Annotated in this window: 51 protein-coding genes, 4 tRNA genes, 3 rRNA genes and 1 pseudogene (2 of these 59 running past the window's edge); 44 read left to right on the top strand and 15 right to left on the bottom strand. The window is 54.8% G+C overall.

Features of this window, described 5'->3' with window-relative positions; translation table 11 throughout:
* From tsf to tilS, 19 genes are all read left to right on the top strand, one after another.
* On the top strand, positions 1-199 hold the 3' portion of the coding sequence (tsf, locus tag SOM40_RS04015; protein WP_039030310.1) for a translation elongation factor Ts. 653 nt of this gene lie to the left of the window's left edge; 199 of the gene's 852 nt are visible here — the last part of the coding sequence; its start codon lies beyond the left edge, outside the window; it ends in the stop codon at positions 197-199.
* 150 nt (positions 200-349) lie between these two features.
* A complete protein-coding gene (gene pyrH, locus SOM40_RS04020; protein WP_166181630.1) occupies positions 350-1,075 on the top strand; it encodes a UMP kinase in 726 nt (241 codons plus the stop codon).
* Between the two features lie 167 nt (positions 1,076-1,242).
* The gene (gene frr / locus SOM40_RS04025; RefSeq protein ID WP_106994300.1) at positions 1,243-1,800 is read left to right on the top strand and encodes a ribosome recycling factor; all 558 of its coding nucleotides are present in this window, start codon (positions 1,243-1,245) and stop codon (positions 1,798-1,800) included.
* 95 nt (positions 1,801-1,895) lie between these two features.
* Positions 1,896-3,095 carry a 1-deoxy-D-xylulose-5-phosphate reductoisomerase gene (gene ispC, locus SOM40_RS04030; RefSeq protein ID WP_106994301.1) on the top strand — a complete coding sequence of 400 codons (1,200 nt, stop codon included), beginning with the start codon at positions 1,896-1,898 and terminating at the stop codon, positions 3,093-3,095.
* Between the two features lie 185 nt (positions 3,096-3,280).
* Entirely contained in the window at positions 3,281-4,039 is a 759-nt protein-coding gene (ispU, locus tag SOM40_RS04035) for a (2E,6E)-farnesyl-diphosphate-specific ditrans,polycis-undecaprenyl-diphosphate synthase (protein WP_320530001.1), read from the top strand.
* A 12-nt stretch (positions 4,040-4,051) separates the two neighbouring features.
* Entirely contained in the window at positions 4,052-4,909 is an 858-nt protein-coding gene (gene cdsA / locus SOM40_RS04040) for a phosphatidate cytidylyltransferase (protein ID WP_106994303.1), read from the top strand.
* An 11-nt stretch (positions 4,910-4,920) separates the two neighbouring features.
* Positions 4,921-6,273, top strand: coding sequence for a sigma E protease regulator RseP (gene rseP, locus SOM40_RS04045; protein WP_106994304.1), 1,353 nt, complete (start codon positions 4,921-4,923; stop codon positions 6,271-6,273).
* Positions 6,274-6,302: 29 nt separating this feature from the next.
* Positions 6,303-8,720 carry an outer membrane protein assembly factor BamA gene (gene bamA, locus SOM40_RS04050; protein ID WP_106994305.1) on the top strand — a complete coding sequence of 806 codons (2,418 nt, stop codon included), beginning with the start codon at positions 6,303-6,305 and terminating at the stop codon, positions 8,718-8,720.
* Positions 8,721-8,838: 118 nt separating this feature from the next.
* Complete coding sequence (gene skp / locus SOM40_RS04055) at positions 8,839-9,333, top strand: molecular chaperone Skp (protein ID WP_225759553.1); 495 nt, start codon at positions 8,839-8,841, stop codon at positions 9,331-9,333.
* 3 nt (positions 9,334-9,336) lie between these two features.
* The gene (lpxD, locus tag SOM40_RS04060) at positions 9,337-10,362 is read left to right on the top strand and encodes a UDP-3-O-(3-hydroxymyristoyl)glucosamine N-acyltransferase (protein ID WP_166181632.1); all 1,026 of its coding nucleotides are present in this window, start codon (positions 9,337-9,339) and stop codon (positions 10,360-10,362) included.
* Positions 10,363-10,464: 102 nt separating this feature from the next.
* Entirely contained in the window at positions 10,465-10,920 is a 456-nt protein-coding gene (fabZ, locus tag SOM40_RS04065) for a 3-hydroxyacyl-ACP dehydratase FabZ (RefSeq protein WP_007373234.1), read from the top strand.
* Positions 10,921-10,923: 3 nt separating this feature from the next.
* The gene (gene lpxA / locus SOM40_RS04070; protein WP_032616625.1) at positions 10,924-11,712 is read left to right on the top strand and encodes an acyl-ACP--UDP-N-acetylglucosamine O-acyltransferase; all 789 of its coding nucleotides are present in this window, start codon (positions 10,924-10,926) and stop codon (positions 11,710-11,712) included.
* Positions 11,712-12,860, top strand: coding sequence for a lipid-A-disaccharide synthase (lpxB, locus tag SOM40_RS04075; RefSeq protein ID WP_320530002.1), 1,149 nt, complete (start codon positions 11,712-11,714; stop codon positions 12,858-12,860). Before lpxA ends, lpxB begins: the two co-directional genes overlap by 1 nt.
* Entirely contained in the window at positions 12,857-13,453 is a 597-nt protein-coding gene (gene rnhB, locus SOM40_RS04080; RefSeq protein WP_106994309.1) for a ribonuclease HII, read from the top strand. The genes lpxB and rnhB overlap by 4 nt, the downstream gene beginning before the upstream one ends.
* A 34-nt stretch (positions 13,454-13,487) precedes the next feature.
* Positions 13,488-16,970 carry a DNA polymerase III subunit alpha gene (gene dnaE / locus SOM40_RS04085; protein ID WP_262672688.1) on the top strand — a complete coding sequence of 1,161 codons (3,483 nt, stop codon included), beginning with the start codon at positions 13,488-13,490 and terminating at the stop codon, positions 16,968-16,970.
* A gap of 12 nt (positions 16,971-16,982) precedes the next feature.
* Positions 16,983-17,942, top strand: a complete 960-nt coding sequence (gene accA, locus SOM40_RS04090; protein ID WP_106994311.1) for an acetyl-CoA carboxylase carboxyl transferase subunit alpha — start codon at positions 16,983-16,985, stop codon at positions 17,940-17,942.
* 100 nt (positions 17,943-18,042) lie between these two features.
* Positions 18,043-20,181: a lysine decarboxylase LdcC gene (locus SOM40_RS04095; protein WP_320530003.1), complete on the top strand. Its 2,139-nt coding sequence runs from the start codon at positions 18,043-18,045 to the stop codon at positions 20,179-20,181.
* A gap of 59 nt (positions 20,182-20,240) precedes the next feature.
* The gene (locus SOM40_RS04100; RefSeq protein WP_106994312.1) at positions 20,241-20,630 is read left to right on the top strand and encodes a VOC family protein; all 390 of its coding nucleotides are present in this window, start codon (positions 20,241-20,243) and stop codon (positions 20,628-20,630) included.
* A gap of 62 nt (positions 20,631-20,692) precedes the next feature.
* A complete protein-coding gene (tilS, locus tag SOM40_RS04105) occupies positions 20,693-21,985 on the top strand; it encodes a tRNA lysidine(34) synthetase TilS (protein ID WP_320530004.1) in 1,293 nt (430 codons plus the stop codon).
* A gap of 31 nt (positions 21,986-22,016) precedes the next feature.
* On the opposite strand, the gene rof is transcribed toward tilS, so the two are convergent.
* Together rof and SOM40_RS04115 are read right to left on the bottom strand one after the other, a co-directional pair.
* A complete protein-coding gene (gene rof, locus SOM40_RS04110; protein WP_059308693.1) occupies positions 22,017-22,277 on the bottom strand; it encodes a Rho-binding antiterminator in 261 nt (86 codons plus the stop codon).
* Positions 22,264-22,464 (bottom strand): YaeP family protein, encoded by a 201-nt coding sequence (locus SOM40_RS04115; RefSeq protein WP_039030293.1) that lies wholly within the window; start codon positions 22,462-22,464, stop codon positions 22,264-22,266. Before SOM40_RS04115 ends, rof begins: the two co-directional genes overlap by 14 nt.
* Positions 22,465-22,662: 198 nt before the next feature.
* On the opposite strand from SOM40_RS04115, the gene SOM40_RS04120 reads away from it, so the two are divergent.
* The 3 genes from SOM40_RS04120 (at position 22,663) to nlpE (ending at position 24,366) form a co-directional block, all read left to right on the top strand.
* A complete protein-coding gene (locus tag SOM40_RS04120; protein ID WP_106994314.1) occupies positions 22,663-23,208 on the top strand; it encodes a YaeQ family protein in 546 nt (181 codons plus the stop codon).
* Positions 23,205-23,627, top strand: a complete 423-nt coding sequence (gene arfB / locus SOM40_RS04125) for an alternative ribosome rescue aminoacyl-tRNA hydrolase ArfB (RefSeq protein WP_106994315.1) — start codon at positions 23,205-23,207, stop codon at positions 23,625-23,627. The genes SOM40_RS04120 and arfB overlap by 4 nt, the downstream gene beginning before the upstream one ends.
* 85 nt (positions 23,628-23,712) lie before the next feature.
* The gene (nlpE, locus tag SOM40_RS04130; RefSeq protein ID WP_501050837.1) at positions 23,713-24,366 is read left to right on the top strand and encodes an envelope stress response activation lipoprotein NlpE; all 654 of its coding nucleotides are present in this window, start codon (positions 23,713-23,715) and stop codon (positions 24,364-24,366) included.
* 40 nt (positions 24,367-24,406) lie between these two features.
* On the opposite strand, the gene proS is transcribed toward nlpE, so the two are convergent.
* The 6 genes from proS to metN form a co-directional block, all read right to left on the bottom strand.
* The gene (gene proS / locus SOM40_RS04135; protein ID WP_166181639.1) at positions 24,407-26,125 is read right to left on the bottom strand and encodes a proline--tRNA ligase; all 1,719 of its coding nucleotides are present in this window, start codon (positions 26,123-26,125) and stop codon (positions 24,407-24,409) included.
* A gap of 111 nt (positions 26,126-26,236) precedes the next feature.
* On the bottom strand, positions 26,237-26,944 hold the full coding sequence (gene tsaA, locus SOM40_RS04140) for a tRNA (N6-threonylcarbamoyladenosine(37)-N6)-methyltransferase TrmO (protein WP_225759546.1): 708 nt from the start codon (positions 26,942-26,944) through the stop codon (positions 26,237-26,239).
* Positions 26,941-27,345, bottom strand: coding sequence for an envelope stress sensor lipoprotein RcsF (gene rcsF / locus SOM40_RS04145; protein ID WP_106994319.1), 405 nt, complete (start codon positions 27,343-27,345; stop codon positions 26,941-26,943). The genes tsaA and rcsF overlap by 4 nt, the downstream gene beginning before the upstream one ends.
* A gap of 107 nt (positions 27,346-27,452) precedes the next feature.
* On the bottom strand, positions 27,453-28,268 hold the full coding sequence (metQ, locus tag SOM40_RS04150) for a methionine ABC transporter substrate-binding lipoprotein MetQ (RefSeq protein WP_106994320.1): 816 nt from the start codon (positions 28,266-28,268) through the stop codon (positions 27,453-27,455).
* Between the two features lie 39 nt (positions 28,269-28,307).
* A complete protein-coding gene (locus tag SOM40_RS04155; protein WP_106994321.1) occupies positions 28,308-28,961 on the bottom strand; it encodes a methionine ABC transporter permease MetI in 654 nt (217 codons plus the stop codon).
* Positions 28,954-29,985 carry a methionine ABC transporter ATP-binding protein MetN gene (gene metN / locus SOM40_RS04160; RefSeq protein ID WP_106994322.1) on the bottom strand — a complete coding sequence of 344 codons (1,032 nt, stop codon included), beginning with the start codon at positions 29,983-29,985 and terminating at the stop codon, positions 28,954-28,956. Before metN ends, SOM40_RS04155 begins: the two co-directional genes overlap by 8 nt.
* Positions 29,986-30,172: 187 nt before the next feature.
* On the opposite strand from metN, the gene gmhB reads away from it, so the two are divergent.
* The 8 genes from gmhB (at position 30,173) to dkgB (ending at position 37,334) form a co-directional block, all read left to right on the top strand.
* Positions 30,173-30,739: a D-glycero-beta-D-manno-heptose 1,7-bisphosphate 7-phosphatase gene (gmhB, locus tag SOM40_RS04165; RefSeq protein ID WP_166181641.1), complete on the top strand. Its 567-nt coding sequence runs from the start codon at positions 30,173-30,175 to the stop codon at positions 30,737-30,739.
* Positions 30,740-31,107: 368 nt separating this feature from the next.
* Positions 31,108-32,647, top strand: a 16S ribosomal RNA gene (locus SOM40_RS04170).
* A gap of 71 nt (positions 32,648-32,718) precedes the next feature.
* Positions 32,719-32,795, top strand: a tRNA-Ile gene (locus SOM40_RS04175).
* A 48-nt stretch (positions 32,796-32,843) separates the two neighbouring features.
* Positions 32,844-32,919, top strand: a tRNA-Ala gene (locus tag SOM40_RS04180).
* A 197-nt stretch (positions 32,920-33,116) separates the two neighbouring features.
* Positions 33,117-36,023 (top strand): 23S ribosomal RNA (locus SOM40_RS04185).
* A 96-nt stretch (positions 36,024-36,119) separates the two neighbouring features.
* Positions 36,120-36,235, top strand: a 5S ribosomal RNA gene (gene rrf / locus SOM40_RS04190).
* Together the 16S, 23S and 5S rRNA genes with 3 tRNA genes alongside form the textbook arrangement of a ribosomal RNA operon.
* Positions 36,236-36,290: 55 nt before the next feature.
* Positions 36,291-36,367 (top strand) — tRNA-Asp (locus tag SOM40_RS04195).
* Positions 36,368-36,530: 163 nt separating this feature from the next.
* Complete coding sequence (dkgB, locus tag SOM40_RS04200; RefSeq protein WP_106996016.1) at positions 36,531-37,334, top strand: 2,5-didehydrogluconate reductase DkgB; 804 nt, start codon at positions 36,531-36,533, stop codon at positions 37,332-37,334.
* A 1-nt stretch (position 37,335) separates the two neighbouring features.
* Here the strand turns inward: dkgB and yafC are convergent.
* Positions 37,336-38,267, bottom strand: a pseudogene (yafC, locus tag SOM40_RS04205) (DNA-binding transcriptional regulator YafC).
* A 104-nt stretch (positions 38,268-38,371) separates the two neighbouring features.
* Here yafC and SOM40_RS04210 point away from each other — a divergent pair.
* The 3 genes from SOM40_RS04210 (at position 38,372) to SOM40_RS04220 (ending at position 41,335) form a co-directional block, all read left to right on the top strand.
* Positions 38,372-39,547, top strand: coding sequence for an MFS transporter (locus SOM40_RS04210; RefSeq protein WP_320530584.1), 1,176 nt, complete (start codon positions 38,372-38,374; stop codon positions 39,545-39,547).
* Between the two features lie 138 nt (positions 39,548-39,685).
* Entirely contained in the window at positions 39,686-40,486 is an 801-nt protein-coding gene (locus tag SOM40_RS04215; protein WP_039032074.1) for an endonuclease/exonuclease/phosphatase family protein, read from the top strand.
* A 78-nt stretch (positions 40,487-40,564) separates the two neighbouring features.
* Complete coding sequence (locus SOM40_RS04220) at positions 40,565-41,335, top strand: class I SAM-dependent methyltransferase (RefSeq protein WP_320530585.1); 771 nt, start codon at positions 40,565-40,567, stop codon at positions 41,333-41,335.
* 53 nt (positions 41,336-41,388) lie between these two features.
* Here the strand turns inward: SOM40_RS04220 and mltD are convergent, their stop codons facing one another.
* Together mltD and gloB are read right to left on the bottom strand one after the other, a co-directional pair.
* A complete protein-coding gene (gene mltD, locus SOM40_RS04225; protein ID WP_106996012.1) occupies positions 41,389-42,756 on the bottom strand; it encodes a murein transglycosylase D in 1,368 nt (455 codons plus the stop codon).
* A gap of 68 nt (positions 42,757-42,824) precedes the next feature.
* Positions 42,825-43,583, bottom strand: coding sequence for a hydroxyacylglutathione hydrolase (gloB, locus tag SOM40_RS04230; protein ID WP_166181645.1), 759 nt, complete (start codon positions 43,581-43,583; stop codon positions 42,825-42,827).
* Between the two features lie 32 nt (positions 43,584-43,615).
* On the opposite strand from gloB, the gene SOM40_RS04235 reads away from it, so the two are divergent.
* Positions 43,616-44,332, top strand: a complete 717-nt coding sequence (locus SOM40_RS04235; RefSeq protein WP_106996010.1) for a class I SAM-dependent methyltransferase — start codon at positions 43,616-43,618, stop codon at positions 44,330-44,332.
* Here SOM40_RS04235 and rnhA read toward each other — a convergent pair whose 3' ends face one another.
* Positions 44,333-44,800, bottom strand: coding sequence for a ribonuclease HI (rnhA, locus tag SOM40_RS04240; RefSeq protein WP_032616665.1), 468 nt, complete (start codon positions 44,798-44,800; stop codon positions 44,333-44,335).
* Positions 44,801-44,945: 145 nt separating this feature from the next.
* Between rnhA and dnaQ the strand changes: the two genes are divergently transcribed.
* Positions 44,946-45,689 carry a DNA polymerase III subunit epsilon gene (gene dnaQ / locus SOM40_RS04245; RefSeq protein ID WP_261641691.1) on the top strand — a complete coding sequence of 248 codons (744 nt, stop codon included), beginning with the start codon at positions 44,946-44,948 and terminating at the stop codon, positions 45,687-45,689.
* Between the two features lie 130 nt (positions 45,690-45,819).
* A tRNA-Asp gene (locus tag SOM40_RS04250) sits at positions 45,820-45,896 on the top strand.
* A gap of 100 nt (positions 45,897-45,996) precedes the next feature.
* On the opposite strand, the gene SOM40_RS04255 is transcribed toward SOM40_RS04250, so the two are convergent.
* Together SOM40_RS04255 and fadE are read right to left on the bottom strand one after the other, a co-directional pair.
* Complete coding sequence (locus tag SOM40_RS04255; RefSeq protein WP_106996008.1) at positions 45,997-46,767, bottom strand: amidohydrolase; 771 nt, start codon at positions 46,765-46,767, stop codon at positions 45,997-45,999.
* 109 nt (positions 46,768-46,876) lie between these two features.
* Positions 46,877-49,321, bottom strand: coding sequence for an acyl-CoA dehydrogenase FadE (fadE, locus tag SOM40_RS04260; protein ID WP_320530586.1), 2,445 nt, complete (start codon positions 49,319-49,321; stop codon positions 46,877-46,879).
* A gap of 238 nt (positions 49,322-49,559) precedes the next feature.
* On the opposite strand from fadE, the gene lpcA reads away from it, so the two are divergent.
* Together lpcA and SOM40_RS04270 are read left to right on the top strand one after the other, a co-directional pair.
* Complete coding sequence (gene lpcA / locus SOM40_RS04265; protein ID WP_059308682.1) at positions 49,560-50,138, top strand: D-sedoheptulose 7-phosphate isomerase; 579 nt, start codon at positions 49,560-49,562, stop codon at positions 50,136-50,138.
* 45 nt (positions 50,139-50,183) lie between these two features.
* On the top strand, positions 50,184-50,951 hold the full coding sequence (locus SOM40_RS04270) for a class II glutamine amidotransferase (RefSeq protein WP_166181648.1): 768 nt from the start codon (positions 50,184-50,186) through the stop codon (positions 50,949-50,951).
* Here SOM40_RS04270 and dpaA read toward each other — a convergent pair.
* On the bottom strand, positions 50,922-51,662 hold the full coding sequence (gene dpaA / locus SOM40_RS04275) for a peptidoglycan meso-diaminopimelic acid protein amidase (RefSeq protein ID WP_225759479.1): 741 nt from the start codon (positions 51,660-51,662) through the stop codon (positions 50,922-50,924). The two genes, SOM40_RS04270 and dpaA, sit on opposite strands and share 30 nt — an antisense overlap.
* A gap of 425 nt (positions 51,663-52,087) precedes the next feature.
* Between dpaA and SOM40_RS04280 the strand changes: the two genes are divergently transcribed.
* The 6 genes in view from SOM40_RS04280 to nqrF are tightly spaced (at most 11 nt apart) and all read left to right on the top strand, a layout consistent with a single transcriptional unit that may run on beyond the window.
* Positions 52,088-53,431 (top strand): Na(+)-translocating NADH-quinone reductase subunit A, encoded by a 1,344-nt coding sequence (locus SOM40_RS04280; RefSeq protein ID WP_320530587.1) that lies wholly within the window; start codon positions 52,088-52,090, stop codon positions 53,429-53,431.
* A gap of 3 nt (positions 53,432-53,434) precedes the next feature.
* A complete protein-coding gene (locus tag SOM40_RS04285; protein ID WP_106996003.1) occupies positions 53,435-54,673 on the top strand; it encodes an NADH:ubiquinone reductase (Na(+)-transporting) subunit B in 1,239 nt (412 codons plus the stop codon).
* Positions 54,666-55,460, top strand: a complete 795-nt coding sequence (locus tag SOM40_RS04290) for a Na(+)-translocating NADH-quinone reductase subunit C (protein ID WP_106996002.1) — start codon at positions 54,666-54,668, stop codon at positions 55,458-55,460. The genes SOM40_RS04285 and SOM40_RS04290 overlap by 8 nt, the downstream gene beginning before the upstream one ends.
* Positions 55,453-56,091 carry an NADH:ubiquinone reductase (Na(+)-transporting) subunit D gene (locus SOM40_RS04295; protein WP_320530588.1) on the top strand — a complete coding sequence of 213 codons (639 nt, stop codon included), beginning with the start codon at positions 55,453-55,455 and terminating at the stop codon, positions 56,089-56,091. Before SOM40_RS04290 ends, SOM40_RS04295 begins: the two co-directional genes overlap by 8 nt.
* Before the next feature lie 6 nt (positions 56,092-56,097).
* Positions 56,098-56,694 carry an NADH:ubiquinone reductase (Na(+)-transporting) subunit E gene (gene nqrE, locus SOM40_RS04300; RefSeq protein WP_320530589.1) on the top strand — a complete coding sequence of 199 codons (597 nt, stop codon included), beginning with the start codon at positions 56,098-56,100 and terminating at the stop codon, positions 56,692-56,694.
* Between the two features lie 11 nt (positions 56,695-56,705).
* Positions 56,706-57,671, top strand: the 5' portion of a protein-coding gene (gene nqrF, locus SOM40_RS04305; RefSeq protein ID WP_106995999.1) for an NADH:ubiquinone reductase (Na(+)-transporting) subunit F. It continues 258 nt past the right edge of the window; 966 of the gene's 1,224 nt are visible here — the first part of the coding sequence; it begins with the start codon at positions 56,706-56,708; the stop codon falls past the right edge of the window.

Here is a 57,671-nt window from a genome sequence, read left to right on the forward strand (position 1 = left end):
CCGCATGAAGAAATTCACCGGCGAAGTTTCTCTGACTGGCCAGCCTTTCGTTATGGATCCAAGCAAAACTGTTGCTCAGCTGCTGAAAGAGCACAACGCTGACGTAACCGGCTTCATCCGCTTCGAAGTGGGCGAAGGCATCGAGAAAGTTGAGACTGACTTCGCAGCAGAAGTTGCTGCAATGTCCAAGCAGTCTTAATCAGCGAAAAGAAGCCGCCTGAGGGCGGCTTCTTTTTGTGTACGTTATGTGTAAATCAGCCAGACGCCTATAGTGTCTGTGTTGAGATGCGATATATCATGTCGCCAGAATTAACCCCATCTTAATCGTTGACAGTCCCAGGAAAGAAATATGGCTACCAATGCAAAACCCGTTTACAAACGCATTCTGCTTAAGCTGAGTGGCGAAGCGCTGCAAGGGTCGGAAGGCTTCGGTATTGACGCAAGCATCCTTGACCGCATGGCGCAGGAAATCAAAGAACTGGTTGAACTGGGCATCCAGGTTGGCGTAGTCATTGGCGGTGGTAACCTTTTCCGTGGCGCGGGTCTGGCAAAAGCAGGCATGAATCGCGTGGTGGGCGACCACATGGGTATGCTGGCAACGGTCATGAATGGCCTGGCTATGCGTGATGCACTGCATCGTGCCTATGTGAATGCACGCCTGATGTCCGCTATTCCGTTGAATGGCGTGTGTGACAACTACAGCTGGGCCGAAGCCATCAGCCTGCTGCGCAACAACCGCGTGGTGATCCTCTCCGCCGGTACGGGTAACCCGTTCTTTACTACCGATTCCGCGGCCTGCCTGCGCGGTATTGAGATCGAAGCCGATGTGGTCCTGAAAGCGACCAAAGTGGATGGCGTGTTTACTGCCGATCCTGCCAAAGATCCTGCCGCCACCATGTACGATCAGCTGTCCTACAGCGAAGTACTGGATAAAGAGCTGAAAGTGATGGATCTTGCCGCTTTCACGCTGGCTCGCGACCACAAACTGCCGATCCGTGTTTTCAACATGAACAAGCCTGGCGCCCTGCGTCGCGTGGTCATGGGTGAAAAAGAAGGCACTTTGATCACGGAATAATTTCCGTAGACGATAAATACAGGTAAGATTCCGCTTTACTTTGTAGTGATATCTTACCTGGACGCGCCTTTGGCGTTGTCATGAATTAAACGCGACTATACTTAGCACACCTGTAGCGTTGTGTTGGTAGATAGTCTGCCTGAGACAAGTTTCCAAGGATTCGTAACGTGATTAACGACATCAGAAAAGATGCTGAAGTACGCATGGACAAATGCGTAGAAGCGTTCAAAACCCAAATCAGCAAAATCCGTACTGGCCGTGCTTCTCCAAGCCTGCTGGATGGCATCATCGTGGAATATTACGGTACGCCAACCCCGCTGCGTCAGCTGGCGCAGGTGACGGTAGAAGATACCCGTACGCTGAAAATCAACGTCTTCGATCGTTCAATGGGTCCGGCCGTTGAGAAAGCCATCATGGCATCCGATCTGGGTCTGAACCCAAGCTCTGCAGGCACGGATATCCGTGTTCCACTGCCAGCGCTGACCGAAGAGCGTCGTAAAGATCTGATCAAAATAGTACGTGGTGAAGCAGAGCAGGGCCGTGTTGCCGTGCGTAACGTACGCCGTGACGCGAACGATAAAGTGAAAGCGCTGCTGAAAGACAAAGAGATCAGCGAAGATGACGATCGCCGTTCTCAGGACGACGTACAGAAACTGACCGATGCAGCTATCAAGAAACTTGATGCGGCGCTGGCAGAAAAAGAAGCGGAACTGATGCAGTTCTGATTTCTGACGTACTCTGATAAAACGCCGTACAGAAGGCCCGTTGGGCTTTGCTGGCGGCGTTTTGCTTTGCTGGTTTCACTACTTCTGGACAATTCATGAAGCAATTAACACTCCTCGGCTCAACCGGATCGATCGGTTGCAGCACGCTCGACGTCGTTCGCCACAATCCTGAACACTACACCGTGACCGCGCTGGTTGCCGGGAAAAACGTTCAGCGCATGGTCGAGCAGTGTCTTGAGTTTGCGCCACGCTATGCGGTTATGGACGACGAGGAGAGTGCTCGCCAGGTAAAAGCGTTGCTGGCCGAAAACGGCAGCCGGACCGAGGTATTAAGCGGTCAACAGGCCGCCTGCGACATGGCAGCCCTCGATGATGTAGACCAGGTGATGGCGGCGATTGTGGGTGCTGCAGGCCTGCTGCCGACGCTGGCGGCGATCGATGCCGGGAAAACGGTGTTACTGGCCAACAAAGAGTCGCTGGTGACCTGCGGACGCCTGTTTATGGAGGCGGTGAAGCAGCGCGGCGCGCGTCTTTTGCCGGTAGATAGCGAACATAACGCTATTTTTCAGAGTTTACCGCAACCGTTTCAGCAAAACCTGGGGTACGCTGATCTGGAGCAGAATGGTGTCTCTTCTATCCTGCTTACCGGGTCTGGTGGCCCGTTCCGCGATACGCCGTTGTCTGACCTGGTCTCAATGACCCCGGATCAGGCCTGTCGTCATCCGAACTGGTCGATGGGACGTAAAATCTCCGTCGATTCTGCCACCATGATGAATAAAGGTCTGGAATACATTGAAGCCCGCTGGTTGTTTAACGCCTCGGCAGCGCAGATGGAAGTGTTGATTCACCCGCAGTCGGTGATCCACTCCATGGTCCGTTACCGGGATGGCAGCGTAATGGCGCAGTTAGGCGAACCTGATATGCGGACGCCTATCGCCCATACGATGGCCTGGCCTAACCGCGTGGTCTCCGGCGTGAAGCCACTCGACTTCTGCAAATTAAGTGCGCTGACGTTCAGCGCGCCGGATTATCAGCGCTATCCGTGCCTGAAGCTGGCGATGGAGGCCTTCGAGCAGGGGCAAGCGGCAACAACCGCCCTTAATGCGGCGAACGAGATTGCTGTCGCCGCCTTCCTCGAACAGCGGATCCGCTTTACGGATATCGCTGCGCTGAACCTCTCTGTTCTTGAGGCGATGGATTTACGCGAGCCGCAAAGTGTGGATGATGTGCTGACCGTCGATGCGAAAGCCAGGCTCACGGCGCAAAAAGCGGTGACGCACCTCGCAAGCTGGTGATAATCCAGCCGCGTATGGTCATGCTATTTGTTAGCGTTGGGCTTCAGTGATATAGTCTGCGCCACCTGATTACGGGTAGTTGACGTTACGTGGTCAGGTAAGCCGTGGTATGACACGGCTTTTTTACGTAAAGGCTTCAGTATTCCTGAGTACCGTTAAATCCTTTCAGGGACCAAAAACGCGTTATGTTGTCTGCGAATCAACCAATAAGCGAGAACTTGCCAGCACATGGCTGTCGTCATGTAGCAATCATCATGGATGGCAATGGCCGCTGGGCGAAAAGACAAGGGAAGATCCGAGCCTTTGGGCATAAAGCTGGGGCGAAATCTGTTCGCCGCGCCGTTTCTTTTGCCGCCAATAACGGCATTGACGCGTTAACGCTCTATGCTTTCAGCAGTGAAAACTGGAATCGACCTGCGCAGGAAGTTAGCGCGTTGATGGAATTGTTCGTGTGGGCGCTCGACAGCGAAGTAAAAAGCCTGCACCGCCACAACGTTCGCCTGCGTATTATCGGCGATACCAGTCGTTTTAACTCACGTTTGCAGGAACGTATTCGTAAAGCGGAAGCGTTGACCGAACAAAACACCGGCTTAACGCTCAATATCGCGGCGAATTATGGCGGACGTTGGGACATTGTCCAGGGTGTACGGCATTTGGCTGAACAGGTTCAGGAAGGGCTATTACAGCCGGACCAGATTAATGAAGAGGCGCTGAGTCAGCAAATCTGCATGAGTGAACTGACACCCGTGGATTTAGTAATTAGGACAGGGGGAGAACATCGCATCAGTAACTTTTTGCTGTGGCAAATTGCCTACGCCGAACTTTACTTTACAGATGTTCTTTGGCCCGATTTTGATGAACAAGACTTTGAAGGTGCGCTGCATGCCTTTGCCAATCGAGAGCGTCGCTTTGGTGGTACCGAGCCTGGTGGCGACAACGCCTGATGGGGGTAGCTTTTGCTGAAGTATCGCCTGATTTCTGCGTTTGTTTTAATACCTGTTGTCATCGCGGCGCTGTTTTTACTGCCACCGGTGGGCTTCGCTATTGTCACACTGGTCGTATGCATGCTGGCAGCGTGGGAGTGGGGGCAGTTTAGCGGCTTTACCTCGCGTTCTCAGCGGGTATGGCTGGCGGTGCTGTGCGGACTGATACTGGCGCTGATGCTCTTTATGCTGCCAGAGTACCATCACAATATTCATCAGCCGATAATAGCGGGTTCGCTCTGGCTTTCGCTGGGATGGTGGCTGGCAGCGCTGCTGCTGGTGCTCTTCTATCCCGGCTCTGCGTCGCTATGGCGTAATTCGAAACTACTGCGCCTCTGCTTTGGGCTGTTCACCATTGTTCCTTTCTTCTGGGGAATGCTGGCCCTCCGTACCTGGCACTACGACGACAACCCTTACAGTGGGGCATTATGGCTGCTGTATGTCATGATTCTCGTGTGGGGGGCTGACTCTGGCGCCTATATGTTTGGTAAACTGTTTGGCAAACATAAACTGGCACCGAAGGTCTCCCCGGGTAAAACCTGGCAGGGCTTTATCGGCGGTCTGTTTACGGCGGCGATTATCTCCTGGGGTTATGGCGTATGGGCCAACCTTGAGGTGGCACCGGCAACATTATTGGTCTGTTCAATCGTCGCAGCGCTGGCTTCCGTGCTGGGTGATTTGACTGAAAGTATGTTTAAGCGTGAAGCAGGGATCAAAGACAGTGGCAATCTTATTCCAGGGCACGGCGGTATCCTGGATCGTATAGACAGCCTGACGGCAGCGGTACCCGTGTTTGCCTGCCTGTTTTTGCTGGTATTTGGGACGATTTAACGGAAGGTTTTATGCTTAGCATTCTCTGGAATCTGGCGGCGTTCATTGTTGCACTGGGTGTACTTATCACGGTGCATGAATTTGGCCATTTCTGGGTTGCTCGGCGCTGTGGCGTGCGTGTAGAGCGCTTTTCAATTGGCTTTGGGAAAGCGCTCTGGCGTCGTAACGATCGCCACGGCACAGAATTTGTTATTGCCCTTATCCCACTCGGCGGCTACGTCAAAATGCTGGATGAGCGCGTCGAGCCAGTGGCGCCTGAAGTGCGCCATTACGCGTTCAACAACAAAACCGTCGGCCAGCGCGCCGCAATCATTGCTGCCGGTCCGGTGGCAAACTTCATCTTCGCCATTTTTGCTTACTGGCTGGTGTTTATCATCGGTGTCCCTGGCGTTCGTCCGGTTGTTGGTGAAATAACACCCAACTCCATCGCGGCAAGCGCGCAAATTAATCCGGGCATGGAACTTAAAGCGATCGATGGTATCGAAACCCCTGATTGGGATGCCGTGCGGTTACAACTGGTTGCCAAAATTGGTGATGAGCAAACGACCGTTAGCGTGTCGCCTTTCGGTTCCAGTGCGCGTCAGGATAAAATCCTGAATTTACGTAGCTGGACCTTTGAGCCAGATAAAGAAGATCCCGTTGCTGCGTTAGGCATCCGCCCACGCAGCGCGCAGATTGAACCGGTGCTTGCTGAAGTCCAGTCCGATTCCGCTGCGCGTAAAGCAGGTTTGCAAGCGGGCGACAGGATCGTTAAAGTCGATGGTCAACCTTTAACGCAGTGGATGACCTTTGTTACTCTGGTGCGTGATAATCCAGGTACGCCACTGGCGCTGGAGATAGAAAGGCAGGGGAGTCCGCTCTCTTTAACGCTCATCCCGGATACCAAACCGGGTGGCGGAAAGGCCGAAGGTTTTGCAGGCGTGGTGCCAAAAGTGATTCCGCTGCCTGATGAGTACAAGACAATACGCCAGTATGGGCCGTTTAGCGCCATTCTTGAAGCCACGGATAAAACATGGCAACTGATGAAGCTGACTGTGCAGATGCTGGGGAAACTGATTACCGGTGACGTAAAACTGAACAACCTCAGTGGGCCGATTTCGATCGCTCAGGGGGCTGGGATGTCAGCAGAGTTCGGGGTGATTTACTATCTCATGTTCCTTGCGCTCATTAGCGTGAACCTCGGGATAATAAACCTGTTCCCACTGCCTGTTTTAGACGGGGGTCATCTGCTGTTTTTAGCGATTGAGAAGCTAAAAGGCGGACCGGTATCCGAGCGAGTTCAAGACTTTAGTTATCGCATTGGTTCGATTTTACTGGTGCTGTTAATGGGGCTTGCACTTTTCAATGATTTCTCTCGGTTGTAAGAGAGTGTTAGGAAGAACGCATAATAACGATGGCGATGAAAAAGTTGCTCATAGCGTCGCTGCTGTTTAGCAGCGCGACCGTATACGGTGCTGACGGGTTCGTAGTGAAAGATATTCATTTCGAAGGCCTTCAGCGTGTCGCCGTTGGTGCGGCCCTCCTCAGTATGCCAGTGCGCCCAGGCGACACGGTTAATGATGAAGACATTAGTAATACCATTCGCGCGCTGTTTGCCACTGGCAACTTCGAGGACGTTCGCGTCCTGCGCGATGGTGATACGCTGTTGGTTCAGGTAAAAGAGCGTCCAACGATTGCCAGCATCACTTTCTCCGGCAACAAGTCGGTGAAAGACGACATGCTCAAGCAAAACCTTGAGGCCTCTGGCGTCCGTGTTGGCGAATCTCTGGATCGCACCACCCTGTCTGATATCGAGAAAGGGCTGGAAGATTTCTACTACAGCGTCGGTAAATACAGCGCGAGCGTCAAAGCGGTTGTGACTCCGCTGCCACGTAACCGTGTCGATCTGAAGCTGGTGTTCCAGGAAGGCGTTTCCGCGAAGATCCAGCAGATTAACATCGTCGGTAACCATGCGTTCAGCACCGACGAGCTGATCTCTACCTTCCAACTGCGTGACGAAGTGCCGTGGTGGAACGTAGTAGGCGACCGTAAATACCAGAAACAGAAACTGGCAGGCGATCTCGAGACCCTGCGCAGCTACTATCTGGATCGCGGCTATGCGCGCTTCAACATCGACTCGACTCAGGTCAGCCTGACGCCAGACAAGAAAGGCATCTACATCACCGTTAACATTACCGAAGGCGATCAGTACAAGCTTTCTGGTGTGGAAGTGAGTGGTAACCTCGCGGGTCACTCTGCCGAGATCGAAAGCCTGACCAAACTGCAGCCGGGTGAACTGTATAGCGGTGCGAAAGTGACCAAAATGGAAGACGGCATTAAAAAGCTGCTCGGCCGTTATGGTTATGCTTACCCACGCGTACAGACTCAGCCTGAAATCAACGATACGGATAAAACCGTTAAGCTCCACGTTAACGTTGATGCGGGTAACCGTTTCTACGTTCGTAAGATCCGCTTTGAAGGTAACGACACCTCCAAAGATTCTGTTCTGCGCCGCGAAATGCGCCAGATGGAAGGCGCGTGGCTGGGCAGCGATCTGGTTGACCAGGGTAAAGAGCGTCTGAACCGTCTGGGTTATTTCGAAACCGTCGATACTGATACGCAGCGCGTACCAGGTAGACCGGACCAGGTAGACGTCGTCTACAAGGTTAAAGAGCGTAATACCGGTAGCTTTAACTTTGGTGTCGGTTACGGTACTGAAAGCGGCGTCAGCTTCCAGGTAGGCGTGCAGCAGGATAACTGGTTAGGTACTGGCTATTCCGTCGGTATCAACGGTACCAAAAACGACTACCAGACCTACTCCGAGCTCTCCGTTACTAACCCTTACTTCACCGTTGATGGTGTGAGTCTGGGCGGTCGTATTTTCTATAACGACTTTAAAGCGGATGATGCGGACCTGTCCTCGTATACCAACAAAAGCTACGGCGTTGATGGTACGCTCGGCTTCCCGATTAACGAATACAACACCCTGCGTGCTGGCTTAGGTTATGTGCATAACGACCTGTCCAACATGCAGCCGCAGGTGGCAATGTGGCGTTATCTGGATTCTATCGGACAGTCTGCCAGCACCTCGAATGATGATAACGGCTTTGCCGCCGATGACTTCACCTTCAACTATGGCTGGACGTACAACCGCCTCGACCGTGGTTTCTTCCCGACCGAAGGTTCGCGCGTCAACCTGAACGGTAAAGTCACGGTTCCGGGCTCAGATAATGAGTTCTATAAAGTCACCCTCGATACCGCGTCCTACTTCCCGATCGACGAAGACCATAAATGGGTGGTTCTGGGTCGTACGCGCTGGGGTTACGGCGATGGTTTAGGTGGCAAAGAATTGCCATTCTACGAGAACTTCTACGCGGGCGGCTCAAGCACCGTGCGTGGCTTCCAGTCCAACAACATTGGTCCGAAAGCAGCGTATTACGGTGGCAATGACGAAGATAACTGCGATAAGGCTTCATCGAGCGAAGTGTGTAGCTCTGATGATGCAGTAGGTGGTAACGCCATGGGTGTTGCCAGCCTGGAGTTTATTACGCCTACGCCGTTTATCAGCGATAAGTATGCCAATTCCGTACGTACCTCCTTCTTCCTGGATGCGGGTACCGTATGGGATACTAACTGGGAAAATACCAGTGCGACCCGTGCTGCAGGCATTCCGGACTACAGCGATCCGAGCAATATTCGTATGTCTGCGGGTCTCGCACTACAATGGATGTCACCGCTGGGGCCGTTGGTCTTCTCCTACGCCCAGCCGTTTAAGAAATACGAGGGAGACAAAGCGGAGCAGTTCCAGTTTAACATTGGTAAAACCTGGTAATTGTCCGCCGCAAAGGAATGCGTTGGCAGTGTAGCGCTGACAACTGGCGATCGCAGGATCGCCTTGCCACGCAAAGAACGGTACCTTCGGGTACCAATGGGATGGTAAGGAGTTAATTGTGAAAAAGTGGTTATTAGCTGCAGGTCTCGGTTTAGCGATGGCAACTTCTGCTCAGGCAGCAGACAAAATTGCAATCGTCAATATGGGTAACTTGTTCCAGCAGGTTGCGCAGAAAACAGGTGTTTCTGCCACGCTGGAGAACGAGTTCAAAGGCCGTGCAAGCGAACTGCAAGGTATGGAAAAAGATCTGCAATCCAAAATGCAGCGTCTGCAGCGCGATGGTTCTACCATGAAAGCGAGCGAGCGCAGCAAAGTGGAAAAAGACGTAATGGCTCAGCGTCAGACCTTCTCTCAGAAAGCGCAAGCTTTTGAGCAGGATCGTCAACGTCGTTCTAACGAAGAACGTGGCAAACTGGTTACCCGTATCCAGTCTGCTGTGAAAGCTGTTGCTGCCGATCAGAACATCGATCTGGTTGTTGATGCTAACGCTGTTGCATTCAACAGCAGCGATGTTAAAGACATCACCGCTGATGTCCTGAAACAGGTTAAATAAGTAATGCCTTCAATTCGACTCGCTGATTTAGCTCAGCAGTTGGATGCAGAATTACACGGTGATGGCGATATCGTCATCACCGCTGTTGCGTCCATGCAGTCTGCTAAAGCAGGCACTATCACCTTCATGGTAAGCCCGAAGTACCGTGAACATCTGGCGCTTTGCCAGGCGTCTGCTGTCGTACTGACGCAGGACGATTTGCCGTTTGCCGCAGGTGCTGCGCTGGTAGTGAAGAATCCCTACCTGACGTATGCCCGTATGGCACAAATTCTCGATACCACGCCGCAGCCGGCACAGAACATCGCACCCAGTGCGGTGATTGATCCGACGGCGCAGCTGGGTAACAACGTATCAATTGGTGCCAATGCCGTTATCGAATCAGACGTCGTTCTGGGCGATAACGTGGTGATTGGCGCCGGTTGCTTCGTGGGTAAAAAAACAAAAATTGGTGCAGGCTCTCGTCTGTGGGCCAATGTCTCCGTTTACCATGAAATCGAAATTGGTGAACATTGCCTAATCCAGTCCAGCACCGTTATCGGTTCGGATGGTTTCGGTTATGCCAACGATCGTGGTAACTGGGTGAAGATCCCGCAGCTGGGACGGGTGATCATCGGCGATCGTGTCGAAATCGGCGCATGTACCACCATTGACCGTGGTGCGCTTGATGACACGATTATCGGTAATGGTGTTATCATCGATAACCAGTGCCAGATTGCACATAACGTTGTGATTGGCGACAATACCGCGGTTGCCGGTGGCGTTATTATGGCAGGCAGCCTGAAGATTGGCCGTTACTGTATGATTGGCGGCGCCAGCGTCATTAACGGGCATATGGAAATATGCGACAAAGTCACGGTGACAGGCATGGGCATGGTTATGCGTCCTATCACTGAGCCGGGCGTCTACTCCTCAGGTATACCGTTACAGCCTAACAAGGCGTGGCGTAAAACTGCTGCCCTGGTAATGAATATTGATGATATGAGCAAGCGCCTCAAGGCCATTGAGCGCAAAATCGATCAACAAGACTAAGCGTTCACCCGTTTAACGCACACTTCCCGGCCTGTCGGCTTTCTTATAAACCGGCAGGCCGTGTTATTATTGCCATTCAGATATTTTGACAGGAAGAGTATTTTGACTACTGACACTCATACTCTGCATATTGAAGAGATTTTAGAACTTCTGCCGCACCGCTACCCGTTTTTGCTGGTAGACCGTGTGCTGGATTTTGAAGAAGGTCGTTTTCTGCGCGCAGTGAAAAATGTTTCTGTAAACGAGCCATTCTTCCAGGGGCATTTCCCTGGGAAGCCTATCTTCCCGGGCGTATTGATCCTGGAAGCGATGGCTCAGGCTACCGGTATTCTGGCGTTTAAAAGCGTTGGTAAACTGGAGCCGGGTGAGCTGTATTACTTCGCAGGTATTGACGAAGCGCGCTTTAAGCGCCCGGTCGTGCCTGGTGATCAGATGATCATGGAAGTGACTTTTGAAAAAACGCGTCGCGGCCTGACTCGCTTTAAAGGCGTAGCTCTGGTTGACGGCAAAGTTGTTTGCGAAGCTACCATGATGTGTGCGCGTAGCCGGGAGGCCTGATACGTGATTGATAAAACCGCCTTTATTCATCCAACCGCCATTGTGGAAGAGGGTGCCGTTATCGGTGCTAACGTTCACATTGGTCCATTTTGTATTGTTGGACCCCATGTTGAAATTGGTGAGGGTACCGTACTGAAATCTCACGTCGTGGTGAATGGTCATACGACCATTGGCCGCGATAACGTGATCTATCAGTTCGCCTCCATCGGTGAAGTTAACCAGGATCTGAAATATGCTGGCGAACCGACCCGTGTGGAAATTGGCGATCGTAACCGCATTCGCGAAAGCGTCACCATTCATCGTGGCACAGTACAGGGTGGTGAATTGACGAAGGTGGGCAGCGATAACCTGTTTATGGTCAACGCGCATATCGCGCATGACTGTACCGTTGGTAACCGCTGTATTCTCGCCAACAACGCAACGCTGGCGGGACACGTATCAGTTGACGATCATGCCATCATTGGCGGCATGACCGCGGTCCATCAGTTCTGCATCATTGGTGCGCACGTGATGGTTGGCGGCTGCTCCGGCGTGGCGCAGGACGTCCCGCCGTATGTGATTGCGCAGGGCAACCATGCGACGCCGTTTGGCGTTAACATCGAAGGCCTGAAGCGTCGCGGCTTCAGCCGTGAAGCGATTATGGCTATCCGTAACGCCTACAAACAGCTTTACCGTAACGGTAAAACGCTGGAAGAGGCGAAGCCGGAAATCGCTGAACTGGCGAAACAGCATCCTGAGGTGAACGCGTTCGTGGAATTCTTCGCACGCTCAACTCGCGGTCTGATTCGTTAATGGTTGATAGTCGCCCGCTGACGATCGCCCTTGTCGCCGGAGAAACCTCCGGCGATATTCTTGGTGCCGGTCTTATTCGAGCGCTCAAAGCGCGCGTTCCCAACGCGCGCTTTGTCGGCGTTGCTGGTCCATTGATGCAGGCTGAAGGGTGTGAAGCCTGGTACGAGATGGAAGAGCTGGCGGTGATGGGCATCGTCGAGGTGCTGGGGCGTCTGCGCCGTTTGCTGCATATCCGCGCCGATTTGACGCGCCGTTTTACCGAACTACAGCCCGATGTGTTCGTCGGCATTGATGCGCCTGATTTCAACATTACCCTCGAAGGTAATCTGAAAAAGCAGGGGATCAAAACCATCCATTACGTCAGTCCGTCCGTCTGGGCGTGGCGACAGAAACGCGTTTTCAAAATAGGCAGATCGACGAATCTCGTTCTGGCTTTCCTGCCTTTCGAAAAAGCGTTTTACGATAAATTCAACGTGCCGTGCCGCTTTATCGGCCACACCATGGCTGATGCCATGCCGCTGGATCCCGATAAAAATGCGGCTCGAGACGTGCTCGGAATTCCGCATGACGCTCACTGTCTGGCCCTGTTGCCGGGCAGTCGTGGAGCTGAAGTGGAAATGCTCAGCGCAGATTTCCTGAAAACGGCGCAGATCCTGCGTCAGACCTACCCTGACCTCGAAGTGGTCGTGCCGCTGGTGAATGCCAAACGCCGGGAGCAGTTCGAGCGCATTAAGGCAGAGGTCGCCCCGGATCTGCATGTTCATCTGTTAGATGGCAAAGGCCGTGAGGCAATGGTCGCCAGCGATGCCGCGCTGCTGGCATCGGGCACCGCCGCGCTGGAGTGCATGCTGGCGAAATGCCCGATGGTGGTAGGCTATCGTATGAAGCCGTTCACCTTCTGGCTGGCGAAACGTCTGGTGAAAACCGATTACGTCTCCCTGCCGAACCTGCTTGCCCGCCGCGAGTTGGTCAAAGAGCTACTGCAGGATGAGTGCCAGCCACAGGCGTTAGCCGCCGCGCTGCAACCGCTGCTGGCCGACGGCAAAACCAGCCATGAAATGCATGACACCTTCCGGGAATTACATCAGCAGATCCGCTGTAATGCCGATGAACAGGCGGCTGACGCGGTGCTGGAGTTAGCACAGTGATGGAATTTGTTTACCCTCACACCCATCTGGTGGCGGGTGTGGATGAAGTGGGACGTGGGCCGCTGGTGGGTGCTGTTGTCACTGCCGCGGTGATCCTCGATCCTGCTCGTCCGATTATCGGTCTGAATGACTCAAAGAAATTATCCGAAAAGCGCCGCCTGGCGCTGTACGATGAAATTAAAGAGAAAGCGCTGGCCTGGAGTCTGGGGCGGGCAGAGCCGCATGAGATCGACGAACTGAATATCCTGCATGCCACCATGCTGGCGATGCAGCGCGCGGTGGCCGGGCTGAGCGTGGTGCCTGAGTATGTGCTGATCGACGGAAATCGTTGTCCGGCGCTGCCCATGCCGTCCCTGGCGGTCGTCAAAGGCGACAGCCGGGTGGCTGAAATCAGCGCCGCCTCGATCATTGCCAAAGTCTCCCGCGATGCCGAAATGGCTGCGCTGGATCTCACTTTTCCCCAGTATGGCTTTGCTCAGCATAAGGGGTATCCTACCGCTTTCCACCTGGAAAGACTGGCTGAACACGGCGCAACTGAACATCACCGCCGCAGTTTTGGGCCGGTGAAACGCGCACTGGGACTCGTGTCCTGAATCAAGACGCCAATAAGTAACGCGGAATCTGAAGATGGCTGAACCACGTTTCGTACACCTGCGGGTGCACAGCGACTATTCCATGATTGATGGGCTGGCGAAGACCGGGCCGCTGGTGAAAAAGGCGGCCGCGCTTGGCATGCCTGCGCTGGCGATCACCGACTTCACTAACCTGTGCGGTCTGGTGAAGTTCTACGGAACGGCGCATGGTGCCGGTATGAAGCCGGTGATTGGTGCCGATTTTCACGTTCAGAGCGAGCTTCTCGCCGATGAAATGACGCAGATCAGCGTCCTGGCGATGAATAACACCGGTTATCAGAACCTGACGCTGTTGATCTCCCGGGCCTATCAGCGCGGCTATGGCGCACAGGGCCCATGGATCGATCGCCAGTGGCTGGCGGAGCTGAACGAGGGGTTGCTGCTGATCTCCGGCGGGCGCATGGGCGACGTTGGTCGATGCCTGCTGCGTGGCAATGACGCGCTGGTTGAGCAGTGTGTCGATTTTTATAAAGAATATTTCCCGGATCGCTTCTATCTGGAGCTGATCCGCACCGGCCGTCCGGATGAAGAGTCCTATCTGCACGCCGCAGTAGCCCTTGCAGAACAGCATGGGCTGCCGGTTGTGGCGTCCAACGATGTGCGCTTTATCAACGCCGACGATTTTGACGCCCATGAAATTCGCGTCGCCATCCACGATGGCTTCACCCTCGACGATCCGAAACGCCCGCGCAACTATTCGCCGCAGCAGTATATGCGCAGCGAAGAGGAGATGTGCGAGCTGTTCTCCGATATCCCGGAAGCGCTGGAAAACAGCGTAGAGATTGCCAAACGCTGCAATGTCACCGTCCGCCTGGGCGAGTACTTCCTGCCGCAGTTCCCGACTGGCGACATGACCACGGAAGATTTCCTGGTCGTGAAATCGAAAGAGGGTCTGGAAGAGCGTCTGGAATTCCTCTTCCCGGACCCGGCCGTGCGCGCCGAAAAGCGCCCGGCCTATGACGAGCGTCTGGATATTGAACTCCAGGTTATCAACCAGATGGGGTTCCCCGGCTACTTCCTGATCGTAATGGAGTTTATCCAGTGGTCGAAGGACAACGGCGTACCGGTAGGGCCGGGCCGTGGTTCAGGTGCCGGATCGCTGGTGGCCTATGCGCTGAAAATTACCGATCTCGATCCGCTGGAGTTTGACCTGCTGTTCGAACGCTTCCTTAACCCGGAACGTGTCTCGATGCCCGACTTCGACGTCGACTTCTGCATGGAAAAACGCGACCAGGTTATCGAGCATGTGGCGGACATGTACGGCCGCGATGCGGTGTCGCAGATTATTACCTTCGGTACGATGGCGGCAAAAGCGGTTATCCGCGACGTGGGCCGCGTGCTGGGGCATCCGTATGGCTTTGTCGACCGCATCTCGAAGCTGGTGCCGCCCGATCCGGGCATGACCCTGGCGAAAGCTTTTGAAGCTGAACCGCAACTGCCAGAGATCTACGAGGCCGACGAAGAGGTCAGAGCGCTAATCGACATGGCGCGCAAGCTGGAAGGCGTCACCCGTAACGCCGGTAAACACGCCGGTGGGGTGGTTATTGCTCCGACCAAAATTACCGATTTTGCGCCGCTGTACTGCGATGAGACCGGCTCGCACCCGGTCACCCAGTTCGATAAGAACGATGTGGAATACGCCGGCCTGGTGAAGTTTGACTTCCTCGGCCTGCGTACGCTCACCATCATCGACTGGGCGCTGAAGATGATCAACCCGCGCCGGGCCAAGCAGGGCCTGGAGCCGATTGATATCGCGGCGATCCCGCTGGATGACAAGAAAAGCTTCGACATGCTGCAGCGCTCGGAAACCACCGCGGTGTTCCAGCTTGAATCCCGCGGCATGAAGGATCTGATTAAACGTCTGCAGCCTGACTGCTTCGAAGACATGATCGCTCTGGTCGCATTGTTCCGTCCGGGGCCGTTGCAGTCGGGGATGGTAGATAACTTTATCGACCGTAAGCATGGCCGGGAAGAGATCTCCTACCCGGACGTACAGTGGCAGCACGAGTGTCTGAAACCGGTTCTGGAACCCACTTACGGCATTATCCTGTATCAGGAACAGGTAATGCAGATTGCCCAGGAGCTCTCCGGCTACACCCTCGGCGGCGCGGACATGCTGCGTCGTGCGATGGGTAAGAAAAAGCCGGAAGAGATGGCCAAGCAGCGCGGCACCTTTGAAGAAGGGGCGAAGAAAAACGGCGTTGATGGCGAACTGGCAATTAAAATCTTCGATCTGGTAGAGAAATTCGCCGGATATGGCTTTAACAAGTCACACTCCGCCGCTTACGCATTAGTCTCGTACCAGACGCTGTGGCTGAAAGCCCACTACCCGGCAGAGTTTATGGCCGCGGTAATGACCGCCGATATGGACAACACCGAGAAAGTGGTTGGCCTGGTGGACGAGTGCTGGCGCATGGGGCTGAAGATCCTGCCGCCGGACATCAACTCCGGTCTGTACCATTTCCACGTCAACGACGACGGGGAGATTGTGTACGGTATCGGCGCCATTAAAGGCGTGGGTGAAGGCCCGATCGAAGCCATCATTGAAGCCCGTAACCAGGGCGGCTACTTCCGCGAGCTGTTTGACCTGTGCGCGCGGACCGATATCAAAAAACTGAACCGTCGGGTGCTGGAAAAGCTGATCATGTCCGGGGCGTTTGACCGTCTGGGACCGCATCGCGCCGCGCTGATGAACTCGCTGGCCGACGCCCTGAAGGCCGCCGATCAGCACTCAAAAGCCGAAGCCATTGGTCAGGCGGATATGTTCGGCGTGCTGGCTGAAGAGCCGGAGCAGATCGAACAGTCCTACGCCAGCTGTCAGCCATGGCCGGAACAGACGGTGCTGGACGGCGAGCGTGAAACCCTGGGTCTCTACCTGACCGGGCACCCGATCAACCAGTATCTTAAAGAAATTGAGCGCTATGTCGGAGGCTACCGGCTGAAAGACATGCATCCGACAGAACGTGGTAAGATGACCACGGCTGCGGGGCTCGTCATTGCCGCGAGGGTTATGGTCACCAAGCGCGGCAATCGTATCGGCATCTGTACGCTGGATGACCGTTCCGGGCGGCTGGAGGTGATGTTATTCACTGACGCACTGGATAAATACCAGCAGTTGCTGGAAAAAGACCGCATACTTATCGTCAGCGGACAGGTCAGCTTTGATGACTTCAGCGGGGGGCTTAAAATGACCGCCCGCGAAGTGATGGACATTGACGAAGCCCGGGAAAAATATGCTCGCGGGCTTGCTATCTCGCTGACGGACAGGCAAATTGATGACCAGCTTTTAAACCGACTCCGTCAGTCTCTGGAACCCCACCGCTCGGGGACCATTCCAGTACATCTCTACTATCAGAGGGCGGATGCGCGTGCACGGTTGCGCTTTGGTGCGTCGTGGCGTGTCTCTCCGAGCGATCGTTTACTTAACGATCTGCGTGGCCTCATTGGTTCGGAGCAGGTGGAACTGGAGTTTGACTAATACAGGAATACTATGAGTCTGAATTTCCTTGATTTCGAACAGCCGATTGCAGAGCTGGAAGCGAAAATCGATTCTCTGACCGCCGTTGGCCGTCAGGATGAAAAACTGGATATTAACATCGACGAAGAAGTGCATCGTCTGCGTGAAAAAAGCGTAGAACTGACGCGCAAAATCTTTGCCGATCTCGGCGCATGGCAGGTTGCCCAGATGGCGCGCCATCCACAGCGTCCGTACACCCTGGATTATGTCCGCCTGGCGTTCGATGAATTCGACGAGCTGGCAGGCGATCGCGCTTATGCCGACGATAAAGCTATCGTTGGCGGTATCGCACGCCTCGACGGTCGTCCAGTGATGATTATTGGCCACCAGAAAGGGCGCGAAACCAAAGAAAAAATTCGCCGCAATTTCGGGATGCCAGCGCCAGAGGGTTATCGTAAAGCGCTGCGTCTGATGGAGATGGCCGAGCGTTTCAACATGCCGATCATCACCTTCATCGACACCCCGGGTGCATACCCTGGCGTCGGTGCAGAAGAGCGCGGCCAGTCTGAAGCGATTGCCCGCAACCTGCGCGAAATGTCACGCCTGAGCGTGCCGGTCATCTGCACCGTTATCGGTGAAGGTGGTTCCGGTGGTGCGCTGGCGATTGGCGTGGGCGATAAAGTGAATATGCTGCAGTACAGCACCTATTCCGTTATCTCCCCGGAAGGCTGTGCATCCATTCTGTGGAAAAGCGCCGATAAAGCGCCGCTGGCTGCCGAAGCGATGGGCATTATCGCCCCGCGTCTGAAAGAGCTGAAGCTGATCGATACCGTTATCCCGGAACCACTGGGTGGCGCGCACCGTAAGCCGGAAGTGATGGCCGCCTCTCTGAAAGCTCAGCTGCTGGCTGACCTCGCAGACCTCGACGTGCTGAGCAAAGAAGATCTGCTTAACCGTCGTTACCAGCGTCTGATGAGCTACGGTTACGCCTAAGCTACGTCATACTCTGAAAAGCCGCACATCGTTGCGGCTTTTTTTATGCCTGCGGTTTACCTCAACTATGCTTAGTGAATGTTTTTTAAGGAGGTATACCGTGAACATTATTGCCATTATGGGGCCACACGGCGTCTTTTATAAAGACGAACCCATCAAGGAGCTGGAGCAGGCGTTAAGGTCGCGCGGGTTTCAACTTATCTGGCCGCAGAACAGCGCCGATCTACTGAAGTTTATCGAACATAACCCGCGGATTTGCGGCGTCATCTTCGACTGGGACGAATACGACCTCGATCTGTGCAGCGATATCAATCAACTCAATGAATATCTGCCGCTGTACGCTTTTATCAATACCCACTCCACGATGGACGTCAGTGCCCATGATATGCGCATGGCGCTATGGTTCTTTGAATATTCGCTGGGGGTGGCTGAGGATATTGCTACTCGCATTCAGCAATATACCGGCGAGTACCTGGATACCATCACCCCGCCGTTTACCCGCGCGCTTTTCACCTATGTGAAAGAGGGGAAGTATACCTTCTGCACCCCGGGGCATATGGCGGGAACGGCGTATCAGAAAAGCCCGGTGGGCTGTCTGTTCTATGACTTCTTTGGTGGGAACACGCTGAAGGCGGATGTGTCGATCTCGGTGACGGAACTGGGATCGCTGCTGGATCATACCGGCCCGCATCTCGAAGCTGAAGAGTACATCGCCCGCACCTTTGGTGCTGAGCAGAGTTATATGGTGACCAACGGCACCTCGACCTCGAACAAGATTGTCGGCATGTACGCCGCACCGGACGGCAGTACGCTACTGATTGACCGCAACTGCCACAAGTCGCTGGCGCATCTGCTGATGATGAGTGACGTGGTGCCGATCTGGCTGTCGCCCACCCGTAATGCGCTGGGCATTCTCGGCGGGATCCCACGCCGGGAGTTTTCCCATACGGCGATTGAGAGCAAAGTGGCTGCCGTGCCGGGGGCAAGCTGGCCGGTTCACGCGGTGATCACCAACTCCACCTATGACGGTTTGCTCTACAACACCAACTGGGTAAAACAGACCCTGGATGTGCCCTCGATCCACTTTGACTCCGCGTGGGTGCCCTACACCAATTTCCACCCGATCTATGCCGGTAAAAGCGGCATGAGCGGCGATCGGGTGCCGGGAAAAGTGTTCTTTGAAACCCAGTCCACGCACAAGATGCTGGCGGCGTTCTCTCAGGCGTCGCTCATTCACATTAAAGGTGAATACGACGAAGAGACCTTCAACGAAGCCTTTATGATGCACACCACCACCTCGCCGAGCTATCCGCTGGTGGCCTCGATTGAAACCGCCGCGGCGATGTTGCGCGGGAATCCCGGTAAACGTCTGATCAACCGCTCCGTTGAGCGCGCCCTGCATTTTCGCAAGGAGGTCCAGCGCCTTAAAGATGAAGCCGACGGCTGGTTCTTTGATATCTGGCAGCCGGACGATATCGACGAAGCCGAATGCTGGCCGGTTGCGCCGGGGGAGAGCTGGCACGGCTTTCGCGATGCCGATGCGGATCATATGTTCCTCGATCCGGTCAAAGTCACCATTCTCACGCCGGGCATGGACGAGCAGGGGATCATGGGTGAAGAGGGTATTCCGGCGGCGCTGGTGGCGAAGTTCCTTGATGAGCGCGGCGTAGTGGTCGAAAAGACCGGGCCGTATAACCTGCTGTTTCTGTTCAGTATCGGTATCGACAAAACCCGGGCGATGGGACTGCTGCGCGGGTTGATGGAGTTTAAGCGTGCCTACGATCTGAACCTGCGGGTCAAAAACATGCTGCCGGATCTCTACGCTGAGGATCCTGATTTTTACCGCAACATGCGCATTCAGGATCTGGCTCAGGGGATCCATAAATTGATCCGCCAGCACGATCTGCCGCGGCTGATGCTGCAGGCGTTTGACGTTCTGCCGGAAATGAAGCTCACCCCGCACCATGCCTGGCAGCAGCAGGTGAAAGGGGAGGTAGAAACGGTCGATCTCGAGGATCTGGTCGGACGGATCTCGGCTAACATGATCCTGCCTTATCCACCTGGTGTACCGCTGTTGATGCCAGGGGAGATGATTACCGAGCAGAGCAGGGCGGTGCTCGATTTCCTGCTTATGCTCTGCTCGATTGGCCGTCACTATCCAGGATTCGAAACCGATATCCACGGTGCCAAACGGGATGAAAACGGCATCTACCGGGTACGGGTCTTAAAAGCGCAGTGACCCCTTGCACGGCATGGGTGTTCGGATATAACGTTCAGGCACATTAAAAAGGAGAGACTATGCTGGGCTTAAAGCAGGTTCACCATATTGCAATTATTGCCACCGACTACGCCGCGAGTAAGGCGTTTTACTGCGATACGCTGGGATTTACCCTGCAGAGTGAGTTTTACCGCGCAGAGCGCGACTCCTGGAAGGGCGACCTGGCGCTGAACGGCCAGTACGTCATTGAGCTGTTTTCGTTCCCCTTCCCGCCGGCGCGTCCGTCCCGGCCGGAAGCCTGCGGTCTGCGTCACCTTGCCTTTAGCGTGGACGATATCGATCAGGCCGTGCAGCATCTCGACGCCCATGGCGTAAAGTGTGAAGCTATTCGTATCGATCCCTTCACCGGAAAACGCTTTACCTTCTTCAACGATCCGGATGGCCTGCCGCTGGAGCTCTACCAGCAGTAACGCTTGCCTCCCTGGGAATTGCCCGGTAACGTGCCGGGCATCTTCCTGCACAGATGACGACCATGACCACAGCCGATCTTCAGCAAGCCCTTCACCCGTACCGCCGACTGCTGGTGGGATTTAGCGGTGGCCTGGATTCCACGGTTTTGCTGCATCAGTTGATGCACTTGCGTGAGCAGGCGCCCGGTCTCGAACTACGGGCTATCCATGTTCATCACGGTCTGAGCCCGCACGCTGACAGCTGGGTCGCGCATTGCGAACGCCTCTGTCACGAATGGGCTATTCCGCTGATCGTGGCGCGAGTGACGCTGGCGGAAGAGGGGTTGGGGCTGGAAGCGCAGGCGCGTAAGGCGCGTTATGCTGCCTTTCGGGAGGCGCTTCTACCCGGTGAAGCGCTGGTCACGGCACAACACCTGGACGATCAGTGTGAAACTTTTCTGCTGGCGCTCAAGCGCGGCAGCGGCCCGGCGGGACTGTCGGCTATGCCCGTGCGGGGGCGTTTTGCTGATACCGAACAGATCCGTCCCCTGCTCGACGAGACGCGTGAATCCCTCCTGCGCTGGGCGCAGGCTCACGGGTTGCGCTGGTTAGAGGATGAAAGTAACCAGGACGACAGCTATGACCGCAATTTCCTGCGTCTGCGCGTAGTCCCCCTGCTGGCACAACGCTGGCCGCATTTTGCCCAGGCCACCTCTCGCAGCGCCACGCTGTGCGCGGAGCAGGAGCAGCTGCTTGATGAGCTGCTGGCAGATGAGCTGTCGGCCCTGGTTTCCGACGACGGGGCGCTGGCTATCGCGCCGCTGGAGGCGATGAGTGCGGTGCGTCGGGCGGCGCTGCTGCGAAGATGGCTGGCGGCGCACGGAGCCTTAATGCCGTCCCGCGCCATGCTCACCCGGCTCTGGGACGAAGTGGCGCTGGCCCGGGAGGATGCGACACCGCGACTGCGTTCCGGCGAGGGAGAGATCAGGCGCTTTAAGGGGCAACTGTGGTGGGTAAAAAGCCACGCCTCGCTGGCCGATCGGATTATCGACTGGCCCTCCTTAGAAAAGCCCCTGCTACTGCCGGAAGGATTGGGCACGCTTCATCTTAGTGCTGGCGGCAATCTTCGTCTGCCCCGGGGCGATGAGCCGGTGACGGTACGCTTCCAGGCCAGCGGAGTGCTGCACATTGTCGGGCGAAACGGTGGACGTAAGATCAAAAAAATCTGGCAGGAGCTTAATGTTGCCCCCTGGCGTCGGGATACCACTCCGCTGCTGTTTTACGGCGAAACGCTGGTCGCGGCTGCGGGGGTATTTGTAACACTGGAAGGCACGGCGGATACGGAGACGGGCGTACAGCTGGAGTGGAAAGCGTAACGGACAGCGGGCTGCCCGTTACAGCGGATGATCAGGACTCGCTCACCACGACGGTGCCGATTTCGGGATGACTGAAGCTGGCGATTTTATCGAGACGGAGTTCACGCGTTGCGCCGCCATCCTCGACCACCAGGTACTCCACATTTTTACGGGATACCAGATCGTTCGCCTTAGCCTTCAGGACTTCGCCATCTTTTAACGCCAGCGTCAGAACCAGATGATGCTGGCAGGCGAGTTCGAGGTTGTCATAGTCATCGCAATTGATGGGTTGATACGTTTCATTCATTGACATAATCGCTCACCAGTAAATTCGCAGCAGCATATGCTGCTTTTTCTCTGACCGATTCTGAAAGCGTGTCATCCGACGCCATTTCATTCAGAACTTTCAATACACAGCCCAACGCATCAGGGACGTACCCCAGATCGCCGCTGGCAATTTCCGCATACCGTTTGCGAATTAACTCACAATAATTATTCACATCCCCTCCTGCCAGCGCACTGACTTTACTGTGAGATACAATTAAGCCTACGAGCATAAACCCGGTTTAGCAAGGTGACTATACCATACTCATTTAAGCAATATCAGCAGGTTGATGTCGCAGAGATTCGCGAGCCTGTAACAGCCTTTTGGCGGAGATTTCGCTACAATGCGCACCTGATTCGAAAGGAGTTCTCTCATGGCGCTTAAAGCGACAATTTACAAAGCCGCGGTCAATGTGGCGGATTTAGACCGCAATCAGTTTCTGGATGCGACCCTGACGCTGGCGCGTCATCCATCAGAAACGCAGGAGCGCATGATGCTGCGCCTGCTGGCATGGATTAAGTACGCCAACGAGCGGCTGCAGTTTACCCGCGGATTAAGTGCCGAAGACGAGCCGGAAGCCTGGCTGCTCAACGATCATCTGGGCATCGATCTGTGGATCGAACTCGGGCTGCCGGATGAGCGCCGCATTAAGAAAGCCTGCACCCAGTCTGCCGAAGTGGCGCTCTTCACCTATAACAGTCGCGCCGCAGAGATATGGTGGCAGCAGAACAAGAATAAATGCTCACAATTCAATAACCTCTCGGTCTGGTATCTGAATGATGAACAGCTTTCTGCGCTGAGTGCTTTTGCCGGGCGGACCATGATCCTGCAGGCGACGATTCAGGATGGCGCTATCTGGTTATCGGATGCTGAGAATAATCTGGAAATCCATCCTGAAGCCTGGCAGTCCCGCTCATGATTGTTCTGTCCCGAACTGTCACCCTTCCTGATAATGAAGTGGAGATCACCGCGATCCGCGCACAGGGCGCGGGCGGCCAGCATGTGAATAAAACCTCAACGGCCATTCATCTGCGCTTTGACATTCGGGCATCCAGCCTGCCAGAGTACTATAAAGAACGCCTGCTGGCCGCCAGCCATCATCTGATCACCAGCGAAGGGGTGATTATCATCAAGGCTCAGGAGTACCGCAGCCAGGAGATGAACCGGGAGGCGGCGCTGGCCCGGCTGGTGGCGCTGATCCAGGAATTAACGGTAGTACAAAAAAGCCGTCGGGCCACCCGCCCGACCCGCGCCTCGAAAGAGCGCCGGCTGGCTTCGAAATCACAGAAATCGTCCGTTAAGGCGCTGCGTGGCAAAGTCCGACGCCCGCAGGATTAACGGGCGACAGTCGGAATAGGATAAGGAATAGAGAGTGAAAACAGCGATATTTTCAGTGGTGGCAGTAAGCACGCTGTTCGTTTTGATGGGATGTCATAACCGTGCAGAGATGCAGGTCATGGAGCCGACCCATGCCCAGGCCGAAGCGTTAAAACCGATGCAGCAGAGCTGGCGTGGCGTCTTACCCTGCGCCGATTGCGAAGGTATCGAAACCTCGCTGTTTCTGGAGAAAGATGGCACCTGGGTGATGAACCAGCACTACCAGGGCGCCAAAGCACCTTCCTCGTTTGCCAGCTATGGTACCTGGGCCCGTACCGCCGATAAGCTGGTGTTGACGGATACGGCGGGCGAAAAGCGCTATTTCCGCGCCAAAGGCGAAGGGCTGGAGATGCTCGATACACAGGGCAACCCTATAGCGTCGCAGTTTAACTACACGCTGGCACCGGTCACCGCCGCGCTGCCCGCGACACCAATGGCGATGCGCGGCATGTATTTCTATATGGCTGATGCAGCGATCTTCACCGACTGCGCCACCGGCAAAAAGGTGAGCGTGGCGAATAACGCCCAGTTGGAACGGGATTATGCGGCGGCGCGCGGGAATGATACTAAACCGGTACTGCTGACGGTTGACGGCCACTTTACGCTGGAAGCCAACCCGGATAGTGGGGAGAGAGTGAAAACGCTGGTGCCGGACCGGAAGGCCAGGTTTGAAGCGGGTAAGAATTGCGACAGCAAATAGCTGAAATAAAAAACCCCGCCGGAGCGGGGTTTTTTGTGGCTTAGCCCTTGATGGCTTTCACCAGGTAATCAAGCACGTCACCGGTTTTAATCATCTGCTTCTCACCGTTACGACGATATTTATATTCGATCTCGTCGTTGTCGAGGTTGCGATCGCCAATGACCACGGTGTGTGGAATACCGATCAGTTCCATATCGGCAAACATCACGCCCGGACGCTCTTTACGATCGTCCATCAGCACTTCGATACCCTGCGCACGCAGCTCGCTGTAGAGCTTCTCGGCCAGCTCCTGCACGCGGTAGGACTTGTGCATATTCATCGGTAGGATCGCCACCTGGAACGGCGCAATGTTGTCCGGCCAGACGATACCGCGCTCGTCGTGGTTCTGCTCAATCGCCGCAGCCACCACGCGTGTTACCCCGATACCGTAGCAACCCATGGTCAGGATCTGATTACGACCATCTTCGCCCTGCACTGATGCGTTCAGCGCCTGGGAGTACTTGGTGCCCAGCTGGAAGATGTGACCCACTTCGATACCGCGTTTGATCTGCAGCACGCCCTGGCCATCCGGGCTCGGATCGCCTGCGACCACATTACGGATATCGGCCACTTCTGGCATTGCAACATCGCGATCCCAGTTGATGCCAAAGAAGTGCTTACCATCCACGTTAGCACCGGCAGCGAAATCGCTCATCGCCGCAACGGTACGGTCAATCACTACCGGGATCGGCATATTGACCGGGCCGAGGGAACCAGGACCTGCATTCACCACCGCACGGATTTCCGCTTCGGTCGCGAAGGTCAGCGGGCTGGCAACCTGCGGCAGTTTTTCTGCTTTCACTTCGTTCAGCTCGTGATCGCCACGAACCAGCAGGGCAACCAGCGGATAGCTGCTGCCTTCAACCGCTTTCACCAGCAGGGTTTTCACGGTTTTTTCAACCGGCAGATTGAACTGCTCAACCAGCTCGGCGATGGTTTTGGCATTCGGCGTATCAACCTGGGTCATCGCTTCAGTGGCTGCCGCGCGTGGCGCTGTTGGTGCCAGCGCTTCAGCAAACTCGATGTTCGCCGCGTAGTCAGAGGTATCAGAGAAGATCACATCGTCTTCGCCGCTCTGCGCCAGTACCTGGAATTCATGAGATGCGCTACCGCCGATGGAACCGGTATCGGCCTGCACAGCACGGAAATCCAGACCCATACGGGTGAAGATTTTGCTGTACGCGTCGTACATCTTGTCATAGGTCTCTTGAAGAGATTCCTGTGAGGTATGGAAGGAGTACGCATCCTTCATCAGGAACTCGCGGGAGCGCATCACGCCAAAACGTGGACGCACTTCGTCACGGAATTTGGTCTGGATCTGATAGAAGTTCAGCGGCAGCTGCTTGTAAGAGCTCAGCTCGTTACGGATCAGGTCGGTGATCACTTCTTCATGCGTCGGACCCAGAACAAACGGACGCTCGCCGCGGTCAACAAAACGCAGCAGCTCGGGACCGTACTGCTCCCAACGGCCGCTCTCCGCCCACAGGTCAGCGGGCTGAACAACAGGCATGGACACCTCAATGGCACCGGCGTTATCCATCTCTTCACGCACGATGTTCTCGACTTTTCTCAGGACGCGCAGGCCGGTCGGCAACCAGGTATACAACCCGGAGGCCAGCTTACGGATCATCCCGGCGCGCAGCATCAGCTGGTGGCTGATAACTTCGGCGTCGGCAGGTGTCTCCTTCAGTGTGGAGAGCAGGTATTGGCTAGTACGCATGTTGTTACGGTTCCATTTCGACGATTGGAACAGGCTGACCGGCAGCCTGACACAAAAAAAGTGGTTTAGTTTACCAGTGTGGCAATGATGCCAAAAGAGAAGAGAATAAAATTACTGCGGCTCGAGGGCAAACACTTCGAAGCCTGCCGCCGTGACGCGCCAGCGAACATTAAAATCCAGCAGCAGAACGGCGTAGGTTTTCCCGGCCTCTTCTTCTTTGCGATAGGCAGGGCGAGGGTCCTGTGCCAGCACTTCGACGATAAAATCCCGCAGACGAGGGTAGCGTTTTTCAAGCTGGATTAACCGGGGGGCCAGCTCATCGGTAAAGTAGACGGGCATATCTGCCTGCGGTGCCTGCTGGGCATAGCTGGCACGCGCATCCGGTAAGGCTTCGGCAAAGGGCAGGTAGGGTTTGATATCCACCACCGGCGTGCCGTCGACCAGATCCAGACTGCCCAGCTCGAGGATCACCTGATCCTTCTGACAGCGAATGCCTTTCAGCTCAACGAGCGACATGCCGACAGGATTCGGACGGAAGGTCGAGCGCGTGGCAAAGACACCCATCCTGGCGTTACCGCCGAGACGAGGCGGGCGCACGGTCGGTCGCCAGCCGCCTGCCATGGTCTGGTGAAAGATAAACAGTACCCACAGGTGGCTAAAGGCCTCCAGTCCGCGTACGGCATCGGCCTGATTATAAGGCGCGATCAAGTGAAGTTCGCCGCCACCGCTTTTTACCAGCCCGGGCTGGCGGGGGACAGCAAACTTCTCTTTATAGGGCGAGCGGATAACGCCTACCTGCTCGAACTGGAATGCACTCATTTTGCCGAGACGTTAAGGGCAGAACCCACGCAAACGGCCTGGCGGTAGCAGCCTGGCGTGCCGCTGGTCACTTCACAGCTGTGCAGCAGAACCGCATTGGCCTTCATTTTCGAGGCATTGACCTGCATGCGTTTACGCGCAGTTGGGATATTCGGAGGAGAGTCCTGATTGCTGGCCTGGCAAGATTCGCCGGAGACTTCACCCAGATCGCGGAACGGTTTACCCACTAAGGCTTCAGCACTGGTATAGATTCTGACCGGGGCAGGGCGGGGCGCTTTTGGCTTTTCAGGCTCCACTTTAGGCGGGGTTGCTGTGCTTTTAACAGGTTCAACAGGAGATCTGCTTAGCATAGAACAGCCGCTCAGCATCAGTGCTAAAAGACAGATCGGTAAAGCACGCATAATATTTCCTCTATGAATAATCAAATCGTCAGATATTGAATCAGTTGCCTGCATAAATGACAAGACGGGCTTTCGCCCGTCATGAATGATATTACACAAAGGTCAGATTACCAGCCTTTAACTGCGCCGCCGTTAAAGACTTTGTTGGCTTCCTGGTAAACTTCGTCAGACTGGTAAGCCTGTACGAATTTCTTCACGTTTTCCGCGTCTTTGTTGTCTTCGCGGGTAACGATCAGGTTAACGTACGGGGACTCTTTATCTTCAACGAAGATGCCGTCTTTGGCTGGGGTCAGGTTGATCTGGCTGGCGTAAGTGGTGTTGATAACCGCCAGGGCGATCTGCGCATCGTCCAGAGAGCGTGGCAGCTGTGGAGCTTCCAGCTCAACAATTTTCAGATTTTTTGGGTTTTCAGTCACGTCCAGAACGGTCGGCAGCAGGCCAACACCGTCTTTCAGTTTAATCAGACCCACTTTCTGCAGCAGCAGCAGAGAACGGCCAAGGTTGGTTGGGTCGTTCGGGACTGCAACCTGAGAACCGTCCTGCAGCTCCTCTAAAGATTTAATTTTCTTGGAGTAGCCCGCGATTGGGTAAACGAAGGTGTGTCCGGCCGCAACCAGCTTATAGCCACGATCTTTGATCTGCTGATCGAGGTACGGTTTGTGCTGGAAGGCGTTAGCATCGATATCGCCTTTGCTCAGCGCTTCGTTCGGCAGAACGTAATCGTTGAAGGTCACCAGCTCAACGTCGAGGCCATACTTCTCTTTCGCCACTTTGGCTGCCGTCTCTGCAACCTGCTGTTCCGCACCGACGATAACGCCCACTTTGATATGGTTTGGATCTTTTTCATCCTGGCCGCAGCCTACCAGTGCCAGAGAGCCGATCAGCGCGCCTACCGCAGCAAAGGTCTTCAATTTAAACGCCATGTTCTTATCCTTAACTCGTCGAGTTTGTATTGTGTAACGTTATTTGTGCGTAACAGCCCGGACGATGCGATCGCCAGAGAGTTGAATGAGATAAACCAGCACAACCAGCAGGACCAGTACGGTATTCATCACGGTAGCATTGTAGCCAATGTAGCCATACTGATAACCGATCTGACCCAGACCGCCTGCACCTACAGCACCGCCCATCGCTGAGTAACCCACCAGAGTAATCAGCGTGATGGTTGCCGCATTGACCAGACCCGGCAGGGCTTCTGGCAGTAAGATTTTGCGAACGATCTGCATGGGCGTTGCACCCATGGCGCGTGACGCTTCAATCAGACCCGACGGGATCTCTAACAGCGCGTTCTCGACCATACGGGCGATAAACGGAGCAGCGCCTACGGTCAGGGGAACAATCGCCGCCTGCAGACCGATGGAGGTCCCCACAATAACGCGGGTGAAGGGAATCATCCACACCAGCAGAATAATGAAGGGAATCGAACGGAAGATGTTCACCAGCGCAGAGAGCGTGCGATACAGTTTTGCGTTCTCAATAATTTGCCCCGGACGGGTAACATACAGCAGGACGCCCACCGGCAGACCAATCACAAAACCGAAAAAGCCGGATACGAAGGTCATCGCCAGCGTTTCCCATACGCCGCGTACCAGCAACCACATCATTGGCTCAGACATAACCCAGTACCTCTACTTTTACATGATGCTCTTGCAGCCAGGCGATAGCAGCCTGCGTATCCTGCTGCGTGCCGTGCATTTCGGTCAGCATGATGCCGAACTTCACGCCACCGGCGTAATCCATCTGCGCACTAATAATGTTGTTGTTCACGTTGAAACGACGGGCGGTTTCAGACAGCAGCGGAGCATCCACTGATTTGCCGGTAAACTCCATTCGCAGCATCGGAACGCTGTCGGCTTCCGGCTGCGTTTTCAGACGCGCCAGATAATCTTCCGGAATGTCCAGATGCAGGGTGGCCTGGATAAACTGTTGCGCCAGCGGGGTTTTAGGATGCGAGAACACTTCGCTGACGGAGTCTTGTTCAATCAGTTCACCGTTGCTGATCACCGCGACGCAATCGCAGATGCGTTTAACCACGTCCATCTCGTGCGTAATAAGGAGGATGGTCAGCCCCAGGCGACGGTTAATGTCTTTCAGCAGTTCCAGAATTGAGCGGGTGGTTGCAGGATCCAGAGCGCTGGTGGCTTCGTCACAGAGCAACACTTTTGGGTTGCTTGCCAGCGCACGCGCAATGGCCACGCGCTGTTTCTGGCCGCCGGATAAGTTTGCCGGGTAGATATCATGCTTATCGCTCAGGCCAACCAGATCCAGCAACTCGGTGACGCGACGTTTGATTTCGTCTTTTGGCGTATTGTCCAGCTCCAGCGGCAGGGCGACGTTGCCAAACACGGTGCGTGAAGAGAGCAGGTTAAAGTGCTGGAAGATCATGCCAATCTGGCGGCGCGCTTTGGTTAAATCCGTTTCGGAAAGGGTTGTCAGCTCCTGGCCGTCAACCTGTACCTGACCTTGAGTCGGGCGTTCGAGCAGGTTAACGCAACGGATGAGCGTACTTTTACCTGCACCGGAGGCGCCAATGACGCCATAAATTTGTCCAGCCGGAACATGCAGGCTAACGTTGTTCAACGCCTGAATGGTTCGGTTCCCTTGCTGGAACACTTTGGTGATATTCGAAAGTTTAATCATTAGATTATTTTTATCGTATGTAAGTTAGCCGTGGCATTTTCTGCTGCCTTGTACGGGCGATGACCGTCAACAAAACGGATGTTAAGGCATCCAGACGTCTAAATCAATCCAACTCTGCGCGATGAGCACTTTATTGCTCGGTGATTCATGAGATACTAGCCGGACATCCCTTTTCAGGAGCAAACCGGTGGCAAAATCAGTACCCGCAATTTTTCTCGATCGTGATGGCACGATTAATGTCGATCATGGCTACGTGCATGAGATAGACGAATTTGAATTCATCGATGGCGTTATCGATGCCATGCGTGAATTAAAAGAGATGGGTTTTGCGCTGGTGGTAGTAACCAACCAGTCAGGCATCGCGCGCGGTAAATTCACTGAAGCACAGTTTGAGACATTAACCGAATGGATGGACTGGTCACTGGCCGATCGTGGCGTTGACCTGGACGGCATCTATTATTGTCCTCATCACCCGCAGGGAACCGTAGAAGAGTATCGTCAGACCTGTGATTGCCGTAAACCGCATCCGGGCATGCTCATCTCGGCACAAGAGTTCCTTCATATAGATATGAGTGCTTCATATATGGTGGGCGACAAACTGGAAGATATGCAGGCAGCTGCCGCGGCAGGTATAGGCCATAAAATTCTGGTGCGTACTGGTAAACCCGTCACGCCAGAAGCAGAAAATGCAGCGGATTGGGTGATTAATAGCCTGGCGGCGCTGCCGGAAACCATCAAAAAGCAGCAAAAATAGACGTTGTGGCGAAAAGGTGAGCGGTTGAAATAAAATTGTCGTTTTCCGCTTGTCACTGCCAGAGAACTCCCTATAATGCGCCTCCATCGACACGGCAGATGTGAATCACTTCACACAAACAGCCGGGTCGGTTGAAGAGAAAAGCGAAAATAAACGCTTGACTCTGAAAGAGGAAAGCGTAATATACGCCACCTCGCAACGGTGAGCGAAAGCCGCGTTGCACTGCTCTTTAACAATTTATCAGACAATCTGTGTGGGCACTCAAAGTGACATGGATTCTTAATGTCTTCGGACACTAAATGAATACCAAAGTCTCTGAGTGAACATACGTAATTCATTACGAAGTTTAATTCACGAGCATCAAACTTAAATTGAAGAGTTTGATCATGGCTCAGATTGAACGCTGGCGGCAGGCCTAACACATGCAAGTCGAACGGTAGCACAGAGAGCTTGCTCTCGGGTGACGAGTGGCGGACGGGTGAGTAATGTCTGGGAAACTGCCTGATGGAGGGGGATAACTACTGGAAACGGTAGCTAATACCGCATAACGTCGCAAGACCAAAGAGGGGGACCTTCGGGCCTCTTGCCATCAGATGTGCCCAGATGGGATTAGCTAGTAGGTGGGGTAATGGCTCACCTAGGCGACGATCCCTAGCTGGTCTGAGAGGATGACCAGCCACACTGGAACTGAGACACGGTCCAGACTCCTACGGGAGGCAGCAGTGGGGAATATTGCACAATGGGCGCAAGCCTGATGCAGCCATGCCGCGTGTATGAAGAAGGCCTTCGGGTTGTAAAGTACTTTCAGCGAGGAGGAAGGCATTAAGGTTAATAACCTTGGTGATTGACGTTACTCGCAGAAGAAGCACCGGCTAACTCCGTGCCAGCAGCCGCGGTAATACGGAGGGTGCAAGCGTTAATCGGAATTACTGGGCGTAAAGCGCACGCAGGCGGTCTGTCAAGTCGGATGTGAAATCCCCGGGCTCAACCTGGGAACTGCATTCGAAACTGGCAGGCTAGAGTCTTGTAGAGGGGGGTAGAATTCCAGGTGTAGCGGTGAAATGCGTAGAGATCTGGAGGAATACCGGTGGCGAAGGCGGCCCCCTGGACAAAGACTGACGCTCAGGTGCGAAAGCGTGGGGAGCAAACAGGATTAGATACCCTGGTAGTCCACGCCGTAAACGATGTCGACTTGGAGGTTGTTCCCTTGAGGAGTGGCTTCCGGAGCTAACGCGTTAAGTCGACCGCCTGGGGAGTACGGCCGCAAGGTTAAAACTCAAATGAATTGACGGGGGCCCGCACAAGCGGTGGAGCATGTGGTTTAATTCGATGCAACGCGAAGAACCTTACCTACTCTTGACATCCAGAGAACTTAGCAGAGATGCTTTGGTGCCTTCGGGAACTCTGAGACAGGTGCTGCATGGCTGTCGTCAGCTCGTGTTGTGAAATGTTGGGTTAAGTCCCGCAACGAGCGCAACCCTTATCCTTTGTTGCCAGCGGTTAGGCCGGGAACTCAAAGGAGACTGCCAGTGATAAACTGGAGGAAGGTGGGGATGACGTCAAGTCATCATGGCCCTTACGAGTAGGGCTACACACGTGCTACAATGGCGCATACAAAGAGAAGCGACCTCGCGAGAGCAAGCGGACCTCATAAAGTGCGTCGTAGTCCGGATTGGAGTCTGCAACTCGACTCCATGAAGTCGGAATCGCTAGTAATCGTAGATCAGAATGCTACGGTGAATACGTTCCCGGGCCTTGTACACACCGCCCGTCACACCATGGGAGTGGGTTGCAAAAGAAGTAGGTAGCTTAACCTTCGGGAGGGCGCTTACCACTTTGTGATTCATGACTGGGGTGAAGTCGTAACAAGGTAACCGTAGGGGAACCTGCGGTTGGATCACCTCCTTACCTTAAAGAACCTGCCTTTGCAGTGCTCACACAGATTGTCTGATGAAAAGTAAGCAGTAAAAAATCTCTGCAGGCTTGTAGCTCAGGTGGTTAGAGCGCACCCCTGATAAGGGTGAGGTCGGTGGTTCAAGTCCACTCAGGCCTACCAAACTCCTTCTTGTAAGGATGAGCGGTACAGAGATTAGCATTTTGCGATGGGGTTATAGCTCAGCTGGGAGAGCGCCTGCCTTGCACGCAGGAGGTCTGCGGTTCGATCCCGCATAGCTCCACCATCCTTTACTGCGACAACACAAAAACTTCAGAGTGTACCTGCGAAGGTGCGCTGCGAAGTTTTGCTCTTTAAAAATCTGGATCAAGCTGAAAATTGAAACGACACACTGTGTCTGCTCTCCGTAATAAGAGCAGATGGTAGGTGTGTTCGAGTCTCTCAAATTTTCGCAATCAGAAGTGAAACAGCTTCGGGTTGTGAGGTTAAGCGACTAAGCGTACACGGTGGATGCCTAGGCAGTCAGAGGCGATGAAGGACGTGCTAATCTGCGATAAGCGTCGGTAAGGTGATATGAACCGTTATAGCCGACGATTTCCGAATGGGGAAACCCAGTGTGATTCGTCACACTATCGTTAAGTGAATACATAGCTTAACGAAGCGAACCAGGGGAACTGAAACATCTAAGTACCCTGAGGAAAAGAAATCAACCGAGATTCCCCCAGTAGCGGCGAGCGAACGGGGAGCAGCCCAGAGTCTGAATCAGCATGTGTGTCAGTGGAAGCGTCTGGAAAGTCGCAGGGTACAGGGTGATACTCCCGTACACGAAGATACACTTGCTGTGAACTCGAAGAGTAGGGCGGGACACGTGGTATCCTGTCTGAATATGGGGGGACCATCCTCCAAGGCTAAATACTCCTGACTGACCGATAGTGAACCAGTACCGTGAGGGAAAGGCGAAAAGAACCCCGGCGAGGGGAGTGAAAAAGAACCTGAAACCGTGTACGTACAAGCAGTGGGAGCCTGATTCGTCAGGTGACTGCGTACCTTTTGTATAATGGGTCAGCGACTTATATTCTGTAGCAAGGTTAACCGTATAGGGGAGCCGAAGGGAAACCGAGTCTTAACTGGGCGTTAAGTTGCAGGGTATAGACCCGAAACCCGGTGATCTAGCCATGGGCAGGTTGAAGGTTGGGTAACACTAACTGGAGGACCGAACCGACTAATGTTGAAAAATTAGCGGATGACTTGTGGCTGGGGGTGAAAGGCCAATCAAACCGGGAGATAGCTGGTTCTCCCCGAAAGCTATTTAGGTAGCGCCTCGTGAATTCATCTCCGGGGGTAGAGCACTGTTTCGGCTAGGGGGCCATCCCGGCTTACCAACCCGATGCAAACTGCGAATACCGGAGAATGTTATCACGGGAGACACACGGCGGGTGCTAACGTCCGTCGTGAAGAGGGAAACAACCCAGACCGCCAGCTAAGGTCCCAAAGTCATGGTTAAGTGGGAAACGATGTGGGAAGGCACAGACAGCCAGGATGTTGGCTTAGAAGCAGCCATCATTTAAAGAAAGCGTAATAGCTCACTGGTCGAGTCGGCCTGCGCGGAAGATGTAACGGGGCTAAACCATGCACCGAAGCTGCGGCAGCGACACTATGTGTTGTTGGGTAGGGGAGCGTTCTGTAAGCCGTTGAAGGTGGACTGTGAGGTCTGCTGGAGGTATCAGAAGTGCGAATGCTGACATAAGTAACGATAAAGCGGGTGAAAAACCCGCTCGCCGGAAGACCAAGGGTTCCTGTCCAACGTTAATCGGGGCAGGGTGAGTCGACCCCTAAGGCGAGGCCGAAAGGCGTAGTCGATGGGAAACAGGTTAATATTCCTGTACTCGGTGTTACTGCGAAGGGGGGACGGAGAAGGCTATGTTGGCCGGGCGACGGTTGTCCCGGTTTAAGCATGTAGGCGGAGGTTCCAGGTAAATCCGGAACCTTACTAACGCTGAGGTGTGATGACGAGGCACTACGGTGCTGAAGCAACAAATGCCCTGCTTCCAGGAAAAGCCTCTAAGCATCAGGTAACATCAAATCGTACCCCAAACCGACACAGGTGGTCAGGTAGAGAATACCAAGGCGCTTGAGAGAACTCGGGTGAAGGAACTAGGCAAAATGGTGCCGTAACTTCGGGAGAAGGCACGCTGATGGTAAGTGAAGCGACTTGCTCGTGGAGCTGAAATCAGTCGAAGATACCAGCTGGCTGCAACTGTTTATTAAAAACACAGCACTGTGCAAACACGAAAGTGGACGTATACGGTGTGACGCCTGCCCGGTGCCGGAAGGTTAATTGATGGGGTTAGCGGCAACGCGAAGCTCTTGATCGAAGCCCCGGTAAACGGCGGCCGTAACTATAACGGTCCTAAGGTAGCGAAATTCCTTGTCGGGTAAGTTCCGACCTGCACGAATGGCGTAATGATGGCCAGGCTGTCTCCACCCGAGACTCAGTGAAATTGAAATCGCTGTGAAGATGCAGTGTACCCGCGGCAAGACGGAAAGACCCCGTGAACCTTTACTATAGCTTGACACTGAACACTGGTCCTTGATGTGTAGGATAGGTGGGAGGCTTTGAAGCGTGGACGCCAGTCTGCGTGGAGCCAACCTTGAAATACCACCCTTTAATGGCTGGTGTTCTAACGTGGACCCGTAATCCGGGTTGCGGACAGTGTCTGGTGGGTAGTTTGACTGGGGCGGTCTCCTCCTAAAGAGTAACGGAGGAGCACGAAGGTTAGCTAATCCTGGTCGGACATCAGGAGGTTAGTGCAATGGCATAAGCTAGCTTGACTGCGAGAGTGACGGCTCGAGCAGGTGCGAAAGCAGGTCATAGTGATCCGGTGGTTCTGTATGGAAGGGCCATCGCTCAACGGATAAAAGGTACTCCGGGGATAACAGGCTGATACCGCCCAAGAGTTCATATCGACGGCGGTGTTTGGCACCTCGATGTCGGCTCATCACATCCTGGGGCTGAAGTAGGTCCCAAGGGTACGGCTGTTCGCCGTTTAAAGTGGTACGCGAGCTGGGTTTAGAACGTCGTGAGACAGTTCGGTCCCTATCTGCCGTGGGCGCTGGAGAATTGAGGGGGGCTGCTCCTAGTACGAGAGGACCGGAGTGGACGCATCACTGGTGTTCGGGTTGTCATGCCAATGGCACTGCCCGGTAGCTAAATGCGGAAAAGATAAGTGCTGAAAGCATCTAAGCACGAAACTTGCCCCGAGATGAGTTCTCCCTGACCCTTTAAGGGTCCTGAAGGAACGTTGAAGACGACGACGTTGATAGGTCGGGTGTGTAAGCGCAGCGATGCGTTGAGCTAACCGATACTAATGAACCGTGAGGCTTAACCTTACAACGCCGAAGCTGTTTCGGCGGATTTGAAAGACGATTTTCAGCTGATTACAGATTACTCATCACGCCTGAGGGCGGGGTGAACAACAGAATTTGCCTGGCGGCTGTAGCGCGGTGGTCCCACCTGACCCCATGCCGAACTCAGAAGTGAAACGCCGTAGCGCCGATGGTAGTGTGGGGTCTCCCCATGCGAGAGTAGGGAACTGCCAGGCATCAAATTACGTAGTGAACCGGGGCGTTAATCCGGTGGTTACAGAAGTATTCGGTGGAGCGGTAGTTCAGTCGGTTAGAATACCTGCCTGTCACGCAGGGGGTCGCGGGTTCGAGTCCCGTCCGTTCCGCCACCTATTGGAAGCCCTGAGCTAACGCTCAGGGCTTTTTTCTTACCTGTCGTTTGATTATTGCTATAAACGCAAAAATCCTCTGCTTAATACGCTCTTTTTTCACATAGCCTCAGCAGTAATAATCCTCTTTATTAACAAACATGATGAAGAAAAGAGGAATTCAATGACTATCCCTGCATTTGGTCTCGGCACTTTCCGCCTTAAAGACGACGTTGTCATCGCATCCGTTAAAACTGCCCTCGAACTGGGCTATCGCGCGGTTGATACCGCGCAGATCTATGATAACGAAGCTGCGGTCGGCCAGGCCATCGAAGAGAGCGGCGTGCCGCGCGACGAACTTTTTATCACCACCAAAATCTGGATTGAGAACCTCAGCAAAGAGAAATTAATTCCAAGCCTGAAAGAGAGCCTGAAAAAGCTGCGCACCGATTATGTCGATCTGACCTTGATCCACTGGCCATCGCCAAACGACACCGTGTCAGTTGAAGAGTTTATGCAGGCGTTGCTGGAAGCTAAATCCCAGGGGCTGACGCGTGAGATTGGGATTTCTAACTTCACTATCCCGTTGATGGAAAAGGCGATTGCGGCTGTTGGCGCAGAAAATATCGCGACCAATCAGATCGAACTTTCCCCTTATCTGCAGAACCGTCAGGTAGTGGAGTGGGCGCAGCAGCACGACATACATATCACCTCTTATATGACGCTGGCTTACGGCAAAGCGCTAAAAGATGAAACCATTCTGCGTATCGCTGCCAAACATAACGCCACTGCCGCGCAGGTTATCCTGGCGTGGGCGATGGGGGAGGGATATGCGGTGATCCCTTCTTCAACCAAACGTGAAAACCTGGCGAGCAACCTGCTGGCACAGGATCTGACGCTGGATCAGGATGATAAAAAAGCGATTGCGGCACTGGATTGCAACGATCGCCTGGTGAGCCCGGAAGGGCTGGCGCCGAACTGGGATTAATTTAACCCTGCCTCTGTACCCAAAACCCTCTTACAGCTCCTTCGGGAGCTGTTTTACATGCTCGCTCAGAAAGTCGATAAAGGCCCTGATGCGGGTACTTACCGCTCTGTCACTGTAATAGACCGCGCTGAAGGGCATCTCAACCGGCAGGCGCTTATCCGCCATCAGCTCCACCAACTCCCCCCTGGCAATCTCTTTATCAATCATATAATCCGAAAGACAGGCAATCCCGTTCCCTTCAAGGCATAACTGCTTGAGCGTCTCGCCGCTGTTCGAGGATAACCCGCTCACCACTTCATGAAGCTGGCCGTCCCGGCAGGCAAGGGGCCAGGTGTTAAGGGAAACCGGCTCCGTAAAGCCCAGGCACAGATGCTGCTTGAGCTCCTCAATCGTCTCAGGCTTGCCGAAACGGGCAATATAGGCCGGAGAGGCGATGATTTTGCGATAACTGGTGAACAGCGGGCGTGCCCGCAGACTGGAGTCGGTCAGCGTCCCGGCGCGGATCGCCACATCCACCTTGCGCTCAATCAGGTTAATAAAGGTTTCTGATGAGACCAGAGACAGCGACATTTCCGGATAACGCTCGCGGAAAGGTTTAATTAAAGGCATCAGAAAATGGAGCACCACGGGGGTGGCGGCGTCGATACGCAACAGGCCGCGCGGCGTGCTCCGGGTTTCCATAATCTCTGTTTCTGCCGCCGCCATCTCCTGCAGGATAGACTGCACGCGACGGAAATAACGTTCGCCTTCTTCTGTCAGGCTTAGCTGGCGGGTCGTCCGGTTCAGAAGGCTGACGCCCAGCTTCATCTCCAGCTTTTTTACCGACCGACTGACGGCTGAATTGGCCTGACCGAGCTGTTCGGCGGCGCGGCTAAAGCTGCCGCTCTCAACGACGGCGACAAAGATCGCCAGTTCCTCAGAGGTTGCTTTCATTGTTGCTTAATCCGCAAAATTGTATTGATACTTTGAGCATTTTTGTTATTTAAACACTGGCGCATACTCCGTGTCATCTTAATCCTGATGAGACGGAGTTTTATATGCCTCTGGCGCTACTTGCCCTGACGATCAGTGCCTTTGCAATCGGCACTACCGAATTTGTTATTGTAGGTCTGGTTCCAACAATTGCAGACCAGCTTGCCATCTCCCTGCCTTCTGCGGGTCTGCTGGTTTCCATCTATGCCCTGGGCGTGGCGATCGGCGCGCCGGTGCTGACTGCCCTTACAGGCCGTCTGCCGCGTAAACAACTGCTGATGGCGTTGATGGTACTTTTCACCGCCGGCAATATTCTTGCCTGGCAGGCACCTGATTACACCACCCTGGTGATTGCCCGTCTGCTGACCGGCCTTGCCCATGGGGTCTTCTTCTCCATCGGCTCGACCATCGCGACAAGCCTGGTGCCTAAAGAGAAAGCAGCCTCTGCCATTGCCATCATGTTTGGTGGTTTAACCGTGGCGCTGGTTACCGGTGTCCCATTGGGCACCTTTATCGGACAGCATTTTGGCTGGCGTGAAACGTTTCTTGCGGTCTCGCTGCTGGGGGTGATCGCTTTGATCAGCAGTCTGATACTGATCCCGTCGAACATTCCGGGTCGTGCGGCAGCAACGCTGCGCGATCAGGTGAAGGTACTGACCCATCCTCGCCTGCTGATGATCTACGCCATTACGGCGCTGGGTTACGGCGGCGTGTTTACCGCCTTTACCTTCCTGGCACCCATGATGCAGGATCTGGCCGGATTCTCACCGAGCGCAGTCAGTTGGATCCTGCTCGGCTATGGAGTGTCGGTGGCGATCGGCAACATCTGGGGCGGCAAGCTGGCAGATAAGCACGGCGCCGTTCCGGCACTAAAAATTATCTTTGCCGCACTGGTTGTCTTGCTGATGGTCTTCCAGTTTACCGCCTCGATGCAATATGCCGCGCTGGCGACGGTACTGGTGATGGGGATCTTCGCCTTCGGCAACGTACCGGGCCTGCAGGTCTACGTGGTACAGAAAGCCGAGCTCTATACCCCTAATGCCGTGGATGTCGCCTCTGGTTTGAACATCGCCGCTTTCAACGTGGGCATTGCGCTGGGGTCTATTATTGGCGGGCAGACCGTAGAGCACTTTGGTCTGGCACAAACGCCATGGATTGGGGCGGTAATTGTACTCGCGGCATTGATGCTGATTGGCCTGAGCGGTCGCCTGGATAAGACCCCTCGTGTTGTGATGGAATAAGTTGGTGTAAGCACTTGCTAACAAAACCAAACAGCGGTTTATCAGTAATTGCGTTGAAAGTGTGAGCTTAAAACCCTATAACATTAGAACCCGCTCCTGTTTCTGGACGGGTTCTGTCTATAGAGGTCGTTTCACATCGTGCGAAAAAATACCTATGCCATGCGTTATGTTGCCGGACAACCTGCGGAGAGAATTTTGCCTCCGGGGTCGTTTGCGAGCATTGGCCAGGCGTTGCCCGCGGGCGCACCTTTAAGCAGTGATGAAAAAATCCGGGTGCTGGTGTGGAATATCTTCAAACAGCAGCGCGCCGAATGGTTATCCGTTCTGCAAAACTTTGGTAAAGATGCGCACCTGGTGCTGTTGCAGGAGGCGCAAACCACACCAGAGCTGGTCAGGTTTGCGACCACTAACTATCTTGCTGCTGACCAGGTACCGGCATTTGTCCTGCCTCAGCATCCGTCAGGCGTGATGACGCTCTCTGCCGCCCATCCTGTTTATTGCTGCCCGCTGCGGGAACGAGAACCGCTCCTGCGCCTGGCAAAATCTGCCCTGGTCACCGTCTACCCACTGCCGGATACCCGTCTGCTGATGGTGGTGAATATCCATGCGGTTAATTTCAGTCTCGGCGTTGACGTCTACAGCAAACAGTTGCTGCCTATTGGCGATCAGATCGCGCATCACAGCGGTCCGGTGGTAATGGCCGGTGATTTCAATGCCTGGAGCCGCCCGCGGATGAATGCGCTTTATCGCTTCGCGCGTGAGATGTCGCTGCGCGAAGTACGCTTTACTGATGACCAACGTCGCAAGGCGTTTGGCCGCCCGCTCGATTTTGTCTTCTATCGTGGTCTGAACGTCAGTGAAGCCTCAGTGCTGGTGACGCGCGCATCCGATCACAATCCGCTACTCGTCGAATTCAGTCCCGGCAAGCCTGAGAGATAGAGGTATGTCAGGTCTGCCGTGGGGCAGGCCTGTGCGGGTGCTGCCCTTTATTTTTCATCAACCAAAGGACAGCAAAAAATGACAACACAGTCCCATCATGACAACGTAGAAAAACAGTTTGGCTCCCAGGCGAAGGCCTATCTCACCAGCGCGGTTCACGCGTCCGGGCGCGATCTGCAGCGCCTGGCTGAGCGTCTGGCTGACTTTCCCGATGCCAGCGTGCTGGATTTAGGCTGCGGAGCGGGTCATGCCAGCTTTGTGGCGGCACAGCAGGTCGCTCATGTGACGGCATATGACTTATCCAGCCAGATGCTGGAGGTGGTCGCTGCGGCTGCCATTGAGAAGGGGCTGGGGAATATTGCTACCCGCCAGGGTTATGCCGAATCCTTACCCTTCACCGACCACTCTTTTGATATCGTTATCAGCCGCTACTCGGCGCACCACTGGCACGATGTCGGCCAGGCGTTACGCGACGTTAAGCGGGTGCTGAAACCGGGCGGTTTGGTCATCATCATGGATATCATGTCGCCCGGCCATCCTGTTCGGGATATCTGGTTGCAGACGGTTGAAGCCCTGCGTGATACCTCGCATGTCCGTAATTACTCCAGCGGCGAATGGTTATCGATGTTCACTGACGCCGGGCTGATTACGCGGGCGTTGCAGACCGACAGGCTGACCCTGGAGTTCTCTTCATGGATTGCCCGTATGTGCACGCCAGAGGCATTGAGCCAGGCAATTCGTCTCTATCAGGATAGCGCTTCCGCGGAGGTAAAAACCTATTTTGAGCTGCAGGAGGAGGGCTCATTCACCAGCGATACGCTCTTCGCTGAAGCCCGGAAAGCGGGATAAAACAAAAAAGGCACCGGGGGAATCGGTGCCTTTTTTACATCAGGTCTCTGAAATCAGGAATCCGGTGTCGCGTTGTTTTTCACAAACAACGTTATCCGATCGCCAGGCTGCAGATTGTCGGTATCGCTGTTCCAGCGCATCACATCTTTGATGTTCACGCCGTGACGCTTCGCAATACTAGAGAGCGAATCGCCTTTTTGCACGCGATAGGTAATGCTATCGCTGTTATTGGCGAGACGCTGCGCGCTGGTACCCGCGCCAATCGTCAGGTTCTGACCCACTTTCAGGCTGGAGCCGCGCAGCTTGTTCCACTGCTGCAGATCGTTGGTGCTCACGCCAAGACGTGATGCAATACCTGAAAGCGTATCGCCTGTACGTACCTGATAGCTACGGCTGTTAACCGGTGAATTATCCGCGATCAGCGTAGACTGAACCGCAGCAATTTCACCCGCCGCCAGAGATACCCGTAACTGTTCAGCGTGTTTCTGCGGCACCAGAACGTACTTCGGCCCGCTGTTACCCAACGTAGAGCCCTTTACACCTGCGTTAAAGGCTTTCAGTTTGGTGACCGAGATCCCTGCCATATCCGCAACCTGTCTCAGTTCAACAGGATTGTTGATACGCACTCTCGCCAGCGCGCGACTCTCGTCCGAGGTCGGCAGCTTCACGCCGTACTGTTGGCTGTTTTTGAAAATTTCACTCAAAGCCAGCATTTTTGGTACGTATAATTTGGTTTCCCGTGGCAGTGGAAGCGACCAAAAGTCGGTAGGTTTACCCCGTGCTTTATTCGCTTTCATTGCCTTCAGTACACGACCCTCACCGCTGTTATACGCAGCGACAGTCAGCAGCCAGTCACCGTCGAACATCTTGTTCAGACGTTGCATCATGTCGAGTGCTGCAGTCGTCGAAGCGACCACATCACGACGCGCATCGTAGTTGCGGGTCTGTTTTAAACCATAATTTCGCCCTGTGCTCGGAATGATCTGCCAAAGACCTGCGGCCTTGGCGCCAGACGTTGCATGTGGGTCAAAAGCGCTCTCCACTATGGGTAGTAGTACCAGTTCCATAGGCATGTTACGTTTCTTAACTTGCCCTGCTATCCAGTACATATACGGCTCTGCCCGTAAAGTTACATCGTGGAGATAGCTCTTATTGCTTAAATACTTCTGTTTCTGTTCGCGAATCCGGCTGTTTTCCGGAATTCCCATCTTTAGCTCGTCGCCAATAGAGACCCACAAGTCTTGATCCTGTGCGAAAGACGTCCCATCGTCTGCCCATCGCGATTGACTTGTAAACTTCCCTGCTTCCCCTTGACCAGCTGCAGAAAGGCTCTGTGCGTGCTGTTGTACGTTGCCAGTGTTCTGAGACGCCTGGCAACCCACAAGCAGGACAGAGGCGAGTAATATCGCTTTTGCCTTCATGTGTGTGTCAATAGTTGCTTAAAAGACGAGCGATGATAACGACGAATATTTGAAAAGGCAACACACAATTATGAGAAGTTATCTTTCTTAGCCCTTAACCATGCGAAAATCTCTTCAGGTTGTTGCATATTTGTTTCTTCATTAATTTTATTAATTAAATCAACGTCATCAGTTCTGAGAAATAAATTAATTTTACGTTCATTTTTCAGAATTCCGGGGAGTGTTTTTTGTTTTTTTGCACGTAACTCATTAACTTTGCGGTAATAATCCTGAATCGCCGTATCCTCGGGCAAAACGTGCATTGCAAACTTCATATTCGCTAAAGTGTATTCATGTGCGCAACAAATGAGAGTGTCGGCGGGAAGGACGTTAATTTTCTGGAAGGACTGGTACATCTGGGCTGGCGTGCCTTCAAACAGTCTTCCGCAGCCTCCGGAGAACATGGTATCGCCACAAAAAAGATAAGGAAAACTGAAGTACGAGATATGTCCTAAAGTGTGACCCGGTGTGGCAATTACGGAAAACTCCGACGCAAGAATGAGGATCTTTTCTCCATCTTCGACTACGCGGGTAGCTCCTTTATCTTGTGTCTCAGCGGGGCCATAGACCACAAGATGCGGAAATTTTGCACAGATTGCTGCCACGCCGCCCACGTGGTCGTGGTGATGATGGGTCAGAAGAATCGCTTCCGGCTGCCACTGGTTTTGCTCAATGGCCTTCAGCACCGGCTCTGCTTCGCCAGGATCGACGATGATGCAGCGACCTTCATCATTGGTTAAAACCCAGATGTAATTGTCCTGAAAAGCAGGAATACTGATAAGATTCATACATTACCTCTCATAGCGTGGCGGGTGTTTTGATGAAACCGGCAAGGATACCTCAGATTGTCTCAGCACCAGCACATTGGGCGGAATTGCCCTGGGGCGAATATTATCGCGAAGCGCTTGAGCAGCAGCTTAAGCCCTGGTTTGCGAAAATGTATGGTTTTCACCTGCTTAAGATTGGCAATCTGAGCGCGGAAATCAACACCGAAAGTTGCGGGATCTCACATCAGGTTAATGTTTCGCTGGGGGGCGAGCCCGTTCAGGTGAAGGCGGACCCGTTACATTTGCCGTTTGCTGAAAAATCTGTGGATGCCTGCCTGCTGGCGCATTCGTTGCCCTGGTGCGAAGATCCACACCGTTTGCTGCGGGAAGCTGATCGGGTGCTGATTGATGATGGCTGGCTGGTGATCAGCGGGTTTAACCCGATGAGTCTGATGGGACTGCGTAAGCTGGTGCCGGTTCTGCGCCACACCCCGCCGTACAACAGCCGGATGTTCACCCTGATGCGTCAGCTCGACTGGCTGTCGCTGCTCAACTTTGAGGTGATGCACCATAGCGGTTTTCAGGTTTTACCCTGGACGCGGCAGGGCGGGAAGATGCTCAGCACCCATTTCCCGGCGCTGGGCTGTATGCAGCTGATTGTGGCGCGCAAGCGCACCATCCCTCTGACGCTTAACCCCATGAAACAGAGCAAAGCGAAAACGCCGCTGCGTGCCGCCGTGGGTGCGACGCGCCAATACCGTAAGCCCTGATCAGGCTTCCGGTTTATACCCTACATCGTCATGCTGCGGATTCATCGCCGCTGCGCGGGCCAGTTCGTCACAGCGTTCGTTTTCAGGATGCCCGGCGTGGCCTTTCACCCACTCCCACTGGATTTTATGCTGGCTGAGTGCCGCATCCAGACGCTGCCAGAGATCAACATTCTTCACCGGTTTTTTGTCGGCAGTTTTCCAGCCCCGTTTTTTCCAGTTATGGATCCACTGCGTGATCCCCTGGCGCACATACTGGCTGTCGGTGCTCAGCACGATATCGCAGTGCTCTTTCAGCGCCTCAAGGGCCACAATCGCCGCCATCAACTCCATACGGTTGTTGGTGGTCAGGCGATAGCCTTCGTTGAAGGTTTTTTCGTGTTCGCGATAACGCAAAATTGCACCGTAGCCCCCCGGTCCCGGGTTGCCGAGGCACGATCCGTCGGTGTAAATCTCTACCTGTTTACGCATCCTGGCAGACATCCTGTAATCAAAACGGTAAGTCTGACATAAATGGTCGCCATCAGCACTGCAAAATAGAGTCGGTGCGAATTAGCCTTTGAAGGCCTGGCCAGGTTGTTTACAATGTCGCCGTTGAACAGAGCAGGTTTTCAGAATGAGTATTGCAGACACACATAATGCCGACAGGATCATCGTCCTCGATACCGAAACCACCGGTATGAACCAGATCGGTGCTCACTATGAAGGGCACAAGATTATCGAGATCGGTGCGGTAGAGGTGATCAACCGCCGTCTTACCGGCAATAACTTTCACGTTTACCTGAAGCCAGACCGGCTGGTGGACCCGGAAGCCTTTGGCGTTCACGGTATCGCAGATGAATTCTTGCTGGATAAACCCACCTTTGCCGACGTCGCCGATGAGTTCATCGACTACATCAAAGGCGGCGAGTTGGTCATTCATAACGCCTCGTTTGATATCGGCTTTATGGACTATGAATTCAGCAAGCTCAACCGCGGCCTGCCGAAGACCGATACCTTCTGTAAAGTCACCGACAGTCTGGCGATGGCGAGGAGGATGTTCCCCGGCAAGCGTAACAGCCTCGATGCGTTGTGCTCGCGCTATGAAATAGATAACAGCAAACGAACGCTGCACGGGGCATTACTCGATGCCCAAATCCTGGCCGATGTCTATCTGATCATGACGGGGGGCCAGACAGCGCTGGCCTTTAACGCCGAAAATGATTCCCAGCAGCAGTCCGGAGAGAACGAAATTCAGCGCATTGTTCGTCAGGCCAGCGCATTGCGCGTCATTCTTGCCAGCGATGAAGAGTTACTGGAACATGAATCACGCCTGGATCTGGTGCAGAAGAAGGGCGGTAGCTGCCTCTGGCGCAGTTAATTGCGACAGAAATGCTGGTAAAATAACCGTTTGGATCGTTTTTGCAGCAAACGATTCAAAAGCAGAGAAAAAGCATTGACGGGATCGGAGGCAAACCGTAATATCTGCCTCGTTCCCAAGGGAACACAGCGGAGCGGTAGTTCAGTCGGTTAGAATACCTGCCTGTCACGCAGGGGGTCGCGGGTTCGAGTCCCGTCCGTTCCGCCACTATTCAGAAGGCCTGAATCAGCAATGATTCAGGCCTTTCTCGTTTTATCGCGCTGCTGATTTGGCCGGGCAACACGCTTTGATGCTACCCGGCAGATGTTTAGTTAATGCTAAACGGATCCGCATCCTGCCAGGCAGGAAACTTCTCCCGATAGTCTCTCAATGCCGTCAATGACAGCTCGGCGTCAATGCGTGTGGCATGATGCGGCTCTGCGGTGGCGATTATCTCCCCCTGCGGGTTTATCACCCGGCTGTCGCCGCGATAGTGATGCCCATTGCCGTCAGTACCCACCCGGTTGCAGCCCGCGACATAGGCCTGGTTCTCGATTGCCCGTGCGGTCAGCAGCGCCTGCCAGTGCAGCGAGCGCGGGGCAGGCCAGTTAGCGACATATAACGCCAGGTCATAATCGTTACGGTTACGCGACCATACCGGGAAGCGCAGGTCGTAACAGACTAACGGCAGAATGCGCCAGCCGCGCCACTCAAACACCAGCCGCTCATTACCCGCTTCATAATGCTGGTGCTCATCCGCCATGCGGAACAGATGGCGCTTATCGTAGAAATGCACCTTGCCCTCGGGCTCAACCAGCAGAAAACGGTTAACCGGCCCACGTTCGGTCTGCAACGCGGCGCTCCCGGCGATTAACGCCTGAGTTTGCTGCGCTCTGGCCTGCATCCAGGCCACTACATCCTCCTGCGGCAGGGACTGTTTTGCCGCTTCCATGGCAAACCCGGTGGTGAACATTTCAGGCAGGATAATGATGTCGCGTCCGGCGATCCCCTCCAGCTGACGATCAAAATGGCGCAGATTGGCGGGGCCATCCATCCACACCAGCGGTTGTTGCAAAAGCGTAATCTTCAAACCAGGCACAGTAAGACTCCTCGAAGAACCACATTTTGACACTGTAGCACGACAATCAGAGAAACGGGCTGCAATAAAAAACCCCGCACCAGGCGGGGTTGTTTAGCACTGCAACGGGTTATGCGGCTTCCGGTTTACGCACGATCTCTGTCAGCTTTACCGGCTGTGCTGCCAGCTCATCGGCGTCGAAATCATCGACGTTAATACTGCGCAGACGGCTCTCTTCCGCTTTGATCAGCAGGGCAGCGTCGTCCTGACTGATGATGCCCCCGGCGAGGGCCTGTTTCGCCAGCTCATCCAGGCGGGTGAACGGCAGGTTTTTACCGAGCTGTTTGCAGATCTTCTGATGAATCGGATCGGCAGCCATCACATCCAGCAGCGCCTCTTCCAGCAGTCCCACCGGGTTATGCTCGCTCGGGGTCAGGTACTGACCGCGGCCGATACGGGAGCGGGTTGCGCTCGGCACCTGCAGGATCTTCGCCACTTTATGATCCAGCTTATCGGACGGCGCCAGATAGTGACGGCCGGTCGGGAAGATGACCACACGCAGGGCACCGGCGACAACGCGGTTCGGGAAGTTCACCAGCAGATCGTCAATAGCCTGTTCAGCCTGATACAGCGCATCCTGCACGCCCCAGTGCACCAGCGGCAGATCCGCTTCATGACGGCCTTCATCGTCGTAGCGTTTCAGTACCGCAGAGGCGAGGAAGATCTGGCTCAGCACATCACCCAGACGAGCGGAGATACGTTCCCGGCGCTTCAGACTACCGCCCAGCACCGCCATCGACACGTCGGAGAGCAGCGCAAGGTTGGCACTCAGACGGTTCAGATGCTGGTAGTAACGACGGGTAGCATCGCCGGTTGGCGTGGCGCTGGTCAGGCCGCGGGTCAGACCCAGCCAGAAGCTGCGCATTTGGTTACTGCCGACGTGGCCGATGTGTTTAAACAGCAGCTTGTCGAAAGCATCCACGTCATTGTTCTGTGCGGCCGCCATCTCTTCCAGTACGTATGGATGGCAGCGGATTGCGCCCTGACCGAAGATCATCATGCTGCGGGTCAGGATGTTGGCCCCTTCCACGGTAATGGCAATAGGTGCGCCCTGATAGCCGCGTGCCAGGAAGTTACCTTCGCCGAGCATAATGCCTTTCCCGCCAGCGATATCCATCGCGTCGATGATCGACTGCTGCGCACGGTGGGTACAGTGATATTTCACGATGGCGGACAGCACGGCTGGTTTTTCACCCAGCATAATGCCGTAGGTAATTAAGGAGGCAGCTGCATCCATTACGTAGGCGTTGCCTGCGATACGCGCCAGCGGCTCCTCAATCCCTTCCATTTTACCGATAGAGACTTTGAACTGACGGCGGATATGAGCGTAAGCACCAATCCCCATCGCCACCGATTTCAGACCGCCGGTTGAGTTCGACGGCAGGGTAATGCCGCGGCCAACAGACAGACATTCCACCAGCATACGCCAGCCCTGACCGGCCATTTTCGGGCCGCCGATGATGTAATCAATTGGGACAAAGATATCCTGACCGCGGGTCGGACCGTTCTGGAACGGCACGTTCAGCGGGAAGTGACGACGACCAATTTCCACGCCCGGGGTAGAGGTAGGGATCAGCGCACAGGTAATGCCCAGATCCTCTTCACCGCCTAACAACTTATTCGGGTCGGAGAGTTTAAAGGCCAGCCCCAGCACGGTGGCGATTGGCGCCAGCGTAATGTAGCGTTTGTTCCAGGTCAGGCGCATACCCAGCACCTGCTCACCCTGCCAGTCGCCCATGCAGACCACACCGGTATCCGGGATGGCACCGGCATCGGAACCCGCTTCCGGGCTGGTCAGTGCGAAGCATGGGATTTCCAGACCGCGTGCCAGACGCGGCAGGTAGTGATCTTTCTGCTCTTCAGTACCGTAATGTTGCAGCAGTTCGCCCGGGCCTAAGGAGTTAGGCACGCCGACGGTGATCGCCAGGATCCCGGAGACGCCGGACAGTTTTTGCAGCACGCGAGCCTGAGCGTAAGCAGAGAACTCCAGCCCGCCGTACTCTTTCTTGATGATCATCGCAAAGAAGCGGTGCTCTTTTAAAAATGCCCACAGTTCCGGCGGAAGATCGGCCATCTCATGGGTGATCTGGAAGTCATTCGCCATCCGGCAGGCTTCTTCAACCGGACCATCAATGAACGCCTGCTCTTCCGCAGTAAGGCGCGGCTGCGGGTAGTTATGCAGCTTTTTCCAGTCAGGATTGCCCTGGAACAGATCGCCTTCCCACCAGGTGGTGCCCGCATCGATAGCTTCTTTTTCGGTACGCGACATCGGCGGCATGACTTTGCGGAAGCCACGGAATACCGGAGCGGAAATCATCGACTTACGCATGGAAGGGATGTTGAACGGCACCAGCATAATCGCCACCGGCACCAGCACCCAGATATTCCAGATGCCAGCGACGCCGAGCGCAGCGGTCCAGGCCAGTAAGATGAGGCTGCTCAAAAGCAAGCTGACCCGGTGATAGAACAACACCCCGATCAGCATAACGGATAAAAGAATACTTAAAATCATCATAAAGAAATGCTCCCTGTCTTGTAGGAGGTCTGACCACTTGTGATGATATGGTTGTAGTGGATGTTATTTCTTTTAGCAATGCATTCACAAAATAATTACAACCTGGTTCACATTGTTCATGTTTTACGCGGCACAAATAAGCAAAACGCCCGCCGATTCATGCGGCTTTAGCTTCTCGCTTTTACCGCTATCCGGTAAACTTGCTCTGTTATTTCATCAATACTGAAGGATTATCCTCATGTACCAGGATCTTATTCGTAACGAACTGAACGAAGCGGCGGAAACGCTGGCTAACTTTCTGAAAGATGAAGCCAATATTCACGCTATTCAGCGCGCGGCGGTCCTGCTGGCCGACAGCTTCAAAGAGGGCGGTAAAGTGCTCTCCTGCGGCAATGGCGGTTCACATTGTGATGCCATGCACTTTGCCGAGGAGCTGACCGGTCGTTATCGTGAAAACCGTCCGGGCTATCCGGCGATCGCCATCTCTGACGTCAGCCACATCTCCTGCGTGGGCAACGACTTCGGTTACGATCACATCTTCTCCCGCTATGTTGAAGCGGTGGGTCGTGAAGGGGATGTCCTGCTGGGGATTTCCACCTCCGGCAACTCCGGTAACGTGATCAAAGCGATTGAAGCGGCACGCGAGAAGGGGATGAAAGTCATTACCCTGACCGGCAAAGACGGCGGCAAAATGGCGGGTACGGCGGATATCGAAATTCGCGTGCCTCACTTCGGTTACGCTGACCGTATTCAGGAAATTCACATCAAAGTGATCCATATCCTGATTCAGTTAATCGAAAAAGAGATGGTTAAGTAAGACTTCGCTGGGGGCATATCGCCCCCGCAGTTGTGGAGGTGATGTATGTGCGAACTGCTCGGGATGAGCGCCAATGTGCCGACCGATATCTGCTTCAGTTTTACCGGGCTGGTGCAGCGCGGTGGAGGAACCGGGCCGCATAAAGACGGCTGGGGTATCACCTTCTACGAAGGGAAAGGCTGTCGCACGTTCAAGGATCCACAACCCAGCTTTAACTCCCCGATTGCCAGACTGGTGCAGGATTATCCGATTAAATCCCGCTCGGTGGTGGCCCATATTCGCCAGGCCAACCGCGGCGAAGTCGCGCTGGAAAATACCCATCCGTTTACCCGCGAGCTGTGGGGACGCAACTGGACCTATGCTCATAACGGCCAGCTGAGCGGTTACAAGTCGCTGGAGACCGGCAACTTCCGTCCGGTGGGGGAAACCGACAGTGAAAAAGCCTTCTGCTGGCTGCTGCATAAGCTGACCGAGCGCTATCCACGCACCCCGAGCAACATGACCGCAGTGTTTAAATACATTGCGTCGCTGGCGTCCGAGCTACGTGAGAAGGGCGTGTTTAACATGCTGTTGTCTGACGGGCGCTACGTGATGGCGTTCTGCTCCACGAATCTGTTCTGGATCACCCGCCGGGCGCCGTTTGGCGTGGCAAAGCTGCTGGATCAGGATGTGGAAATTGACTTTCAGAAAGAGACCACACCGAACGATGTGGTTACTGTGATTGCAACGCAGCCGCTGACGGGCAACGAAGCCTGGCAAAAGATTATGCCAGGCGAGTGGATCTTATTTTGTCTCGGGGAGCGTGTAGTTTGACGCCAGCTGTGGCTGGACGACTTCGTGGCTCAGCGGCTTGCTGACCACGTAACGTCCATCCACCACCGAAACAGTCGGCGGCTTACGGGTCTGCTGGAAGTAGTCATAACCCGGTTTCAGCTGTTTCCAGAACTCCGCGTAGTAGGACGTTTTGTGACGCGCCATATTGGCATCGGTCATCCGGAACGGATAGATGCTCACCTGCACGGCAGACTGGCCAAACACCAACGCCCCGGTCACAAACTGGAAGATCTCATCAATCCCGCTGTCGGTCATGGCGTAGCAGCCAACGGAAACACATGCCCCGTGGATCATCAGGTATTTACCGTCATAGCCATGCGCACGGTCATAGGCATTCGGAAAGCCGATGTTGATGGCTTTATAGAAGCGGCTGTCGGGTTTTAGCTGGCTACGCTGAACGCTGTAGAACCCCTCCGGGCTTTTAAAATCGCCCTGACGCTGTTTCGGGCCGAGGCCGCCGGAGTAGTTACAGATTTTATAGCTGTCGAGCAGCTGATACGTCTCACCCATCTTCACAAACAGGTCTAACGTACGCTCTTCCTTGAAGATCTGGATATAGACCGGAGAGCCCATCAACTGCTGCTTGTATTCTTTGCTCACTGGCGTCGTGGAGCTGTTGCTGCTGAGCAGCCCGGCAAACGAAACGCACGGAATAAGAAGCATCGCAATGAACAATGCGATTTTACGCATACTACATGTTCCTTGATAAAACATAACCAACTTGCCAGGACGGCAAAAGAGAGCCGAAATCAGATTTGTCTGTATCGGGCGTGCTCACATTAGCACCACTGCATTTTTTCGCAAGCGCCAGCTCGACGGTTTACAAAATAGTTTTCCCTTATAACCTGGATCGGTCGCGCTGGCATTGAGAACTTTGCGTAATCGGTCGCATTTTAGCACCTGCCGCTGCGTTATCTCTGCCTCCTGATAGGTGAAAATGGTACACTGCGCCCGTCTTATGACCGAAGGGTAAGAAAGGACGCTTTTTCAGGATCATCCGCGATCCTGCTGTTCACACAGGCGAGTTCTCGCCGCCTTTCTTTATCCTGTGCAACGACTTCTGACTCGTCCGCCCCTCTGGGCGGAACGGTTATTCATGGATATCAACTAACACTATGATCAGAATAAGAAAAGGACTTGATTTGCCGATTTCCGGCATTCCCGTACAGCAGATTTCGCCCGGTGCAACACCGCGCCATATAGCGATCCTCGGGGACGATTACCTGGGGATGCGTCCCACCATGCTGGTGCAGGAGGGCGACAGCGTCATGAAGGGCCAGGCGCTTTTCGAGGATAAAAAAAATCCCGGCGTCCTCTTCACCGCACCCGCCAGCGGAACGGTAGTGGCCATTCATCGTGGCGAGCGTCGGGTACTGCAATCGGTGGTGATCCGGCTGGAGGGCGATCGGCAGCGCGAGTTTACCCGTCACGATACTGCTGACCTGCCCACGCTTTCACGCCAGTCGGTGCAGGCGCAACTGCTGGAATCAGGGCTGTGGACGGCGCTGCGTACCCGTCCATTCAGCAAAACCCCGGTGCCTGGCACCGTGCCTGCCGCCATTTTCGTCACCGCCATCGACACCAATCCGCTCAGCGCCGACCCGCAGCCGATTATCCTGGCCCAGCGTCAGGCATTTGATGCCGGACTGACCCTCCTGACGCGCCTGACGGACGGTAAAGTACATGTCTGCCAGGCGGGCGGCGGCAAGCTGGGTGGGCACCCGCAAGGGAAGGTGACGTTCAACGCCTTCGCCGGGCCGCATCCGGCAGGCTTGCCAGGGACGCATATCCATTTCCTGGAAGCCGTCAGCCTGACCAAACAGGTCTGGCATCTGAACTACCAGGAGGTGATCGCCATCGGCAAGCTGTTCACCACCGGCGAGCTTTGTACCGAGCGGGTTATCGCCCTCGGCGGCCCGCAGATGCGCAACCCACGTCTGGTGCGCACCTGCCTGGGGGCAGATCTTAATGACCTGCTGGCGGACGAAACCCTGGACGGCGAAAACCGTCATATTTCGGGTTCAGTTCTGAGCGGCAGGCATGCCACAGGCACCCACGCGTATCTCGGGCGCTTTCATCTCCAGGTCAGCGTGGTGAAAGAGGGGCGCGAGAAAGAGCTGTTCGGCTGGGTGATGCCCGGCAGAGAGAAGTTCTCCGTCACCCGCACCACGCTCGGCCACTTCCTGCGCAACAAGCTGTTCAACTTCTCCACCGACACCAACGGCGGCGAGCGGGCGATGGTGCCCATCGGCAATTACGAGCGCGTAATGCCGCTCGACATCCTGCCGACCCTGCTGCTGCGCGATCTGCTGGCGGGCGATACTGACAGTGCCCAGGCGCTGGGCTGCCTCGAGCTGGATGAAGAAGATCTGGCCCTGTGCACCTACGTTTGCCCCGGTAAATACGAATACGGACCCGTATTGCGCGAGGTATTAACCCGCATTGAGCAGGAAGGATAACTGATGGGCCTGAAACATCTCATTGAGAAGCTGGAGCCGCACTTTACCCACGGCGGCAAGCTGGAAAAGTACTACCCGCTGTTTGAAGCGACCGCGACGCTGTTCTATACGCCTGGCCAGGTCACCAAAGGGGCCGCGCACGTGCGCGACGCCATCGACCTCAAGCGCATGATGATCCTCGTCTGGTTCGCGGTGTTCCCGGCGATGTTCTGGGGCATGTACAACGTCGGCCTGCAGACTATCCCGGCGCTGACGCATCTTTATGATGCCCAGCAGCTGCCGCAGATTATCGCGGGGGACTGGCACTACCGGGTGGCGCAGATGCTGGGGGTCAGCTTTACCCCTGATGCCGGTTGGATCAGCATGATGACCCTGGGGGCGGTCTATTTCCTGCCCATCTACCTGACGGTCTTCCTGGTCGGCGGCTTCTGGGAAGTGCTGTTCGCGATTATCCGTAAGCACGAGATCAACGAAGGCTTCTTTGTCACCTCCATTCTGTTTGCCCTGATTGTCCCGCCAACGCTGCCGCTGTGGCAGGCGGCGATGGGCATCAGCTTTGGCGTGGTGATGGCGAAGGAGATCTTCGGCGGTACCGGGCGTAACTTCCTCAACCCGGCCCTTGCCGGACGTGCGTTCCTGTTCTTTGCCTACCCGGCGCAAATCTCCGGCGATCTGGTCTGGACGGCGGCGGATGGTTTCTCCGGTGCGACGCCGCTGTCGCAGTGGGCCGCCCACGGCGGCGAGGCGCTGGTCAACAACGCCACCGGGCAACCGGTCAGCTGGTTCGATGCCTTTATCGGTACCATTCCGGGCTCGATAGGCGAAGTCTCCACGCTGATGATCCTGATTGGTGGTGCCATCATTCTGTTTGGCCGCGTCGCCTCCTGGCGCATCGTGGCTGGCGTCATGCTCGGCATGATCCTCACCGCAACGCTGTTTAATCTGATCGGCTCGACGACTAACCCGATGTTCGCCATGCCGTGGTACTGGCATCTGGTGCTGGGCGGTTTCGCCTTCGGCATGATGTTTATGGCCACCGACCCGGTGTCAGCCTCCTTTACCGATAAAGGCAAATGGTGGTACGGGGCGCTGATCGGTGTGATGTGTGTACTGATCCGCGTCGTGAACCCGGCCTACCCGGAAGGGATGATGCTGGCGATCCTGTTCGCCAACCTGTTTGCGCCGCTGTTCGATTACCTGGTAGTGCGGGCCAACATCAAACGGAGGAAGGCGCGTGGCTGAGATAAAAAATAATGACAGCATCGGCAAGACGCTGATGGTGGTCATCGTGTTGTGCCTGGTCTGCTCCATCGTGGTGGCGGGCTCTGCGGTAGGGCTTAAGTCCCGTCAGCAGGAACAACGCGCCCTCGATAAGCAACGTAACATTCTGGCGGTGGCCGGCCTGATGCAGGGCGAAATGAGCGCCGAAGATGTGGCGCAGACCTTTGCCGAACGCATCACCCCGCGTCTGGTGGATCTCAATACAGGCGAGCTGCTTGAGAGCGATCCGTCCAGCTACAACCAGGCGCAGGCGCTGAAAGATCCACAGCGCAGCACCGTGCTGGAGGCCAGTCAGGATCCGGCTGGCATCAAGCGTCGCAGCAACACGGCGGAGATCTACCTGGTGCGGGATGAGCAACAACGCGTCCAGGAGCTGGTTCTGCCGGTGTACGGCAACGGATTGTGGTCGATGATGTATGCCTTCGTCGCCCTCAATACTGATGGCCGCACGGTTAAAGGCATCACTTATTACGACCAGGGCGAAACCCCGGGGCTGGGTGGCGAAGTAGAGAATCCGGCCTGGCGGGCGCAGTTTGTCGGCAAAAAGGTGCTGGATGATAACGGTCAACCGGCGCTGAAAGTGATGAAAGGGGCCGCACGTCCGGGGGATGAGTACGCTGTCGATGGCCTCTCTGGTGCCACGCTGACCTCAAACGGCGTTCAGCACAGCTTTGATTTCTGGATGGGTGAGCTGGGCTTTGGACCCTTTCTTAAAAAGGTACGTGAAGGAGAGCTGAACAATGGCTGATGCGGGCGAACTGAAAGAAGTTAAACGGGTTCTTATCGGGCCGCTGATCGCCAACAACCCGATTACCCTGCAGGTCCTGGGGGTCTGTTCGGCGCTGGCGGTGACCACCAAGCTGGAAACCGCGGTGGTGATGACCCTGGCGGTAACTCTGGTGACGGCGTTTTCCAGCATGTTCATCTCGATGATCCGCCACCACATCCCCAACAGCGTGCGCATTATCGTGCAGATGGCGATCATCGCCTCGCTAGTGATCGTGGTGGATCAGCTGCTGCGGGCCTTTGCCTACGAAACCTCAAAACAGCTGTCGGTGTTTGTCGGCCTTATTATCACCAACTGCATCGTGATGGGGCGGGCAGAAGCCTACGCCATGAAGATGCCGCCGCTGGCGAGCTTTATGGATGGCATCGGCAACGGTCTTGGCTACGGCGTGATCCTGCTGACGGTCGGTTTCCTGCGCGAGCTGATCGGCAGCGGCAAACTGTTTGGTATCACCGTGTTCGATACCGTGCAAAACGGCGGCTGGTATCTGCCGAACGGCCTGTTCCTGCTGGCCCCCAGCGCGTTCTTCATTATCGGTTTGCTGATCTGGGCGGTGAGAACCTGGCGCCCTGAGCAGCAGGAAAAGGAGTAACCGACAATGGCTCATGACCTGAGTTTGTTTGTGCGGGCGGTGTTTGTTGAAAACATGGCGCTCGCGTTTTTCCTCGGCATGTGTACGTTCCTCGCCGTGTCCAAAAAGGTGTCGACCGCCTTCGGCCTGGGCGTTGCCGTTACGGTGGTGCTGGGGCTGTCGGTGCCGATCAACAACCTGGTCTTTAACCTGGTGCTGCGCGACAGCGCGCTGGTGGATGGCGTTGATCTGAGCTTCCTCAACTTCATCACCTTCATTGGGGTGATCGCGGCGCTGGTGCAAATCCTCGAGATGATCCTCGATAAATACTTCCCGTCACTCTACACCGCGCTGGGCATCTTCCTGCCGCTGATTGCCGTGAACTGCGCCATTTTCGGCGGCGTGTCGTTCATGGTGCAACGTGATTACAACTTTAGCGAGTCGGTGGTCTACGGCTTCGGCTCCGGCATTGGCTGGATGCTGGCTATCGTGACGATGGCGGGCCTGCGTGAAAAAATGAAGTATGCCAACGTGCCGGCCGGGTTGCGCGGCTTAGGGATCACCTTTATCACCACCGGTCTGATGGCGCTGGGCTTTATGTCCTTCTCCGGTGTGCAGCTGTAAGGGCAAACTGTATGGAAATTATTCTTGGCGTGGTGATGTTTACGCTGATCGTGCTGGTGCTCTCGGGGCTGATTCTGGTGGCGCGGTCAAAGCTGGTGAATTCCGGCGATGTGATCATTGAGATTAACGATGAGGCGGATAAGCAGATCCGCACCCCTGCGGGTGACAAGCTGCTGAATACGCTCTCCGGCAATGGCATTTTTATCTCTTCTGCCTGCGGCGGCGGTGGCTCCTGCGGGCAATGCCGGGTCACGGTCAAAGAGGGGGGCGGCGATATCCTGCCGACCGAACTGTCGCACATCAGCAAGCGTGAGGCGAAAGAGGGTTGTCGTCTGGCCTGCCAGGTGGCGGTGCGTCAGAACATGAAGATTGAGCTGCCGGAGGAGATCTTCGGCGTGAAAAAGTGGCAGTGTGAGGTTATCTCCAACGATAACAAAGCCACCTTCATTAAAGAGCTGAAGCTGCGGGTGCCCGATGGCGAAGACGTGCCGTTCCGCGCGGGTGGCTACATTCAGATCGAATGCCCGGAGCATACCGTCGCCTATAAAGACTTTGACGTGCCGGATGAGTACCGCGGCGACTGGGATAAATTCAACCTGTTCCGCTTTGTCTCTGAGGTTAAGGAGCCGACGCTGCGCGCCTACTCCATGGCCAACTACCCGGACGAGAAGGGCATCATCATGCTCAACGTGCGTATCGCCACGCCGCCGCCAGGCGTACCGGATGCACCGCCGGGGATCATGTCATCCTATATCTGGTCGCTGAGAGCGGGCGATAAGGTAACTATCTCCGGTCCGTTTGGTGAGTTCTTTGCCAAAGAGACCGATGCCGAAATGGTATTCATCGGTGGGGGGGCCGGGATGGCGCCGATGCGCTCGCACATCTTTGATCAGCTTAAGCGTCTGGGTAGCAAACGTAAGATCAGCTTCTGGTACGGCGCCCGCTCGCTGCGGGAGATGTTCTATCAGGAGGAGTTT

This window comes from Leclercia sp. CFBP8987 (assembly GCF_034044995.2).
Lineage (GTDB): Bacteria > Pseudomonadota > Gammaproteobacteria > Enterobacterales > Enterobacteriaceae > Enterobacter > Enterobacter tamurae.

What these genes read in the sequence shown, in the direction of transcription:
- pyrH (WP_166181630.1), top strand. Translation starts at nt 350, where the DNA reads ATGGCTACCAATGCAAAACCCGTTTACAAACGCATTCTGCTTAAGCTG.
- ispC (WP_106994301.1), top strand. Translation starts at nt 1,896, where the DNA reads ATGAAGCAATTAACACTCCTCGGCTCAACCGGATCGATCGGTTGCAGC.
- ispU (WP_320530001.1), top strand. Translation starts at nt 3,281, where the DNA reads ATGTTGTCTGCGAATCAACCAATAAGCGAGAACTTGCCAGCACATGGC.
- rseP (WP_106994304.1), top strand. Translation starts at nt 4,921, where the DNA reads ATGCTTAGCATTCTCTGGAATCTGGCGGCGTTCATTGTTGCACTGGGT.
- bamA (WP_106994305.1), top strand. Translation starts at nt 6,303, where the DNA reads ATGGCGATGAAAAAGTTGCTCATAGCGTCGCTGCTGTTTAGCAGCGCG.
- lpxD (WP_166181632.1), top strand. Translation starts at nt 9,337, where the DNA reads ATGCCTTCAATTCGACTCGCTGATTTAGCTCAGCAGTTGGATGCAGAA.
- lpxB (WP_320530002.1), top strand. Translation starts at nt 11,712, where the DNA reads ATGGTTGATAGTCGCCCGCTGACGATCGCCCTTGTCGCCGGAGAAACC.
- dnaE (WP_262672688.1), top strand. Translation starts at nt 13,488, where the DNA reads ATGGCTGAACCACGTTTCGTACACCTGCGGGTGCACAGCGACTATTCC.
- accA (WP_106994311.1), top strand. Translation starts at nt 16,983, where the DNA reads ATGAGTCTGAATTTCCTTGATTTCGAACAGCCGATTGCAGAGCTGGAA.
- SOM40_RS04100 (WP_106994312.1), top strand. Translation starts at nt 20,241, where the DNA reads ATGCTGGGCTTAAAGCAGGTTCACCATATTGCAATTATTGCCACCGAC.
- tilS (WP_320530004.1), top strand. Translation starts at nt 20,693, where the DNA reads ATGACCACAGCCGATCTTCAGCAAGCCCTTCACCCGTACCGCCGACTG.
- rof (WP_059308693.1), bottom strand. Translation starts at nt 22,277, where the DNA reads ATGTCAATGAATGAAACGTATCAACCCATCAATTGCGATGACTATGAC.
- SOM40_RS04120 (WP_106994314.1), top strand. Translation starts at nt 22,663, where the DNA reads ATGGCGCTTAAAGCGACAATTTACAAAGCCGCGGTCAATGTGGCGGAT.
- arfB (WP_106994315.1), top strand. Translation starts at nt 23,205, where the DNA reads ATGATTGTTCTGTCCCGAACTGTCACCCTTCCTGATAATGAAGTGGAG.
- nlpE (WP_501050837.1), top strand. Translation starts at nt 23,713, where the DNA reads ATGGGATGTCATAACCGTGCAGAGATGCAGGTCATGGAGCCGACCCAT.
- proS (WP_166181639.1), bottom strand. Translation starts at nt 26,125, where the DNA reads ATGCGTACTAGCCAATACCTGCTCTCCACACTGAAGGAGACACCTGCC.
- tsaA (WP_225759546.1), bottom strand. Translation starts at nt 26,944, where the DNA reads ATGAGTGCATTCCAGTTCGAGCAGGTAGGCGTTATCCGCTCGCCCTAT.
- rcsF (WP_106994319.1), bottom strand. Translation starts at nt 27,345, where the DNA reads ATGCGTGCTTTACCGATCTGTCTTTTAGCACTGATGCTGAGCGGCTGT.
- metQ (WP_106994320.1), bottom strand. Translation starts at nt 28,268, where the DNA reads ATGGCGTTTAAATTGAAGACCTTTGCTGCGGTAGGCGCGCTGATCGGC.
- SOM40_RS04155 (WP_106994321.1), bottom strand. Translation starts at nt 28,961, where the DNA reads ATGTCTGAGCCAATGATGTGGTTGCTGGTACGCGGCGTATGGGAAACG.
- metN (WP_106994322.1), bottom strand. Translation starts at nt 29,985, where the DNA reads ATGATTAAACTTTCGAATATCACCAAAGTGTTCCAGCAAGGGAACCGA.
- dkgB (WP_106996016.1), top strand. Translation starts at nt 36,531, where the DNA reads ATGACTATCCCTGCATTTGGTCTCGGCACTTTCCGCCTTAAAGACGAC.
- SOM40_RS04210 (WP_320530584.1), top strand. Translation starts at nt 38,372, where the DNA reads ATGCCTCTGGCGCTACTTGCCCTGACGATCAGTGCCTTTGCAATCGGC.
- SOM40_RS04220 (WP_320530585.1), top strand. Translation starts at nt 40,565, where the DNA reads ATGACAACACAGTCCCATCATGACAACGTAGAAAAACAGTTTGGCTCC.
- mltD (WP_106996012.1), bottom strand. Translation starts at nt 42,756, where the DNA reads ATGAAGGCAAAAGCGATATTACTCGCCTCTGTCCTGCTTGTGGGTTGC.
- gloB (WP_166181645.1), bottom strand. Translation starts at nt 43,583, where the DNA reads ATGAATCTTATCAGTATTCCTGCTTTTCAGGACAATTACATCTGGGTT.
- SOM40_RS04235 (WP_106996010.1), top strand. Translation starts at nt 43,616, where the DNA reads ATGAAACCGGCAAGGATACCTCAGATTGTCTCAGCACCAGCACATTGG.
- rnhA (WP_032616665.1), bottom strand. Translation starts at nt 44,800, where the DNA reads ATGCGTAAACAGGTAGAGATTTACACCGACGGATCGTGCCTCGGCAAC.
- dnaQ (WP_261641691.1), top strand. Translation starts at nt 44,946, where the DNA reads ATGAGTATTGCAGACACACATAATGCCGACAGGATCATCGTCCTCGAT.
- fadE (WP_320530586.1), bottom strand. Translation starts at nt 49,321, where the DNA reads ATGATGATTTTAAGTATTCTTTTATCCGTTATGCTGATCGGGGTGTTG.
- lpcA (WP_059308682.1), top strand. Translation starts at nt 49,560, where the DNA reads ATGTACCAGGATCTTATTCGTAACGAACTGAACGAAGCGGCGGAAACG.
- SOM40_RS04270 (WP_166181648.1), top strand. Translation starts at nt 50,184, where the DNA reads ATGTGCGAACTGCTCGGGATGAGCGCCAATGTGCCGACCGATATCTGC.
- dpaA (WP_225759479.1), bottom strand. Translation starts at nt 51,662, where the DNA reads ATGCGTAAAATCGCATTGTTCATTGCGATGCTTCTTATTCCGTGCGTT.
- SOM40_RS04280 (WP_320530587.1), top strand. Translation starts at nt 52,088, where the DNA reads ATGATCAGAATAAGAAAAGGACTTGATTTGCCGATTTCCGGCATTCCC.
- SOM40_RS04285 (WP_106996003.1), top strand. Translation starts at nt 53,435, where the DNA reads ATGGGCCTGAAACATCTCATTGAGAAGCTGGAGCCGCACTTTACCCAC.
- SOM40_RS04295 (WP_320530588.1), top strand. Translation starts at nt 55,453, where the DNA reads ATGGCTGATGCGGGCGAACTGAAAGAAGTTAAACGGGTTCTTATCGGG.
- nqrE (WP_320530589.1), top strand. Translation starts at nt 56,098, where the DNA reads ATGGCTCATGACCTGAGTTTGTTTGTGCGGGCGGTGTTTGTTGAAAAC.